Here is a 56,175-nt window from a genome sequence, read left to right as displayed (position 1 = left end):
CGACCGGTTCGAAACCGGGCGCTCGGTCGTGCTGTCGCGCAATCCCGACTATTGGGGCCGCGATCTGCCCTTCATGCGCGGGCAGGCCAATCTCGATGAAATCCGCATGGAGTTTTTCGGCGACGCCACCGCCATGTTCGAGGCGTTTACCGCCGGGCTTTTGACCACCATGCGCGAACCCAGCGCGAATGCGTGGAACACACGCTACGATTTCCCGGCACTGCGCGAAGGCGAGGTGGTGAAATCCGAAATCCCGCATCGCCGCCCCTCAGGCATTACCGGCTTCGTGATGAACCAGCGAAACCCGCTTTTCGCGGATTGGCGCGTGCGTGAGGCGATGATCCACGCCTTCAACTTCGAATATATCGCGCAGGTGATAAATGACGGGCAAGACCCGCGCATCAGCTCGTATTTCTCGAATTCCGAGCTTGCAATGCGCGCTGGCCCCGCCGAGGGGCGCGTGGCCGCGTTCCTCGCTCCTTTCGCCGACAGCTTGGCTCCCGGCACGCTCGACGGCTATACCCTGCCTGTCTCGGATGGCTCGGTTGCAAACCGGCGCAACATGCGCGCCGCCACCGCGCTTCTGGAAGAGGCCGGATGGCAGGTCGATGCGTCCGGTATTCTGCGCAATGCCGCCGGCGCGCCGTTTGAACTGACCATCCTCATCCGGCAGGGGGCAGCCGATATTCCTGCGATTGCAGATATTTACAGCGAATCCCTCAGCCGACTTGGCATGCAGGTCACCGTCGCGCAAATCGACAGCGCCCAATACACCGAACGCACCAACGCCTTCGATTTCGATGTCACGCATTATACACGCGGACTGTCGCTTAGCCCCGGCGCGGAACAGCGGCTTTACTGGGGGTCGCAGGCGGCAGACACACCAGGGTCGCGCAACTGGATGGGGGTGCAAAACCCGGCCATCGACGCGTTGATCGAACGGCTGCTGACCTCGACAGAGCGCGCCGATTTCGTCGCCGCCACCCGCGCGCTGGACCGGGTTCTGACCGCCGGGCGCCATGTCGTGCCATTCTGGTTCACCGACCGCGCGCGCATCGCGCATGATGCCGCGCTGAAATACCCCGACACCCTGCCCGCTTATGGCGACTGGATCGGGTTTCAGCCCGACCTGTGGTGGTATGACGGGTAATCGCGGGCTGCGTCAGATCGTCATGTTTGAATTCGTGCATGGGTCAGGCACACCAAAGCAGAACCGATTTTACCGGTTTGAACTTTGGAAAGGAATCGACCCATGTCCACATTTCGCGCAGTGATCGCCGCCGCAACCTTCGGCCTTGCCACCGCAGGCGCAGCCCATGCAGACCCTGCTGAAAAGCTTGTTACCATCGTTACCAGCGACAATGCACAGACCCAGCTCATGTCCATGGTGCTGACAGCCGCGGCTGTCGAACAAGGCGCCCAAGCCCGGATTCTGCTCTGTGGTCCCGGCGGCGATATTGCCCTGACCGACGCCCCAGAAACCGCCACGGCGCCCCAACCCCCGCGCGATGCGTCGCCTCAGGGGTTAATGCAAATGCTCATGTCGCGCGGCGTCACCGTTGAAGTTTGCGCGATCTATCTGCCCGGCCTTGGCGCGGATCAATCCGTTTTGGTCGAAGGTGTCGGCGTTGCCGCTCCCCCGGCCATGGGTGCCGCGATGCTCGACGCAGACGCACAAATCTGGTCCTTCTGACCCATTCATCCTTGCAAAAATATCCTCAGGGGGGTGAGCCAGCCCCCTTGGGCTGGCGAGGGGGGCGCGAGCGCCCCCCTTACCGTCCGGGACAATCGCGCCGCACCTCGCGGTCGCGCAAGCCGGTTTCCACCAAAAGGCAGCGATCGCGCGCCTCGTAATAATACCCGCGCGCATACCACATCACCGCAGCATCCAGATCGCCATCGGCGACCAGATACGCACCCTTTAAATAGCGCCCGGCATATTCCAGATTGACCTCTGCGCGCAGCAGGTCTTCGGGTGGCCCGTCATGGCCCATTTGCCGCGCGGTTTGCGGCAGGATCTGCATCAACCCCCAATATGGACCGTTGCGTGCGCTGGCACGGTAATCGCTTTCGCGTTGGATGACCTTGTGCAGAAGTGCTTCGGGAATCTGATGCCGCGCGGCATATTCGCGAACCAATACCCGCATTTGCGGGGTTTCACCGGGGTATAGCGACGCGGCGGGGGCGCGCGTTACCTCTGGGCCACCACAGGCCGCAAGACCGCCAATCAACAAAATCAGGCTAAGCCCCTTCACGGCCGCACCCCTGCGCCGGGGATAACGCCGATTGCGTTCAAGATCGCCTCCATCCCGTCAGGTCTGACGGTGTGCGCCGCTTTCAATGTATCGAACCGGGCGCGGAGTGCATCTTTTTCAGTGCCCTTGCAGTCGTTCCAAGGGCGGCCTTGCAGCGCCATTTCAAGAACGTAATAGGCAATGAAATGGGGCCGCTCGCCGCTGGCCAGCAGTTTGGCATAGGCGGCATCAGTGCCAAGCGTGCGCAACGCTTCGGCGCTATCAATGCCCGCGCGGGCGAAAGCCGCCTCCATCACGGGGCCAAGGTTGCGGATGCTGGAAATCGGTGTGCTCATCGCGCAAGGATACTCCAGGCGCGCGGGCGGCGCCACGTCAGATCAGCGCCCAATCGGTAATGCGCGCCGGGCTTTGCGCGGTATTTCGCGGATGGCCGGGGCGACTGTCGGCGCTAAGTGCCGGAACCGGGCCGGGGCGACGTGGGTCGCGCGGGCTGCGGATTTTGAATTGTTCCGGATCGGGACGCATGGGGAACACTCCTGTAACATGAACTGCTCCTCAATTGGCCACGCGATTGTGGCAGGTTTCAGGCGGTAAACGGGCTTTTTACGAAGTTTAATGCCGTGTTTACCCACAAGAACTGGGTCTCAGGCCAGCGCGCCCTCTGATGTGATGCGGGTTTTGCCGCCCAGATAGCGGTGCAGCGCTGCGGGCAACTCGACCCCGCCTTCGGCGGTTTGTCCATTTTCCAGAACCGCAATCAGGCAGCGCCCGACCGCCACGCCTGACCCGTTCAGCGTATGCACGAAATCGGGTTTTGCGCCCGGCTCTGGCCGGAACCGCGCGTTCATCCGCCGGGCCTGAAAATCGCCACAGGTCGACACGCTGGAGATTTCGCGATACGCGGTCTGCCCCGGCAACCACACCTCTATGTCGTGGGTTTTTTGCGCGCCAAAGCCCATATCGCCGGTGCAAAGCGCAATCGTGCGGTAAGGTAGCTCCAAGGCTTCCAGCACCTCTTCGGCGCAGCGCGTCATGCGGTCGTGTTCCGCCAAGCTGTCCTCTGGCCGGGTGATCGACACCATCTCGACCTTCTCGAACTGGTGCTGGCGCAACATGCCGGTGGTGTCACGCCCCGCGCTGCCCGCTTCCGAGCGGAAACACAGCGTATGCGCACAAAACCGCACCGGCAAAGCCGCGCCGTCCAGCACTTCACCCGCGGCGAAATTGGTCAATGTCACCTCGGATGTCGGGATAAGCCACCAACCATTCGTGGTCTGGTAGCTGTCCTCGGCGAATTTGGGCAACTGTCCTGTGCCGAACATGGCCTCATCGCGGACCAGCACGGGGCTGTTCACTTCGGTCAAACCGTGATGATCGACATGCAGGTCGGTCATGAATTGCGCCAGCGCCCGGTGCACCCGTGCCACCGCGCCCCGCAGCACCACAAAGCGCGACCCTGACAGCTTGGCCGCCAGCGCGAAATCCATGTCGCGGGCGATGCCGGCAATCTCGAAATGCTCTTTTGGCGCGAAATCGAAGTCGCGCGGGCTGCCCCAGCGGTGCAACTCGACATTGTCGGCCTCATCCGCACCATCGGGCACAGTGGCCAAGGGCAGGTTGGGAAGGGTTGCAAGCAACGCAGTCAACTCGGCATCCTTGGCGCGGGCCACCTCGTCCAGCCGGGCCAGTTCGGCTTTCTTTTCCGCCACCAGCGCGCGCAGGCGCTCGAACTCGGCCTCGTCGCCCTTGGCTTTGGCGGCGCCCACTTGCTTAGAGGCGGCGTTCTGTGCCGCTTTCTCTGTCTCTGCCTGCCCGATGGCTGCGCGGCGGGCCGCATCTATTTCCAGAACCGTGGCCGCAGTGGGTGCAACGCCGCGACGCGCCAGGGCAGCATCGAACGCTTCGGGAGTTTCGCGGATGGCGCGGATATCGTGCATGGGGTGCCTTCGTCTTTCGTCGAATCGAGTTGTGACCGTTATGCCGCAAGCGCGCCGCATGCGGTAGGGGGCGGATCGGTGATTGACCCGACCCGCCGCAAACCGCTACAAGGCGGTAACACGACTGTCAGACAGGACATGCCCCGCATGGATGGCAATACGCCCCCGCAGACAGAAGGCCAGCGCAACCAAACTGCGGGTCTGTTCGACGAACCCCTGTTTCAGGATTCCGGCGTGCGCGACCTGCAACAGGTCGGCGTAATAGATGTTGGGTCCAACTCTGTCCGCCTTGTGGTGTTCGACGGCGCAGCAAGAAGCCCGGCCTATTTCTTTAATGAAAAAGTTCTGTGCGGGTTGGGGCGCGGCTTTGTCGATAGCGGGCGGTTGAACCCCGATGGCCGCGACCGCGCCCGCGCCACGATCAAGCGTTTCGCATTGCTGGCGCAGGGCATGCGCCTGTCGAATCTGACCATGGTCGCCACCGCCGCCATGCGAGAGGCCGAGGACGGTGCCAAGTTCCGCGCGCAGATAGAGCATGACACCGGCTTGCGGATGCGTGTGATCGATGGCGCAGAGGAAGCGCGCCTGTCCGCGCAGGGTGTGCTGACCGGCTGGCCGGATGCCAGAGGTCTGGTCTGCGACATTGGCGGATCGTCGATGGAACTGGCCGTGATCGGCGATGGCAAGGTGCATTCCACCGTAACTTCATCCCTTGGCCCCTTCCGCCTGCAACAGGTTCCGGGCGGCAAGAAGGGCCTGCGCAAGCATGTAGACGATATCCTAAAAACCCTACGCGCGCAGGTCGGAAACCACCATGACGCGCTTTATCTGGTTGGCGGTTCGTGGCGCGCGATTGCCCGACTGGACATGGAACGCCGCGGCTACCCGCTGAAAGTGCTGCATGAATACGAAATGACGATCAAATCCATTCGCAAGACATTGGACTGGATCGATGAGCATTCGGTGGCAGAGTTGCGCGCGCGCACCGGCATTTCGAATGACCGGATGAGCCTTGTCCCGCTGGCAAGCAGAGTGCTGCGGCAGTTGGTGCATGTCTTTGGCCCAAAACGTATTTTCGTCTCCAGCTACGGGATTCGCGAGGGCATCTTGTATGAGCAGATGCCGACGGCCCTGCGCGCCCGCGACCCCCTTATAGAAGCGTGCAGCTTCATGGAAAAATCAAGCGCACGTATTCCCGGTTTCGGAGCACAGCTTTACGCGTTTCTGCGTCCTTTGTTCCGCTCGCGCTCTCCGGCGCGGCGGCGGTTGATCCGCGCGGCCTGCCTGCTGCATGACGTGAACTGGCGCGCCCATCCTGATTATCGCGCCGATGCCTGTTTCGACACCGCGACCCGCGCCAATCTGGGCAGTCTGGACCATGCCGGCCGCGTGTTTCTAGGGATCGCGCTGATGTATCGCTACAAGAGCGGTGGCTTGCGCCCACGAATCCGCGAGGTCGCCGGGCTATTGACGGAAGCGGAACTGGACGACGCCAAGACCATAGGTCGCGCGCTGCGTTTCGGGGCGATGTTCACGATGGACCATCTTAGCCGCGCGGGCGAGTTGCGCTATTTCCCGAAAAAGGCCGAGGTTGAGCTGATCCTGTCGCGCCCCATGGCCGGGCTTTATACCGAAGTGGCCGAACAGCGGTTCCGCGCCTTGGCGACCCAGATGCGCGCCACCCCTAAAGTTCGGGTTGCGCGCGCTGTTCACAATTCGAAAGGGTCTGCCGGAGCGTCTTGCGGTTCTGGCGGGACATCCTCTTCCGGGGCGCCCTCTTCGGGCTGACGCCGCCGGATCAGAATATCGCCATTCGGCAATATTTCGGGCGGATGATAGCGTGTCAAATCGCGCATCCGGTCCAGCAGTTCGTTCAGCTCTGGTTCAATCTCTGTCAGCCCGCGTTCGAATTCACGCAGTTGCGGCTCTGCCTCTGTGATGAAATCGCGCAGCAGCCGTTCCATAAGCGACAAAAGCCCCTCGCCTGCTGGTGGGGCGTCCTGCGCCTGCGCGGGCAGCGCAAGGGCAAAGATAAGCGCGACAATCCGGATCATCGGTAAATCCTATCACGCGCTGCCCCCGCCGCTCAAGCGGCACGGCTGGCTTGAATGTCCTCCCAAGCGCGATTGATGTCGCGCATCCGGGATTCCGCCAGTTGCACCGCCTCTGGTGGCACGCCGCGCGCCACCATCACATCGGGATGGCTGTCGCGCACGGCGGCACGATAGGCGGCCTTGATCTCTGCCATCGGGGCATCGGGGGCAACAGCCAGCACCGCGTAGGGATCGGGTGCCACATCGCCCACAATCCGGGCGCGCAGGCAGTTGAAACAGCGCGTATCCAGCCCGAAAATGCGCGTCACCTCGGTCAGGAATGCTTCCTCGGCGGGATGAAAGCTGCCATCGGCGCAGGCCACCTTGAACAGCCCTTCCAACAGGTCCACCAGAACCGGATCGTCGGGCTGGAACATGGCCGCGATCTTCTCGGCATATTGGTCAAACCCGGCCACGTCCTGCCGCGCCAAGTTAAAGACGCGCGCAGCGTTGCCTTCTTCCTCTGGCTGGATGGTAAACACCCGGCGAAAGGCCGCCACCTCTGTGCGCGTCACCTGCCCGTCAGCCTTGGCCAGCTTTGCCCCCAGCGCAATAACCGCAATGGTGAAACCGACGCTGCGTTCTGGCGGCGTGCGCAACCGCTCGAACACCGAAGAGAGCGATTCGCCCTTGCGCAGGGCGTTGATGATTTCAGCGATTTGCGACCAGATCGACATAAGGGTCAGATTACGCGAAACGTCCAGGAAGGTCACAGGGTTTTCTGCATCAGCACAAGGTCATGAAACGCGTCGAATTTCCAACCCACTTGCGGCATGGTGCCGACATGCAGGTAGCCAAGCGCTGCATGAAACCGGACAGAGGCATCATTCGACCCGGTGATCGCTGCAACCATCACATGATGACCGGCGGCGCGGGCGTGATCTTCCAGCGTTACCATCAATTTCGGCCCCAGACCCTGCCCGCGCGCGGCGGGAGCAAGGTTAATTGTGTGTTCCATGCAGCGCGCATAGCCTAAACCTGCACGAAACTGGGCGTAGCTGGCGAAACCCAACAGCGCGCCCCCGTCTTCTGCCACGAAGAACGCACCAGGCCCGGCTTGGCGCGTGGCAATCATATCGGCCACCTCTTGCGCGCTACGCTCGACCGGGTTGAAGGTGATGACCGTGTCGCGGATGATCGGGTTCCACAGCGCGCAGATCGCAGAGGCGTCTTGTGCGGTGGCGGGACGAATTTCGAGCATAGCAACCTCTGCAACGGCAAGCGCGCCGATGTGCGCCATGGCCCGCGCGGCGTCAAGCCCCCGCTGCTCTGGTGCACAGATGCACAGACCATGCGCAGGCTTGGGGAATGGCCTTGGCCCCTGCCCCAAGACTAGATCAGCGCCATGCAAACACCGCGAAAGGAAAACGATATGACGAATACTCAACTGCTTGTGGCCCGCGTTCTGCTGGGGCTTTTGTTTGTAATGGCCGGGATCGGCAAACTGGGCGACGTGGCGGGCTTTGCCGGCTACATGGCCTCGGGCGGCGTGCCGGCAATCTTTGCATGGCCGGTCGTGCTGTTTGAAATCATCGGCGGTCTGGCCCTGATCGCAGGGTTTCAGACCCGCATCGTGGCTTGGGCGCTGGGCGCGTTTTGCGTGGCATCGGGCCTGCTTTATCACTTCGACCCGGCAGACCAGATGCAGATGACGCAGGTGTTCAAAAACCTCGCGCTGGCGGGCGGCTACATGGCCTTGGCCGTTGCCGGGGCCGGTGCATGGTCGTTTGACGCGAAACTGGGCCAAGCCGAGTTCCGCACCGCGTGATCGGCGTAACCCACGAAAACGACGGCAGGCCAATGGCCTGCCGTTTTCGGTTTTACGCGTGCCCGCGCGCTTGGCGGACCAGATCAAGGATCTTTTTCGCCGCTTCAGGAATATTCGTGCCGGGGCCGAAAATAGCTTTCACCCCCGCATCGAACAGGAATTTGTAATCCTGCTGCGGGATGACCCCGCCGCAGATGACCAGAATATCCTCTGCCCCGGCGGCTTTCAGCTCCTTCACCAGTTCGGGCGCCAAGGTTTTATGGCCTGCCGCCTGCGACGAGATGCCAATGATATGCACATCATTGTCGACCGCATCCTGCGCCGCTTCCGCCGGGGTCTGGAACAGCGGGCCGACATCCACATCAAAGCCAATATCGGCAAAAGCCGTGGCGATCACCTTGGCGCCGCGGTCATGCCCGTCCTGCCCCATCTTGACCACCAGCATGCGCGGGCGGCGACCTTCCTGATCGGCGAACCGTTCCACATCGGCCTGAATGGCCGCGAAACCGTCATCGCCTTCATAGGCCGCGCCATAAACCCCGGCGAGCGTTTTGACCTCTGCGCGGTGACGTCCGAACACTTTTTCCATTGCCATGCTGATTTCCCCCACAGAGGCGCGCGCGCGGGCTGCGTTGACCGCCGCGTCCAACAGGTTGCCGCCCTCAGTCGCGCGGCGGGTCACTTCTTGCAGCGCCGCATCGCAGGCCGCTTGGTCACGGGTGGCGCGAATACGCTCCAACCGCGCGATCTGGCTGTCGCGCACGGCGGCGTTGTCGATGTCACGAATGTCGATCGGGTCTTCTTTATCCTTGCGGTATTTATTGACCCCGACGATCACCTCGTCGCCCCGGTCGATATCGGCCTGCCGCTTGGCGGCAGTTTCCTCGATCCGCAGCTTGGGCATGCCAGAAGCCACAGCCTTGGTCATGCCGCCCAATTCCTCGACCTCGTCCATCAGCTTCCACGCGGCCTCTGCCAGATCATGCGTCAGCTTTTCAACGTAATAGCTGCCCGCCAGCGGATCGACGACCTTTGTGACGCCGGTTTCCTCTTGCAGCACCAACTGCGTATTGCGCGCAATGCGGGCGCTGAAATCGGTGGGCAGGGCGATCGCTTCATCCAAAGCGTTGGTATGCAGGCTTTGCGTGCCACCCAGCACCGCAGACATCGCCTCGTAAGCGGTGCGGATAACGTTGTTATAAGGGTCTTGTTCCTGCAAGCTGACACCAGAAGTCTGGCAATGCGTGCGCAACATGCTGGATTTGGGGTCTTTGGGGTTGAATTCCTCCATCACCCGCGACCAGAGCAAGCGCGCGGCGCGCAGCTTGGCGATTTCCATGAAGAAATTCGTGCCGATGGCGAAGAAGAAGGACAAACGCCCCGCAAACGCATCCACGTCCATACCGCGTGCAATGGCGGTGCGCACATATTCGCGCCCATCGGCCAGCGTAAAGGCCAATTCCTGCACAAGGTTCGCGCCCGCTTCCTGCATATGATAGCCGGAAATAGAGATCGAATTGAAGCGCGGCATGTGCTCGGACGTGTATTCGATGATATCCGCGATCAGCCGCATCGACGGCTCTGGCGGGTAGATATAGGTGTTGCGGACCATGAATTCCTTCAGAATGTCATTCTGAATGGTGCCCGACAGGGCTGCGCGGTCCACGCCCTGTTCCTCGCCCGTCACGATGAAATTCGCCAGAATCGGGATGACCGCACCGTTCATGGTCATCGACACGCTGACCTTATCCAGCGGAATATCATCGAAGAGGATTTTCATATCCTCGACCGAATCGATGGCAACGCCAGCCTTGCCCACATCGCCCATCACACGGTCATGGTCACTGTCATAGCCCCTATGCGTGGCCAGATCGAAGGCCACCGACACGCCTTGCTGCCCGGCAGCAAGGTTGCGGCGGTAAAAGGCGTTCGATTCTTCGGCGGTGGAAAACCCGGCATATTGCCGGATGGTCCAAGGGCGGCCCGCATACATCGTGGCCTTCACCCCGCGCGTATAGGGTGCAAAACCCGGCACGTTGCCCAGATGCGGCAGATCGGCCACGTCCTCTGCGGTGTAAAGCGGTTGCACCGGGATGCCTTCGAGCGTGTTCCACGTCAGGCTGTCGAGGGGCCGACCGCGCAATTCCTTGGCGGCAAGTGCGGCCCAAGCGTCTTTGCTGTCGCTCATGGCTGGTCCTTTCTGAGTGATCTGTCTGACCCGGCGGCAAAAAGCTGGCACGCCATGGTGTTTTCGACGCAAAAGCGCCTATATGTCTGACAAGCAGGAGGCGTTATGAAACCTATCTTTACCCTTGTTTTCGCGGCTGTTTTCGCAGCGACAACGGGCACGGCCCAATCCGTTCCGGCAGATGCCGAAAACAGCCCCGTTACGGCCCCGGTGGCCGAGGAGGAATTGTTGTTCCTTGACGCACGCGAAATCGACGTGCGCGAATATGTCTGGAACCATCGGTTGATCGTGGTGATGGCTGACACGCCCGACAATCCGCAATTTGGACGCCAGCTAGAAGAAATCCGCGACCGGGCAGACGAATTCGTGATCCGCGACGTGGTGGTGATTTTCGACGCCCACCCGGATGATGTCAGCCCGTTGCGGCAGGTGCTGCGCCCGAATGGCTTTATGACCGCGATTATCGACAAGGATGGAGAGGTGAAAGCCCGCCGCCCTGCCGTGCGCTCGGGGCGTGAATTGATGGCGGTCATCGACAAATTCCCGCTACGCCGCCAGGAAATACTGGAGCGCAACCCCAGCGGGCGGTGATCGGGGCTGACCAAACGGAGGCTGCGCCACGCCTTTTCGTTCAGGGGGCTGCCGCCCCCATGCGGGCTTACGCCCGCATTCCACCGCGAGTATTTGCGGCAAGATGATATCATGAATAATAGCCGTTCTTTTCGGCATATTGCGAGATCAGCCACCAACCGGGGCCAAACACCCCCACCAGCCAGATGACAAGCGCCGCGCTTGGATCCAGAAGGCTCAGATAGCTGCCCGCCGCCACAAGCGCGCCAACCCCAAAGACCAACCCGCCGCCATAGGTCAGGAAATTGGTGCCAAGCCGAATGCGGCTGAGCAGCGGGAACAGCCCATGGAACACGGCCATCCCCCCCAAGGGCGGCAGGAGAAGCAGAACAAACTGCCCATCCCGCAGACCCTCGGCAATGCGCGTCAGGATGATATAGGCCAGCACCAGCGCCAACACAAAGCAGAGCATATAGGTCAGGAACAGGCGCAGAGGGCTGCGTTTCATCCCTCGAACTCCATGATGACCTCATCCACCGCAAGCGACGCGCCCGCGGCTACGTTGATCTTGGCGACCACGCCTTTTCGTTCGGCGCGCAGGATGTTTTCCATCTTCATGGCTTCGATGGTGGCAAGGGGCTGGCCTTCATAGACCTCTTGCCCTTCTTCCACCGCGATCGAGACGACCATGCCCGGCATCGGGCACAAAAGCAGTTTCGACGTATCGGGTGGCATTTTTTCCGGCATCAGCGCGGCCAGTTCGGCCATGCGCGGGGAATGCACGCGCACCTTCAAGTCGGCGCCGCGCAGGCGCAGGCGGTAGCCTCCGGGCTGGCGCGCGACTTTCATCACAAGGGGCGTGCCGTTGACCGTCAGACGCGCAAGCGGTTGGCCCGGCAGCCAGCTTGAGCTGATCCGGTAGTCCGACCCGTCAAGCGTGACGGTCGCGCCTTCGCGGTCGGCCTGAATGCTGGTGCTGTAATCCTGCCCACCCAGCGAGACGACCCAATCCGTTCCGACCACGCGTTCATGGTTGTCCATTCGACCGGACACGCGTGCGCGGCGAATTTCGGCAACACGGTTCATGGCGCAGGCGCAGGCCGCAACGCGTTTCAGAAGATCATCGCCCAAGGTCGCGCCTTCGAAACCTTCGGGGTATTCCTCTTCGATGAAAGCGGTTGTGATATTACCAGAGGCAAAACGCGGATGATCCATCACGGCAGACAGGAAAGGCAGATTATGGCCGATGCCCTCAACCTCGAATTCGTCGAGTGCAAGGCGCATTTCCTCTACCGCCGCGTCGCGTGTCGGCGCCCAAGTGCAGAGCTTGGCGATCATCGGGTCGTAATACATGCTGATCTCGCCGCCTTCATAGACGCCGGTATCGTTGCGCACCGCGCGACTGGCTTCGGCGATTTCGGCAGGCGGGCGGTAGCGGGTCAGACGCCCGATGGACGGCAGGAAGTTACGATATGGGTCTTCGGCATAGAGCCGCGATTCCATCGCCCAGCCGTTGATCTTCAGGTCCGTTTGAGCAAATGGCAGCTTTTCACCGGCGGCCACGCGGATCATCTGTTCGACCAGATCGACCCCGGTGATGAGTTCCGTCACAGGATGTTCGACCTGCAAGCGGGTGTTCATTTCCAGAAAGTAGAAATTCCGCGCACCATCGACGATGAATTCCACCGTGCCGGCGCTGGTATAGCCCACGGCGGCGGCCAGCGCGCAAGCCTGCTCGCCCATCGCTTTGCGGGTGGCCTCATCCAGGAAGGGTGATGGGGCTTCCTCGATCACCTTCTGGTTGCGGCGCTGGATGGAGCATTCGCGTTCATGCAGATAGACCGTGTTGCCGTGGCTGTCGGCCAGAACCTGAATTTCGATATGGCGCGGTTGCGTCACGAATTTCTCGATAAAGATGCGGTCATCGCCAAAGCTGGAGGCCGCTTCGTTTTTGGACGACTGAAAGCCCTCGCGGGCCTCTACATCGTTCCAGGCAATCCGCATCCCCTTGCCACCGCCCCCGGCGCTGGCCTTTATCATGACCGGATAGCCGATCTCATTCGAAATTTTCACAGCTTCATCGGCATCAGCGATCAGACCCATATAGCCCGGCACCGTGCTGACACCGGCTTCCTGTGCCAGCTTTTTGGACGTGATCTTGTCGCCCATCGCTTCAATCGCATTCGCGGGTGGGCCAATGAAGGCAACGCCTTCTTTTGCCAAGGCCTCGGCGAATTTCATGTTCTCGGACAGGAACCCGTAACCCGGATGGACCGCTTCGGCACCTGACTGGCGGATCGCATCCATGATCTTGTCGATCACGATATAGGACTGGTTCGCGGGGGCCGGGCCGATATGGATCGCTTCATCCGCCATCTGCACATGCAGCGCATGGCGGTCGGCATCGGAATAAACCGCGACCGTCGCGATCCCCATCTTGCGGGCGGTCTTGATGACACGGCAGGCGATTTCGCCCCGGTTTGCGATCAGGATCTTTTTGAACATGCGGTCCTCGTTGGTTGAATCTGCGGGCGGGTCACGGAAGTCATTCCTCCCATGTGTCAAAGGCGAATTCGCTCGACCCGTCGAATAACTGGGGAAATGCGGCCTGAGCGGCGTGCATGTCGACGCGCAAAAGCGCGTCATAGCTGGCGGGGTCGAACGGGTCTTCGGCTGGCACGACTTCGCGGCCAAACAGCCAAGACAGGCGGCCCGCATCCAGATTGCCGCGCTCGAACGGTTGGTCGCCGAAATGCGCGATCAACGCGCCAAGAAAGCCTTCATCGGCGCGTTTGTCGGGCGTGCGACGGTCCGCATAGCGCGCGCGCTTGGTCAAGGGTGTCACACCCTTTGGGTTCGCGCGGCGAATGGTGAATTGGAAATCGGTGCTTGGAAGACGACCGGGAAAACCACGATGCTTCAGCATGTTGCCCCCTTGATTGTTGCAGGGGACGGACTGGACACCGGCGCTAAAAGCGCCGGGCCCATGATCCGGGTTGGATCAGTATTTCTTGAGCGAGACGGGCTCGACCACAACAGGGGCCGGAACCGGCTCTGGTGCGGCATGGTGCTTTGAGCATGCGCCCAGAACGAGCGTGGCGCCGAAGGCCGCCAAGATTGCAATTTTCGACATAGGCTTCTCCTATCCTGAGTGATGACCGAAGCAGTTCCCTCCGGCCCAGCATTTTCAGGGGTGCGGCAGCGACCCCTCGCTGCGAGCCTAGTCGATAAGATAAGATTCGGCCACAGTAAACCTGCCGCGCAAGCAGCGCAGAGCACTGGCACAGCTATTACAAGAGTGACCGAAGAGGAGCCTGAAGCGGGACTATTCCCCCGCTTCAGGCCAAGATCCGCCCAATGGGGATCAGTATTTCTTGGTTGCCACAGGCTCGACGTAAACCGGGGCCGGGATTGGCTCGGCATAGACGGTTTCGGTGTGGCCCGAGTGCTTTGCGCAAGCGCCCAAAGAGACGACGGCGACAAGGCCGGCGGCAAGAACGAGTTTCGACATGAATTTCTCCTGCTCATGAATGTGTGGCGCGGTTTCTTGAGGCGCTGCCACGCGTGGTGTTTCGCGGGCCCGCAATCTGGACCCGACGCGCCAACCATATCCTGAAAGCGATTCGCTGACCACGAAAATTCAGTCGGTGCGGGCGCTTGTGGCGCAACTGCATCATTTTCACCAAGCTGGGTCATGTCAGTGCAGGAACTCTGTATCGTCCAGCGCGCAGGTGCCGCCGCGAATGATGAAGGATTCGAAATACTGAATGACCGAAGGATCGCTGAGACCGAACTGCACTTCCTTGTCCATCAGTGTCACGATGACATTTGTGCCGTCCGGCACAGTGCCAGAGGCCGCATGGCGGGTGCAGATATCCTGCATGTCATCGAACAAGCGCTCCGGGTCACGCTGGTAGCCTGCCACATCCTGCGCCAGCCCCTGCCCGATCATCCGCACCCGCTGGACCCCCTCCTCCACGATAAGGTCCAGCGGGATGGCGCTTGCCCCGGACGGCAGGCGCAACCATTGTTCGGGGGCATTTGTCCCCGAGATGAAAGCGAGACAGGCCAAGGGCAACAGCATCGCACGCGCTCCTTACAGCGGAATATTGTCGTGCTTTTTCCACGGCATCTTGTCGGCCTTGCCCCGCAAAGAGGCAAAAGCCCGCGCCACCCGCTTGCGGGTCGATTGCGGCATGATGACCTCGTCGATGAACCCTTTTTCTGCGGCCACAAAGGGGTTTGCGAAGCGTTCTTCATATTCCGCGATATGCGCGGCGGTCTTTTCCGCATCGCCCAGTTCAGACCGATACAGAATTTCAACCGCACCTTTCGCGCCCATCACGGCAATCTCTGCTGTGGGCCATGCATAGTTGAAATCCGAACGCAGATGCTTGGACGCCATCACAACGTAAGCCCCGCCATACGCCTTGCGGGTAATCACGGTCACTTTCGGCACCGTCGCTTCGCCGTAGGCATAGAGCAGCTTTGCGCCATGCTTGATGACACCGGCATATTCCTGCCCTGTCCCCGGCAAGAAGCCCGGCACATCCACCAGTGTCAGGATCGGGATTTCGAACGCATCGCAGAACCGCACGAAGCGCGCGCCCTTGCGGGAACTGTCAATGTCCAGACACCCGGCCAGCACCATTGGCTGGTTCGCCACCACGCCCACGGTGCGCCCTTCCAGACGGATGAAGCCGGTGATGATGTTCTTGGCGAATTCCGCCTGCAATTCGTAGAAATCCCCCTCATCCGCCAGTTTCAGGATCAACTCCTTCATGTCATAAGGCGTGTTGGGGTTATCGGGGATCAACGTGTCAAGGCTGGGTTCCAGCCGTGCCGGGTCATCGAAGAAGGGCCGCACGGGCGGCTTTTCGCGGTTGTTCAGCGGCAGAAGGTCCACCAACCGGCGCACCTCGATCAGCGCCTCGACATCGTTTTCAAACGCCGCATCCGCAACCGAGGATTTGCGCGTATGCGTAATCGCGCCGCCCAGTTCTTCGGCCGTAACCTGCTCATTCGTGACGGTTTTCACAACGTCAGGCCCGGTGACGAACATATAAGAGCTGTCTTTGACCATGAAAATGAAATCGGTCATGGCGGGGGAATAGACCGCGCCGCCCGCGCATGGCCCCATGATAACGCTGATCTGCGGCACCACGCCCGACGCGGTGATATTGCGTTGGAACACCTCGCCATAGGCCGCCAGTGACGCGACGCCTTCCTGAATGCGCGCGCCGCCTGAATCGTTCAACCCGATGACAGGCGCGCCGTTCTGCACGGCCATATCCATGACCTTGCAGATTTTGGCCGCGTGGGTTTCAGAGACAGACCCGCCCATGACGGTAAAATCCTGACTGAACACATAGACCACGCGGCCATTGACCGTGCCCCAGCCCGTCACAACGCCGTCGCCCATGGGGCGGCTGGCCTGCATCCCGAAATCGATGCAGCGATGCGCGACGAACATGTCGAATTCTTCGAAGCTGCCCTCGTCCAGCAGCAATTCTATCCGCTCACGCGCGGTCAGCTTGCCCTTGGAGTGCTGCGCCGCGATGCGCTTTTCGCCGCCACCCAACCGGGCCTCTTGGCGCTGCGCCTCTAGCTGTTGCAGAATGTCCTTCATGCGCTCCCCCTTTGGCGGCAGATAGGTTTAGCGCAACATACTTGCGCAAAGCGGGGTTGAAAAGGACAGTTTTGATAATTTGCAAACCCATCTGCAAATTAAGCCGCTAATTTGCAAATGGCAGCGCAATCATGCCGCGCTTGAACTTAGACCAAAACGCGCTTAGTGAACATGTGCAACACCAAGCAGGTGAGACATGCCAAGCGCGCAAGCCCGTTTTCTGGACAGCACGACCCCACCCCATGTGGCAACACTGGTCGCGCAATCGGCCATTGCCGCGCTGGCGATGAACGTGTTTCTGCCATCGCTTCCCAGCATGGCCACCTATTTCCAGACCGATTACGCGGTGGTTCAGCTTTCCGTTTCGCTTTACCTGGCGGTTAATGCGGTTTTGCAAGTGTTCATCGGCGCGCTGTCGGACCGCTACGGCCGCCGCCCGGTCATGCTGGTGGCGCTGTGGGTCTTCGTGATTGCCACGATTGGCACGCTTCTGGCCCCGAATGTGGTTGTGTTCCTGCTGTTTCGGATGCTGCAAGCCGCCGTGGTCACTGGGATCGTGCTGTCGCGCACGGCCATTCGTGATGTCCTGGGCGAAGGCGATGCCGCCTCGCGCATTGGCTATGTCACGATGGGCATGGCGGTGGTGCCCATGCTGGCCCCGGCCTTGGGCGGCCTGCTGGATGAAGCCTTCGGCTGGCGCGGAAGTTTCGGGCTGATGCTGTTTGCCGGCGTGGCGGTGCTGTTTCTAAGCTGGCGCGACATGGGCGAAACCCGACAAGGCGGCGCGGGATCGTTCCGTGCGCAATTCGCTGAAATGCCAGAGCTGATGCGCTCGCGCCGGTTCTGGGGCTATTGCGCGACCTCATCCTTCGCCTCTGGTGCGTTTTTCGCGTATTTGGGCGGCGCCCCTTTCGTCGGCGCGCAGGTTTTCGACATGGCCCCGGCCATGCTGGGCCTGTTCTTTGGTGCGCCCGCTTTGGGCTACGCCGCGGGCAATTTCGCCTCTGGCCGCTTCGCCGCGCGGGTTGGCATTGACCGGATGATCCTGATCGGTGCCGTTATCAATTTCGGCGGCATGGCGCTGCTGAGCCTGCTTTACTTCGGCGGGCTGCAAAACCGTTTCGTGTTTTTCGGGTGCTTCATTTTTGTGGGCTTGGGCAACGGGATGATCCTGCCCTCTGCCACATCGGGGATGATGTCGGTGCGTCCGCATCTGGCAGGGTCCGCAAGCGGCATTGGCGGCGCGATCATGATTGGCGCAGGCGCGGCGCTGTCCGCCTTGGCGGGCGTGCTGCTAACGCCGGGCAGCGGGGCGGAGCCGCTGATCGTGATGCTGTTCGTCACCACCGGGTTGGCCGTGGGCAGCATTCTCTACGTCATCTCTCGCGCCCGCGCGATTGGGGCTTGACGGACCGGGACTGCTTTGCAAACCTTTCTTGCAAGTTTGCAAAAGGTGCCCCATGGCTCAACAAAAGCTGTATGCCGGTGCGAAGCTGCGCGAAATTCGCAACCAGATCGGGCTGACGCAAAAAGATTTTGCGGCGCGGTTGGGCGTATCTCTGCCCTATCTGAACCAGATGGAGAACAACAACCGCCCGCTCTCCACATCCGTGGTGCTGGCGCTTGCGCGCGAATTCGGGCTGGACGTAACAGAGCTGTCGGCGGGTGACAGCGAACGGCTGGTGTCGGATCTGCGCGAAGCCTTGGCCGACCCGCTTTTCGCCAATGCCACGCCATCGCTGCCCGATCTGCGGTTGGTCGGTGCCAATGCCTCCAGCTTCGCGCGGGCGTTTCTGGACCTGCACCGCGCTTACAGGCAGGCACAAGAACAGCTTGGCGCGCTGGACGAAGCCTTGGGGCGCGAGGATAGCTCGCTGCGGCTAAGCCCTTGGGAAGAGGTGCGCGACTTCTTCCATTATTGCGACAACTACATAGACGCCGTTGACCGTGCCGCCGAGCATTTCGCGGCCCAGGCGGGCACGGGAATGGACATGACAGAGCATGCCATTGCCACGCTTGCCCGCCAGAAAGTCACCGTGCGCATGGTGCGCGGTGCGCCCTTGCGCAAATATGACCCGGCCAGCGGCATTCTGGAGATCTCTGCCAAGGCCAGCCACGCCACGCAGGCGTTTCAATTGCTGCATCAAGTCGCGCTGCTGACGCAATCGAACCTGCTGGATGCCACGCTCGATCTGGCGCGCTTCCAGTCGGACGAATCCCGCGCGATTGCGAAAATCGGGCTGGCAAATTACTTCGCGGGGGCGGCGTTGCTGCCTTATCGGCGCTTCCTGTCGGCGGCGCAAACCTGCCGCCATGATCTGGAAACGCTGGCCGACCAGTTCGGCGCATCGTTGGAACAGGTCGCGCACAGGCTATCCACGCTGCAACGCCCCGGCGCCAAAGGCGTGCCGTTCTTCTTCGTCCGGGTGGACCAAGCGGGCACCATCACCAAGCGCCACTCTGCCACGCGCCTGCAATTCGCGCGCTTCGGCGGGGCTTGCCCGTTATGGAACGTCCACCGCGCGTTTGAAACACCGGGCCGCTTTCTGCGCCAACTGGCGGAAACCCCGGATGGGGTGCAATATTTCTGCCTGTCGATCTCGATTGCCAAGGGGGGCGGGTCGTTTCACGCCCCCGTGCGGCGCTATGCTTTGGGGCTGGGATGCGAAATCGATCATGCCGATACGCTGGTCTATGCCGATGGAATGGACCGTGCGGGCGGGTTCGACCCGATCGGTATTTCCTGCCGCATCTGCGAGCGTGAGGATTGCCACCAACGCTCTGTCCCACCACTCGAACGGCGGCTGCGGGTCGATCATGACCACCGCCATGTCCTGCCCTACAGCATGGAATAAGGCCCGACGCCGAACGTCGGGCCAAAGGATTATTGCGGGATACGCAGAACCTGACCGGGATAGATTTTATCGGGATGGGTCAGCATCGGGCGGTTCGCCTCGAAAATCTCCGGGTAGCGGTTGGCACTGCCTAGCGTTGTCTTAGCGATGGCCGATAACGTGTCGCCTTTGACCACGGTGTGAAAAACGGGGGCGACCGCGTCATCTTCGGCCTCGACCTCTGCCACGCCTTCGACGTTGCCGACAGCAAGGATAATCTTTTCCTGCATCTCAGCGCTGACGGCGCGGCCCTCGACGACGACTTTATCGCCCTCGACCTTGATCTCGACACCCGTGGCATCCAGCCCCAGATCGGCGATTTCGGCTTTCAGTTTTTCAGGATCGGGGGTCGAAGCCTCGGCGGCACTTGCGCCAAAAAGTTTCTTGCCTGCGGATTTTGCAAAGGACCAAAGCCCCATATCTCATACTCCAACTTACAATATTACACGGATATAGAGCCAGCGTTCTGCCCGTATCCCGCCGGCGAGGCAAGACAAAAGCCCCGGCGCGGTGCCGGGGCTTTCGGGGGTCACTCTGCAGCCTGCGCGTAGCTTTCGACCGGCGGGCAGGTGCAGACAAGGTTGCGGTCTCCGAACACGTTGTCCACCCGGCCCACGGGCGGCCAATACTTGTCGCCCCGGAAACTTGCGGGCGGGAAGCAGCCCGCTTCGCGCGTGTAGCTACGGTCCCAATCGGCGATCAGGTCTTCGACCGTATGCGGAGCGTGGCGCAGCGGGCTGGCCTCTGGCGTAACCTCGCCGCGTTCCACTGCCCGGATCTCCTCGCGGATGGCCAGAAGGGCGGTGATGAAGCGGTCGATTTCGACCTTGGTTTCCGATTCCGTCGGTTCTACCATCAGCGTGCCCGACACCGGCCAGCTCATGGTTGGAGCGTGAAAACCGTTGTCGATCAACCGCTTTGCAATGTCATCCACCGTGACACCCACATCGGCAAAAGGCCGCGTGTCGAGGATACACTCATGCGCGATCCGGCCTTTGTTGCCCATGAACAGGATGTCATAAGCCCCGCGCAGGCGCGCCGCGATGTAATTGGCGTTCAGGATCGCAACGCGCGTGGCCTGTGTCAGCCCCGGCCCGCCCATCATCAGGCAATAAGCCCACGATATCAGCAGGATGGACGCGGACCCATAAGGCGCGCCCGACACCGGCCCCTCGGCACCACCGGTTTGCGGATGGCCGGGCAGGAACGGCGCCAGATGCGCTTTCACCCCGATCGGCCCCATGCCGGGACCGCCGCCGCCATGCGGGATGGCGAATGTCTTGTGCAGGTTCAGGTGGCTGACATCGCCGCCAATCTCACCCGGTTTCACAAGCCCCACCATCGCGTTCAGGTTCGCGCCGTCGATATAGACCTGCCCACCGTGGTCATGCGTGATCTTGCACACCTCGCGCACGGTTTCTTCAAACACGCCATGGGTGGACGGATAGGTAATCATGCAAGCCGCCAGCCGGTCGCCTGCCTGTTCGGCCTTGGCGCGGAAATCGTCCAGATCGACATCGCCATTCGGGGCCGATTTCACAACGACCACCTGCATGCCGCACATCTGCGCAGAGGCCGGGTTGGTGCCATGCGCCGACATCGGGATCAGGCAAATGTCACGGCCCGTATCGCCCCGCGCGCGGTGGTAGGCCTGAATGGTCAGCAATCCCGCATATTCGCCCTGCGCGCCGGAATTGGGTTGCATGGACATGTCATCATAGCCCGTGATCTCGCACAGCTTGGCTTTCAGGTCGAAAATCGCCTCTGCATAGCCTTGCGCCTGGTCGGGTGGGCAGAATGGGTGCAGGCTGGAAAATTCGGGCCATGACAGCGGAATCATTTCCGCCGCCGCGTTCAGCTTCATGGTGCAAGACCCAAGCGGAATCATCGCGCGGTCCAACGCCAGATCGCGGTCCGACAAGCGGCGCATGTAACGCATCATCTCGGTCTCGGCGCGGTTCATGTGGAAAATCGGGTGCGTCAGGTACTCTGACTGGCGCAGGAACGTATCCGTAAAGCCCAGTTCGCCCCGATGCGGCGGCACACCGTCAATTCCGAAAGCGCGCAGCACGCGCATGACCACGCGCTCATCGCTGGTTTCATCAAGCGAAATGCCGACATGGGTGGTGCCGATCTTGCGCAGGTTCAGCCCTTCAGCGCGCGCGGCGGCAAGGATGCCCGCTTGGCCCACGCCCACCTCTATCGTGATCGTGTCGAAGAAATCCTTGACCACGACCTGCGCACCGGCGGCGCGCAACGCGCGATACAGGCGTTCGGTCAGCCCATGCACCCGTTCTGCAATGGCGCGCAGACCTTGGGGGCCGTGAAACACACCATACATCGACGCCATCACCGCCAGCAGCGCCTGCGCGGTGCAGACGTTTGACGTGGCCTTCTCGCGCCGGATATGCTGTTCGCGCGTTTGCAGCGATAGCCGGTAGGCTTGGTTGCCGCGCGCATCGACACTGACACCCACAATCCGCCCCGGCATGGAGCGTTTGTAAGCATCGCGGCAGGAAATAAACGCCGCATGCGGGCCACCATAGCCCATGGGCACGCCGAAGCGCTGGGCGCTGCCCACAGCGATATCCGCGCCAAGCGCGCCGGGTTCCACGATCATGGTCAGCGCCAGCAGGTCGGTTGCCAGAATGGCCAGTGCCTTGTTGGCATGAAGCGCGTCGATCTGCGGGCGGAAATCTCGCAGGTCGCCATAAGTGCCGGGATACTGGAACAGAGCCGCGAAAACGCGGTCAGCGGGGCAATCTTCGGGCGCGCCGACGATGACCTCTATTCCCAGCGGCGCGGCGCGGGTCTGGACCACGGCAATATTCTGCGGGTGACAGTTTTCATCGACAAAAAACGCCGTTGCTTTTGATTTCGCCACGCGCTGCGCCATCACCATTGCTTCGGCGCATGCGGTGGATTCGTCCAGAAGCGAGGCATTGGCCACCGGCAGCCCGGTCAGATCCGAAACCATGGTCTGGAAGTTCAACAGCGCTTCCAGCCGCCCTTGGGCGATTTCGGGCTGGTAGGGCGTGTAGGCGGTATACCAAGCGGGGTTCTCAAAGATATTACGCAAGATCGCGGGCGGCGTGACCGTGCCATAATAGCCTTGCCCGATCAGGCTGGTCATAACGGCGTTCTTTGCCCCCACCGCACGCATACGGTCCAGCAATTCGCCTTCTGACAAAGCAGGCCATGTCAGCGGGTCGGGCTGGCGCAGGTCCGCCGGGATGGTCTGGTCGATGAGTTGGTCCAGACTGTCACACCCCACCGCCTGCAACATCTGCGCCATCTCGTCAGGGGTTGGCCCGATATGGCGGCGGTTGGCGAAATCATAAGGGTTGTAGTCGGTGGGGGTGTAGGTCATGCAGTTATGGCCTTTTAAAATAGGGGGTTATCCAAGGAAGTCCTTGTATTCATCCTCGGTCATCAGATCGTCGAGGACCGATAGGTCATCCAGCTTCATCTTGAAGAACCACGCGTCGCCCTGCGGGTCTTCATTCACCAAGCCGGGATTGTCGGTCAGCGCCTCGTTCACTTCGGTGATCTCGCCATCGACGGGGGCCAGAATGTCGGATGCGGCCTTGACCGATTCGATCACGCAGACCTCGTCACCTTTGGCGACCACGGCCTCGATCTCTGGCAATTCCACAAACACCACATCGCCAAGCTGTTCGGCGGCATGTTCGGTAATGCCCACGACAACGCTATCACCCTCGATGCGCAGCCATTCATGCTCTTCGGTATATTTCATTGGGAACGCTCCTCAGCGCTTATAGGTGGAAGGTCGAAACGGAAGGTCACAGACCGTGACCGGCAGACGCTTGCCCCGCACCTCGCCCCAAAGGCGGGTGCCGGGTTGGGCGCTGGTGGTGGGAATATATCCCATCGCGATGGGTGCGCCAATGCTGGGGCCGAAGCCGCCGGACGTGACACCGCCCAGATTGCGACCGCCCTCGGGTGCGTCCCACAGCACGGTGCCTTCGCGCATCGGCGCGCGCCCCTCGGGGCGCAGGCCGACACGGATCGCCAATGGGCCGTCGGCCAGTTCTTGCAGGATACGCTCGGCACCGGGAAAGCCGCCTTCGCGCGCGCCACCCGCGCGGCGGGCTTTCTGGATGGCCCATTGCAGCCCCGCCATAACCGGCGAGGTCATTTCGGTAATGTCATGGCCATACAGGCACAGCCCCGCTTCCAGCCGCAAACTGTCGCGCGCGCCAAGGCCAATTGGGGCGACATCAGGCTGGGCCAGCAGTGCGCGGGCAAAAGCCGTGGCCTGCGCATCGGGCACGGAAATTTCATACCCGTCCTCGCCCGTGTAGCCGGACCGAGAGACCCACAACGCATGGCCTTGCCAGTCAAACGTAGCCACATCCATAAAGCGCATGTCCGCCACGCCGGGCAGCAGCGCGTTTAAAGCCGCCTCTGCGCCCGGCCCTTGCAGCGCCAGCAGCGCGCGGTCGGTGATCTCGCGCACCTCCAACTCTGGCAAATGCGCGCGCATATGGGCAATATCGGCCGCCTTGCAGGCCGCATTGACCACCAAAAACAGGTGATCGCCGCGATTGGCGACCATCAGGTCGTCCAGAATGCCGCCCTTGTCATTGGTGAACATGGCGTAGCGCTGCCGCCCTTCCGCCAGCCCCGCCACATCGACCGGCACCAGACGTTCCAGCGCCAAAGCGGCATCCGGCCCGCGCAAAATGACCTGCCCCATATGGCTGACATCAAACAAGCCCGCATGGCTGCGCGTGTGGGTGTGCTCGCCCATAACGCCCATCGGGTATTGCACGGGCATCGCATAGCCCGCGAAAGGCACAATTTTGCCGCCAAGCTCTGTGTGCAGGTCATAAAGCGGTGTTCGGCGCAAGGTATCAGACATAAAGGCCCCTTTTGGTCTGCGCGTGATCGCGCCCTACCCCCTCTGTCCTTGCGCCTGAGATCGTTATCCCGTCGGCGGGTGCCTGGATGCACCACTCTCCAGAGTGTTTTTGCAGACCGGTCCTTTTGCCTGAGAGTTTACCGGGGCGGTTGCTCCTTCGGCCTTGGGATGGGTCCAATGTCTCCCGTGTCTGCAATTTGGTGTTACCGGATCGCGTGTCGCATTTGCAAGCCTTTTTGCAAACCCTTGTCATTGTGCGACACAGGCCACATTTACGCGACATGGATGATGCTTTTTTCTTTGGCTACGGGTCGTTGGTGAACCGCCATACCCATGATTACCCCGATGCGCTGCCGGTTACGATTCGCGGCTGGCGTCGCGAATGGCGCATGGCGCGCAGCTTGGGGCGGACGTTTCTGAGCGTCGTGCCCGATGCGGGGGCGCAAATAGACGGGCTGGTGGCGCGGGTGCCGGGCAATGACTGGGCGGCGCTTGATCTGCGTGAAACCGGCTACCAGCGCCATGCGCTGGGCGCGGGGGCATTCGCACGCGGCCCCATTCGCCCGGCGATGATCTACGCGATTGCAGCGCAAGATGCAGACAAGGCCAGCCACACAGCGCCCATCAAGCTCAGCTATCTGGACGTGGTGGTCGAGGGGTTCGACCGCGAGTTCGGCGCTGAGGGCGTGGCGCGATTTTTCGACACGACGCGCGGCTGGGGGCCAGTGCTTGATGACCGCGCGGCCCCGCTATATCCACGCGCGCGCCCGGTGGCCGCTCATCTCCAACGGCTGGTCGATGACCGGCTGCACAATCTGGGCGTGCTACGCTTGGGGCGCTAGGCCGCGACCGATTCCATCTCTGCGATAATGTCGCCCACGACCCGCACCATCAGCCCTTCATCCTCGCATTCGGCCATAACCCGAACCAAGGGTTCGGTGCCCGACTTGCGGATCAGCAAGCGCCCGCGCCCGGCCAGCGCGTCGCGGCCCGCGTCAATCGCGGCAATGACCTTGGTCTCTGCCAGCAGGTCCACGCCCGGCATGTAGCGCAAGTTGCGCAAAAGCTGCGGCACCGGGTCAAAACAGCGTGTCAGCATCGAAGCCGGTTTGCCCGACTCCGCCAGCACCGCCATGAATTGCAACGCCGCGATCAGCCCATCGCCTGTCGTGGCGTAATCGGTCATCACGATATGACCAGACTGCTCTCCACCAAGATTCCAGCCGCCTTGGCGCATGCGTTCAACAACGTAACGGTCGCCAACAGAGGTGCGCTCCAGCCGCAAACCGCGCCCGTCAAGGAACCGCTCCAGCCCCAGATTGCTCATAACGGTGGCCACCAGAACGCCGTCTTGCAGCCGTTGCTCGGCAGCCCAGCGTTCGGCAAAGAGCGCCATGATCTGGTCGCCATCAGCGATCTGCCCGCGCTCGTCAATCACGATCAGCCGGTCAGCATCGCCATCCAGCGTTATCCCCAAATCTGCGCCGGTTTCCAGAACCTTGGCGGCACAGACTCGTGGGTGGGTGGACCCACATTCAAGGTTAATATTCTTGCCATTCGGGGTGACGCCGATCTGGATGACCTCTGCGCCCAGTTCCCACAAGACCTGCGGCGCCACCTGATACGCGGCGCCATTTGCGCAATCGACCACCACTTTCATGCCGGAAAACAAATTACCCTTGGGCAAAGTCGTCTTGGCATATTCGACATATCGGCCGCGCGCGTCGTCGATCCGCTTCGCGCGCCCGATATTTGCAGGCTGGGCAAGTGCAATCTCTCCGGCGATGATGGCCTCGATCTCGGCTTCGGCCTCGTCCGACAGCTTGAACCCGTCAGGCCCGAAAAACTTGATACCGTTATCCTGATGGCCGTTATGGCTGGCGGAAATCATGATCCCCAAATCAGCGCGCATGGAGCGTGTCAGAAACCCGACCGCAGGTGTCGGCACCGGGCCAAGCAACAGCACATTCATGCCCGTGCTGGTCAACCCCGCCGTCAGCGCGTTCTCGATCATGTAACCCGACAGGCGCGTATCCTTGCCGATCACCACACGGTGGCCATTGCTGCCGTCACGCCGAAAATGCCGCCCCGCCGCCGCGCCAATGCGCAGCGCATTTTCCGCCGTCATGGGATAAGTGTTTGCGGTTCCGCGCACTCCGTCGGTTCCGAAAAGTTTTTGTGTCATATGCCGCCACATTCTTGTTTTTCATGCAGCGCCTGCCAAAGCGACAGGGCTTGCCGTGTTTCAGATACATCGTGAACGCGTAGAATATGCGCGCCTTGCGCGGCCCCCTGAAGTGCCACCGCAAGCGACCCGCCCAACCTTTCGCCAGCCTGGTCCACGCCACCAATCACACCGATAAAGCGCTTGCGCGATGCTCCAAGCAAGATAGCACAGCCAGAACCGTGCAGCAGCGCCAGATGAGCCAGCAAGGCAAGATTATGCGCAACCGTCTTGCCAAAGCCAATTCCGGGATCAAGGATAATGCGCGCGCGGTCGATACCCGCGGCTTCCGCACGGGCCATGGCTGCCATTAACCAATCGTGCACATCAAAGCGCACATCGTTGTATTTCGGGTCTTTTTGCATGGTCTGGGGTGTGCCCTGCGCGTGCATCAGGCAGACCGGAACACCCGCCTCGGCCACCAGCGGTGCCATGTCACGATCCCATGTCAGCGCTGACACATCGTTCACAATATCAGCGCCGGCGGCAAGTGCTGCGCGCGCCACCTCGGCCTTGCGCGTGTCAATCGAGATGGGCGCGCGCACCCCGGCGTCACGCAGCGCGGCGATCACCGGCGCGGTGCGCGCGATCTCATCGGCGACCGCGACCTCTACCGCGCCGGGCCGGGTGGATTCGCCGCCAATGTCCAGAATATCAGCACCCTCTGCCAGCAACCTCAGGGCATGGGCGACCGCGCTGGCTTGGCTGTCGAAACGGCCCCCATCGGAAAAACTGTCAGGGGTGACATTCACAATCCCCATAATGCGGGGGCGCGTCAGCTCCAGCCCGGCAACGGGCGCGGGCGGATCAAGAAATACGGCATCTTGCACAGGGTCCACCGCGCGCTCCAGGCGCGTGCCCGCCCTGCCAAGCTCTGCCACGCCCCGCAAACGCAAGGCCGCCTGCCCCTGAAATGCAGGACTGTCATCTGCGGCAAGCGCGGCAGAACACAAAAGCGGCAGAGCATATGTCATGCCGCCTCTGTTGCCGCAGCAGAGGCGCAGGTGCAAGCCCTGTCAGAAACGCTCCATCAGCATATGGCTGCCGGGCGGCACAGCAAGACCTTCAGGGGCCAGAAAGCAGGCAGCCGCCATGTGTTCGGCAAGCCACAGCGCCAGGGCGGTGCCATCGCGCGGGCTGCAATCCGGGCTGTCGGTCGAATCAAGGATCAGCTTCGACGGTGCCCAGACAATCATCTGGCCCTGCTTTATCGCCCAGTCGATCTCTGTCCGGCTGGCAACGACGACACAGCGCGCATCCCTCGCTGCAAGCCGCCACGCGTTCTGCTCAATCGCCAACAGGTCAATCCGGCGCTGCGCGGGCCGCAGATCAACCTCTGGTGCGCCCTCTGGGGGCATCCCCACACACAGGATCACCGGCGCGCCGCGCGCTTGCAAAGCGTCCAGCCGCGTCGCCAACCCGTCAGAGGCGATCATTGCGTTGTCCAGATACACAACCAACGGATGCACCGCTTGCTCGTGCCCGGTAGATGTGACTTCGCGCAATGGCACCGCCGCGCGCGTGCGCACAATTTCAACCCCAAGCGCGCCCGGTCCACGATCCAGCTTTTCAATACGGACAAAAACCCGCATCGCCTGCGGTTCCAACAAGATGCGCGCAGCCACGCGCTCTGACAGGGTTTCCAGCAGGTTCAGGCGTTCTTCCGCCAAAGCCGCCGAGATTGCCTCTGTAATCCGGTCATAAGACAAGATGCGGTCGACATCGTCTTGCAAGGGTTCGGGATGGGGCCGAATCTCTACCACGACGTTGAAGCGCAGCCGCTGTCGGACGCCGCGTTCGGCTTGAAAGGCGCCAATCTCAACCTCGACCAGATGATCGCGCAGCGATATGCGGTCGCGCGGGTCGGCGGGGGCCGAGGCTTCTGCGCGCGCTTCGGGATGGGCGAATGCCAGGCGGATATCAGTGCTCATGCGGTCGGGCTTTCCGGGTCTGTTATTGTCGCAGTCTTACCCGCCCTGCCCGGCACGGCAACGGGTGATTGCGCCGCATGGTGAGCCCAATGCGACACCCCGAACCACCCGGCAAATTAGCCGCGATAAAACAGGTGCGCGCCGATCTGCGTGGTCTGCGTGAAGCGCCGTGCCCAAGACGGGTTGACCGCCGTGGTGTGGAAGAACAGCGCGCCTCCGGTCAAGCCGCGATGTCCACCATCGACCATTACCTGCGCGATTCGGCGGGCCAAATCCGCGGCGGCGCCGTTACGCAATGCATCCGACTTGCGGTCGCAGGCAAAGCTGAACTGGCAACCGCCATAGCGGCCTTCACGGACGCCCTGAAACACGACCCCGCAGATGCTGCCGGGAAACTTGCCCGACCGGACACGGTTCAGGATCACCTCGGCCACCGCGAACTGGCCTTTCAAGGTTTCGCCGCGCGCTTCGTGGTAAATCGCCGTGGCAAGGCAGGCTTCTTGCTCGGAGGCAGGGCGCAGCGAAACATTGCGCAACCAGTCACGCGAATATTGCACCATGCGGCGTTCCAGCCCTTCTGGGCGGGCGCGTGGCACAAGGCTGGCACGCGGCGCGCTGACCGTTGGCGCCATTGCAGCAGGGGCCGCGATCACACCACTTGTCGACAGGCTGGGCGCAGGTTGCATGGGGCGGGATGCAGGGCGCAGGCTGGCCTTTGGTGCAAAAGCCGACAGCCATGCCACGTGCAGACGGCTGATATCCACCTCGGTAGGGTTGTGGTCCTGCGCATGGGACTCATCACTCTGATCTGCCGCGTGAAACAGCCCATCGTCCAGCCGCATGACGGTGCCCTGCGGCAGACCAGCACCATGGTCCAGATCGGAACTTTCCAGCCGCACCATCCGCACCAGCGGCGCTGCATCAGACGCGATTCGCGTCATCACACGCGGCGCGGCGCCAGCACCGTTCACAGAGGCCAATACCAAGGCACTCCGGGCGGCACTGGACAAGGTCGCATCAGCAACCGAAGACCCGATGCCCGGCATGGCCACCATAAGCGACAGGGTCCAGACAGAAATCAATGTGGGCGTGCGATACCAGCGACGAGTGACCGCATTGCGCACCGTCATGTCACGGCAAACAGCACCCTTGGGCGCCGCTCCGTAAACCGCTCCCGACAGGCCGGTTTGCAGATCTCTCAACAGTCGTTTGACCATAAAATTCACAAGCACACCGAATGTGTGCGTCCCGCCCAAGTAACGTGCACTCTCACTATCAGCGGCGTTTTTACTTAAAACGGGCTGAAAAGTCTAGCCCGTGCCCTTAGCCCCGCTCGGCGATGACCAGTTGCGCCGCAGCCAGACGTGCCACAGGCACCCGAAATGGCGAACAGGACACATAATCAAAGCCCAGATCCCGGCAAAATCGGATCGCTTCGGGGCTGCCGCCATGCTCGCCGCAGATTGACAAGGTCAGGTCGTCGCGTGCTGCGCGTCCGCGCGCCGCGCCAAGGCGCAACAGCTCGCCCACACCATCCTCATCCAGCGTATGGAACGGGTCTTCGGCAAAGACACCTTGTTGCACATAATCCGACATGAAGCGCCCGGCATCGTCGCGCGACAGGCCATATGTCATCTGTGTCAGGTCATTTGTGCCGAACGACAAAAACGCCGCGTGTTGCGCGATATCGCCTGCGCGCAGGGCCGCGCGCGGGGTTTCGACCATAACCCCCAACTTATAGTCAAAATCGACGCCTGCACGCCCACGCACCTGCGCGGCACAGGAATCTATACGCGACTTCACCAATTCGACCTCGCGCATGGCCGATACCAGCGGGATCATAATTTCCGGCACGATGGGCGCGCCCCTGCGCGTAACCTCGATAGTGGCTTCAAAAATGGCGCGGGCCTGCATTTCGTAAATCTCGGGCAGCGTGATCCCCAGCCGCACCCCCCGCATCCCCAGCATCGGGTTGAATTCTGCTAAGGCTTCGGCCCGGCGGGTGATTTCTGACAGGGGTTTATCCAGCGCATCGGCCAGAAAGCGCATGCCTTCGCGCGAATGCGGCAGGAATTCATGCAAGGGCGGATCGAACAGCCGGATGCAGACGGGCTGGCCTTGCATGATCTCGAACAGATCAATGAAATCAGCGCGCTGCATGGGCAGCAAACGGTCGAGCGCGTCGCGCCGGTCCTCAGACGTGTCCGCGAAGATCATCTCGCGCATCAGTGTCAGGCGATCTTCCTCAAAGAACATATGCTCGGTCCGGCACAGCCCGATCCCCTGCGCTTGAAATTCCCGCGCGATGCGCGCATCAGCAGGCGTGTCGGCATTGGCGCGAATGCCAATGTCGCGGCGCGCATCAGCCCAGTCCAGCAAGGTCGTGAAGCGGTCGTCCAGCGCGGGTTCCAACAGCGCGACTTCGCCCGCCAAGGCCAGCCCGTTGGTGCCGTCGATGGTGATTAGATCGCCCTCGTTCAGCGTGTGGCCATTGGCCTGCAGCGTCTTGCGGCGCGCATCGATGGTGATGTTCGACGCGCCAACCACGCAAGGCACGCCCAAGCCCCGCCCGATCACCGCCGCATGACTTGTCATTCCGCCACGTTCGGTCAGCACGGCATGCGCAGAATGCATCCCGCGAATATCTTCTGGCGTCGTTTCGCGCCGGGCCAATATGCAGGGTTCATCGCGCGCGGCGCTGGCCAGTGCCGCGGCGGAACTGAACACCAGCCGCCCCGCAGCGGCACCGGGGCTGGCGGCAATCCCGCGCCCCAGAACGGTTGCGCGCGCCTTCGGGTCGACCTGCCGATGCAGCAATTCGCCAAGCGCCTTGGGCGCTATGCGGCTGATCGCTTCATCGCGCAGGATAACGCCATCATTGGCCAGATCGACCACCACGCGCACCGCCGCCCGCGACGAGCGCGGCACCGTCACGGCATCCAGAATCCACAGCTTGCCATCTTCCAGCGTGAACTCGATCTCCATCTCCTCGCGCAGACGTTTGCGGGCATTGGCACCGTAAGCCAGCAGTTGCGTGAATGCCTCTGGGCTGCGGTCTTCCAGTGACGGGCCGCGTGCATCATGGGTCAGGAACAGCGTTTCCTCGCTTCTGTCGGGACGGAAACGGCCCATCACCTGCGGCGCGCCGGTTGTCGCGTCTATGAAGCGGATCATCCCCACGCCACAAGCATCGGTGGTGCCATAGCCCACACCCATGCCGCCGGCCATGGCCTGCACAACAAGCCCAAGCCCGGCATCGACCGGCGCGCCTTTGGCCTGACGCAACAGGCGCGCCGAAGTGCCTTCCCATGCGCGCGCCATAGAGCGCAGCACATCGGCCAGTTGTTGCGCGACCGATTGCGGAAACGGGTCTTCCATCTCGTCCTCATAGGCGCGCAGGGCGGCGTCGAGGGCGGCACGGGTGGGCTTGTCGGCATCGAACATGTCCGGGTCCAGCCGCGCGACATGCTGGGCAAACGCCTGCACAAAATTCAGATACAGCGCTGTCGCCACCTCTTCGCCATGCGACGCCGTCAGCTTTTCATGCATCGCGTCATTCATGCCGATATTCAGGATCGCCGCTGGCCCGCCCCATTGCGGATGCTCGGCGCTCGGGCGCACGGACAAAAGCTGGCCCTCGGGGAAATGCCCCAACAGATGGCGCAGCGTCATCTGCGCCCCGGTCGCGATTTCCCGCACCACGCCAAAGGACAGCGCGATCGTCATCGGCACCGGCATATCCAACCGCACCAGCCGTTGCAGGCATTTCGCGCGCCAGCCATGGGTCTGACGCTTGATCGGGGCGGAATTGGTAATCAAGGCATAATCGGTGAGGGTCAGATATTTCGGCATGAACGCCCCTGTGTTTCTGCGGCGCAGGATAGGCGCTTAGCCTTGAAACTCAAGCGAATCTTGGCGCGCAGTCTCGCAGCGGCCCTCGGCGCCCAAACGGGTCGCGTCCAGCCGAGAGTGCCGTGTCGAAATTGGTCCCACGGCGCTCCCACGGCGGCCCAGCAGGACCGGGCCGCCGGGCGGGCCGTGCGCTGCCCGTCAGATCGTGATGACGCGCGTGCCGTTGGACACGCGTTCATAGAGATCAGCCACATCCTGATTAATCATGCGGATGCAGCCGGACGACACGTATTTCCCGATCAGCCACCATTCCGGCGTGCCATGAATGCGGTAGCCGCGATCCGCGCCCCCTGTCAGCAAATAGAGCGCCCGCGCGCCCAATGGGTTGCTTGGCCCGCCCGGATACCCGCCTGCATATTCCCGCAAAGCCGGGTCACGACGGATCATGTTTGCCGTGGGCGTCCATGTCGGCCAATGCGCGCGGCGATAAATCGTGCCGGTGCCACGCCAGGTAAAGCCCTCACGCCCGACGGAAATCCCGTAACGCAGCGCGTGCCCGTCCTCGAGGATCAGAAACAACTGCCGCTTGCCATTGTCGATCACGATGGTGCCGGGCTTGTGGGGGCCGGAATAGGGCACAACCTGCCGGTGATGCTCCGGGGCCAGCATGCTGACACCTGCCGCCTGCATTTCATGGGGACCATCGCGCCGCGCGGCGTAGTTGACCGGTTCAATCCCGTAGCGCGCGGCGACCGCATTCAGCGGCTCTGCCCGCGTGGTCGCAATGGGGCGGCCATCGGCATTGGTGCGCGTGGTGGTCCCCGATTGCGTGGTGCTTTGACAACCGGCCAAAGCAAAAGCGGAGGTGGCAGACGCGATAAACCCGCGCCGAGAGATGACGTTCATAATGCAACCTATTGTGATTGCCTGTTTTTGCCTGCCTCTTGGTCGTGATAGCGCAAATGCAGCGCGGTGATCCAGATAGGAATTCCAACTTTTGCCGCGTCGCCCGAACCCTGTGGCGCAAGTGTCACCCGGCAGCCCTACCCCCCAAACGCCGCGTTCAGTGCGATTTCGATCATCTGGCCGAAGCTTTGTTCGCGTTGATCGCTGGGCAGCGCGTCGCCGGTCAGCAGGTGGTCGGAAATCGTCAGCACCGCCAGCGCCTGCACGCCGTGGCGCGCCGCGAGCGTGTAGAGTTCCGCCGCCTCCATTTCCACGCATAGAACGCCGTGGCGCCGCATGATCTGGTTCAGGTCGGGGCGTTCGTCATAGAACACATCCGAGGAATAAATATTGCCGACATGCACCCGTGCGCCGCGATCTTCGGCGGCCTTATGGGCGGCCATGAGCAGGCTAAAATCCGCCAAGGGGGCCAGGTTCACCTCGCGCAATATCCCGCGCGACGGTGTGGAGAGCGCCGTGCAGCCCTGCGCCAGCACAATGTCGCGCAGGGCGACATCGGGCTGCATGGCACCCGCCGAGCCGACCCGGATCAGCCGCTTGGCGCCATAATCGCGGATCAGTTCATTGGCATAGATCGACAAGGACGGCATTCCCATGCCAGAGCCGTGGATCGTGACACGGTGGCCCTGCCATGTTCCCGTGTAGCCCAGCATACCGCGGACCTTGTTCACACATTCCGGCGCATCAAGAAATGTCTCTGCGGCCCATTTGGCGCGCAGCGGGTCCCCCGGCATCAAAACGGTTTCAGCGATCTGGCCCGGCTGGGCCCCAATATGGATGGTCATGCGGCGCTCCTTGTTTCAGGGCATGATTGCCCCCTTCCCCCGCAGCAATCAAGCGCCTATACCCGGCCCTGAGCGACAAACAGGTGACACGATGCGCAAGGCAGAGATTTCCCGCAAAACCTCTGAGACCGAGATTTCGGTGGCCGTCACGCTGGACGGAACCGGAGCCTATGACTGCCAGACCGGCGTTGGGTTCTTTGACCATATGCTGGACCAGTTGGCGAAGCATTCGATGATTGATCTGACGGTTCGCGCCACGGGCGATCTGCATATCGACGATCACCACACGGTCGAGGATGTGGGCATCGCGCTTGGGCAGGCGCTGGCGCAGGCTTTGGGCGACAAACGCGGTATCCGGCGCTATGGCGAATGCCGCCTGGCGATGGATGACGCGCAACTGGTCTGCGCGCTGGACCTGTCGGGGCGGCCCTTCCTTGTGTGGAATGTGGACTTCCCGACCCAAAAGATCGGCACGTTCGACACCGAATTGGTGCGCGAGTTCTTTCAGGCGATCAGCACGCATGGCGGCATAACGCTGCATATGGACCGGGTGCATGGGTTCAACAGCCATCACATTGCCGAGGCCGCGTTCAAGGCGCTGGCGCGGGCGCTGCGGATGGCGGTAGAGCCCGACCCACGGCAGGCAGATGCGATCCCGTCCACCAAGGGCGCATTGTGAGGCAGATATGCTGACGGTTCTGGTCGATTATGACAGCGGCAATCTGCATTCGGCGCAAAAAGCGTTCGAGCGCATGGCGGCAGACGTCGGGGGCGGTGAGGTGATCGTCAGCGCGCGCCCCGAAGATGTCGCCCGTGCCGACCGCGTGGTGCTGCCCGGTGACGGGGCCTTTCCGGCCTGCCGCCGGGCCTTGGGCGCGGTGGACGGCATGGTCGAGGCCTTGACCGAAGCTGTGCACACCCGCGCGGTGCCCTTCATGGGAATTTGCGTGGGCATGCAGATGCTGGCCACACAGGGCCGCGAATATGAGGATGTGGCCGGGCTGAATTGGATCGGCGGCGATGTCGTGCGGATCGCACCTGAAGATACGACGCTGAAAGTGCCGCATATGGGCTGGAACGATCTTGTGATCGACCGCGCTCACCCGGTGCTGGACGGCGTAGCCACGGGCGATCACGCCTATTTCGTGCATAGCTACCAGTTTCAGGTTGCCGACCCCGCCGACCGATTGGCGCATGTGGCCTATGGCGGCGACGTGACAGCCATCGTGGCGACAGGCAATGTGATCGGCACGCAGTTTCACCCGGAGAAATCTCAGGCGACCGGCCTGAGGATAATTGCAAATTTCCTGCGCTGGCGGCCCTGAGGGCGGTTTCAAGGGATTTGGTTCGGTTGATTGTTGTCAGGGGCTTTGCCCCTCTGGTCCCTGTGGGACCATTCACCCCAGGATATTTGGGCAAGGATGAAGGATAGGCCATGGCAGATGATGTGAAGCCCGGCGAACGGATTGCCAAGGTTCTGGCGCGGGCGGGCGTGGCGTCTCGGCGCGGCGCGGAGATTTTGATCGTCGAGGGGCGCGTTAAGGTTAATGGCAAGATCATTGACAGCCCCGCCTTGAATGTGGGGCCGCGCGACCGGGTTGTTGTTGATGGCAAGCCGCTGCCAGAGGCCGAGCCAACGAAGCTGTGGCTGTATCACAAGCCTTTGGGTCTGGTGACAACCGAGCGCGACGAACAGGGCCGGCCGACCGTGTTCGAGGCATTGCCGCCGGAATTGGGGCGCGTTTTGTCGGTGGGCCGGTTGGATTTGAATTCGGAAGGGTTGCTGCTGCTGACCAATGACGGAGACTTGAAGCGTCGGTTGGAATTGCCCAGCACAGGTTGGCTGCGGCGCTACCGCGCGCGGGTGAACGGCACGCCGACCCCGGCCATGCTGGAGCCTTTGCGCCAAGGGATCACGCTGGATGGCGAGCGGTTTCAACCGATGGAGGTCAGCATTGACCGGCAGCAAGGCGCGAATGCCTGGCTGACGCTGGGGATCCGCGAGGGGCGCAACCGGGAAATTCGCCGTGCATTGGACCATGTGGGGTTAAGCGTGAACCGCCTTATTCGGATCAGCTACGGACCCTTTCAGCTTGGCACGTTGAAACGCGGCGCGGTCGAGCAGGTGAAATCCAAGGTTCTGCGCGAGCAATTGGGAGAGGTGGAGGCCAGTGCGGAGCACACCGGTGCAACACCCGCCAAGGCTGACCGCACAGATCGCGGTGCCGAACGTGGCAAGGCTGGTCCGGCGCAGGGCAAGCCGCGCGGGAAACCCGCGCGCTCGGACATGGCCAAGCCACGGCCCCGCCGCCCAAGCTGATGGCAGCTTCGTCCTTGCAGGCGCCGATTTTCGCCAACCGCGCGGGGCTTTGTCTTTCAATATCCCGGATCATCCCATATATCGATGTGTGTATAGTGATTGCGGAGCGTAACCGGCATGACGGGAACAGGGTTGCAGAAAGCCTCTTACGCGCTTCTTGTGGCGCTGATGTTCTATGTCGCATTGGTCGGAGGGTGACGCATGGCACAACGATATAGCGGCCGATTCAGCCCAAATGCTGGCCCTGCCCCGGCCGACGCGCCTGTCGCCACTCCGGGCATGGCGCGGCGGCATCCGGTGGGCGCACGGGTTAACCTGTTATTCGTGCTGCCTTTTGCATTCGCGGTAAAGGCATTCTTCAGCGACCCGGTAGGGCTTGCGGTAAACCTTGGCGCGTTTGGCGTGCTGATGCTGGCGGCTTGGCTGACACGCGAGGGCGCGCTGGCGCAAGCCGCTTTTGACGCGCGCAAGGTTGCACGCCGGCCTGCCATTCCGCGCAAGATGTTTGGGTCTGTTCTGACCGGGCTGGGGCTTGGCGCCGCCGGGCTGTCCGGTGGTGTGGTGCCTGCGGTCATATTTGGCGTGCTGGGAGCTGGCTTGCATTTCGCGTCTTTCGGCGCGGACCCGCTGAGCGACAAGGGCATGGAGGGGATCGACGCGCATCAAACCGACCGCGCTGCCCGCGCCGTCGAGGGGGCCGAGGAAACCTTGACAGAGATGGCCGATGCCATTCGCCGCGCAGGAGACCGGCACCTTGCGGACCGGGTTGCACGCTTCGCCGCCAATATCCGCCCTCTGTTTCGCGCTGTGCAGGATGACCCACGCCAGTTGAACGCCGCCCGGCGGTATCTGGGCGTTTATTTAACCGGCGCACGCGATGCGACGGTAAAATTCGCCGATTTTTACGCGCGTGGGCGCGATCCGCAGGCCCGCACCGAATATGAAGCCTTGCTGGACGATCTGGAAAGCCAGTTCGCCTTGCGCCGCGAGGCGCTTTTGGAAGACAACCGCACTGATCTGGAAATTGAAATTGAAGTTTTGCGCGAGAGGTTGGACCGCGAAGGATTGCGCCATAAGACCTGAGCGCTTTGGCACGTAAAGATTAACATCGGGGAAAGGGAACCCATGTCAGAGACTGTTCGCTCCAAAGCCGAAGGGCTGACCAAGGAAATAGACGAGATCGTGGCGCGCCCGCTGGCAGAGCCCGAGAACGCGCTTGTGACCATTGATGACGCCCCGGAACCCGAGGCCGCCGCAATCCGCACCCGCATGGGTGAAATCGACATGGGCGAGACATCCAGCATTATTGGCTTCGGGTCGCGCGCGCAGATGGAATTGCAGCAGATCAGCCAATCCATGCTGGCGGATGTGAAAAACAAAGACCTTGGCCCGGCAGGTGACGGGTTGCGCAGCATGGTGACGACCCTGCGCGGCTTTTCGGTGTCAGAATTGGACACGCGCCGCAAACGCAGTTGGTGGGAAAAGCTGTTGGGCCGTGCCGCGCCCATCGTGAAATTCCAGGAACGCTACAACAGCGTGCAGGACCAGATCGAGCGGATCAGCGACAATTTGCTGGAGCATGAGACGACGCTTTTGAAAGACATCAAATCGCTTGATAAGCTCTATGAGAAGACGCTCGATTTTTACCACGAACTGGCGCTGTATATCGCGGCAGGCGAAGCCAAGCTGCGCGATCTGGACGCCAATGACATTCCCGCCAAGGAAGCCGAGGTCGAAGCCGCGCCCGAAGCCGACAAGATCCTGAAAGCGCAGGAATTGCGCGATCTGCGCGCCGCGCGTGACGATCTGGAACGCCGGGTGCATGATCTGAAGCTGACGCGGCAGGTCACGATGCAATCCCTGCCCTCTATCCGGCTGGTGCAGGAAAACGACAAATCGCTTGTCACCAAGATCAACTCCACGCTGGTCAACACCGTTCCGCTTTGGGAAACCCAGCTTGCGCAGGCGCTGACCATCCAGCGCTCGCGCGAGGCGGCGGCATCGGTGCGGGCCGCCAATGACCTGACCAACGAATTGCTCAACGCCAATGCCGAGAACCTGCGCGATGCCAATCGCGAAGTGCGCGAAGAGATCGAACGCGGTGTGTTCGACATAGAGGCCGTCAAGAAGGCCAACGAGACGCTGATTGCCACCATTGAAGACAGTTTGCAGATTGCCGATGCGGGCCGCGCCAAACGGGCCGCCGCAGAGGAAGAACTGGGCAAGATGGAGGATGAGTTGCGCAAGTCGCTGTCTTCAGCGACGGCGCGGGTCAACTCCGAGGAAACTGCGGCAAAAGGGTAAGGCGAATGCGGGGGGCGGCCATCCATACTGCGGCGCTGGCCTTGGCGGGGCTGGTCGGCTGCACCATGGTGCCGCCGCCTGCGTCCGATCCGGAACCGGTGGACCCGTTTGTGCAGGACGAAGCCGAACCCGAAGCCGAACAATCCGCCGTTGCGGCCTATTTCGCGCAGCTTCAGGCGCGGCGGATCGCACAAGGATTGTTGCGCACCGACCGCGCCCCGCGTGATCTGCCGGTGACGCCCATCAGTCTGGAGCGCGCCTTTGCCGCTGTGGCCCTGCGCGACGAATACCAATTCGCCGGTGGGCAAATCGTGCAACAAAGCGCGCCAGCCCCTTTGCGGCGTTGGGATGTTCCGGTGCGGATTTCGCTGGAATACGGCGCCAGCGTGCCAGAGGATCGGCGTGCGCGTGACACCGGGATTGTCACGCGCTTTGCCCGCCAATTGTCAGAGTTCGCCAAGCACCCGGTTTCGGTGACGCGCGGACAAGGCAATTTCCATGTGTTGGTGCTGGATGAGGGCGAGCGCCGCGCCATCGCACCGCGTCTGCGCGCGCTGGTGCCCGGCATTGACACGGCCAGCCAGTCGCTGGTCGAAAACCTGCCGCTGAGCATATCCTGCCTTGTGCTCGCCTTTGCGCGCGACGGCAGCAACAGTTACACGGATGCCGTTGCCATCATCCGCGCAGAGCTGCCCGACCTGTCGCGTGACGCCTGCTACTATCAGGAAATCGCACAAGGCATGGGGCTGGCCAATGACAGCCCCCAAGCGCGCCCGTCGCTATTCAACGATGCTGCCGAGTTCGCGGTGTTGACAGTTCTGGACGAGCAGTTGCTGCGCATCTTGTATGATCCCCGTCTGGAACCGGGCCTGCGAGAGGCAGAAGCCCGCCCCATCGTGCGCCGCATCGCGGCAGAGGTGTTGGGCGGACCGAGTTAGACAATGGCCGAGTTGCTGCGCCCGGAGACTTTTGAGTTTTTTGCACGCTATCTGCTTGCGGGTTTTATTGTTATTTCTGTGCGCTCGCGATTAACGGCGTCGCGCTCACCCAAACCAGGGGAGATCTTGCTTGATGCAGTCGTCCTGAGCCTTGTCAATCAGGTGGTTTTTCTTGGCGGGCGCGCCTTACTGGAAAGTGCAGGAATTTTGAGCCCAGCGTCCGAAAACGCAGGCATCAATTCTCTGCACTTCTACGTTGAAATCCTTGTCTGCCCAGTATTGCTAGGCATTCTCATCGGCAGGCTGGCAGGCTCGGGAACCGTGGGGTTCGTTTTGCGTCGCTTATCGATGCCCGGCACCCACCCAATTGCCGAAGCCTATGATTTTGCCTTCGCTGGAGGACAACAAAAAGGGTTCGTGATCCTGACTTTTGACGATGGAACCGTCATTTATGGCTATTTCGGAGACTTGTCTCTCGCAGCATCGGACGAGAACCGTAGCGACATATATCTAGAGTCCCTATATACTGTTGTGCAAGATCAATGGACCTTAGCAGACCCACCGCGTGCAGCGTGGATTTCCCTTGCAGGGATCCGATCCATCGAGTTCCTAAAGCCCAAGGAGGCAGATGATGCAAAGAAAAGTGCTGGTTGAAGGGTATACCACCGCAGGGCGCAAAGTGGTTGAGGGTGGGATGAACCAAAACGGTTATCAGCCCGCCAAAGCCACCAAGCCTGCCCCGCGACCGATACCACCCAAGGGTGGCTCGGCTGTTTCGAAACCGACGAAAAACTAAGCCGAATGCAGGGGTAAAAAGATGGTTTTCAGTTTCCTCAAGGGTCAGTTCATCGATGTTATCGAATGGACCGACGATTCCCGCGACACGATGGTGTATCGGTTCGAGCGCTACGGCAACGAGATCAAGTATGGTGCGAAGCTGACCGTGCGCGAAGGTCAGGTTGCGGTATTCGTGCATGAGGGGCAATTGGCCGATGTGTTCGGGCCGGGCTTGTATATGTTGGAAACCAACAACATGCCCCTTCTGACCAGCTTGCAGCATTGGGACCATGGCTTCGCGTCGCCCTTCAAGTCGGAAATCTACTTCGTCAACACACGGCGCTTTCCGGGCCTGAAATGGGGCACGCAAAACCCGGTCATGCTGCGCGACCCGGAATTCGGGCCGCTGCGGTTGCGCGCGTTTGGGTCTTACACCATGCGGGTGACGGATGCGCCGCGCTTCATGACCGAGATTGTCGGCACCGATGGCGAGTTTACCCAAGACGAGATCGCGGGCCAGATTCGCAATATCGTGGTGCAGAAGGTTAGCCGTGTGCTGGCGGCAAGCGGTATCCCTGCGCTGGATATGGCGGCCAACACCATGGACCTGTCGCGCGTCGTGGCAGAGGCAATCGCCCCCACGATCAGCGCCTATGGGCTGGAGATGCCGGAGCTGTATATCGAGAATATCTCGCTACCGTCTGAGGTGGAGAAGGTTCTGGACCAGCGCACCGGCATGGGGATCGTGGGCGATCTGAACAAATTCAGCCAGTTTTCCGCCGCACAAGCCATGTCCAAGGCTGCCGAGGCGGGTGATAGCGGCATGGGTCAGGGCTTGGGTGCTGGTATGGGCATGGCGATGGGCATGGGAATGGCGCAAGGCTTTGGCCAACCCACTCAGGCCGCCGCGCCACCGCCACCGCCGCCGCCCCCGTCGGAAACCATGTGGCATATCGCCGAGAACGGTCAGACGCGCGGTCCCATCCCGCAAAGCCAGTTGGCAGCCCAAGTCACCCGCGACACGTTGGTCTGGACCGAAGGGCAAAGCGGCTGGACCAAAGCCGGGGATGTGCCTGCGCTACGCGGTCTGTTTGCTGCCATGCCACCACCACCCCCGCCGGCGTGATCTTGGCCAGCGACGGGATTTTGAGTATTTTTGGCAAGATGAAATCAGGCCGCGTTTTGCACCTACTTCCTGTGTTACGAACGGCAAGGATCGATTTGGGCGGATGACGGACAGAGCAACAGAGCATCGTTTCCCCTGTGGGCAATGCGGCGCCTCGCTTCGGTTCACGCCGGGGCAAGGCCGCCTGACCTGCGACTATTGCGGGTTTGCCCAAGCTGTGCCGGAAGTGTCGGAGGATGCGCGCGCAGATGCTTTGGCAACGCTCGATCTGCATGCGGCACTGGCAGAACGGCTGGCCCCCGAGGCGATGGAGGAGACCCGCGTCTCGCATTGCGACACCTGCGGCGCAGAGGTGCAATTCGACCCCAATATCCATTCTGCCGAATGCCCGTTCTGCGCCAGTCCGGTCGTGGCTGATACCGGCGCGCATCGGCATATCAAGCCGCAGGCGCTATTGCCCTTCAAGCTGGATCAGGGCGCCGCACAGACCAAGATGCGTGAGTGGCTGAAGCGGCTGTGGTTTGCCCCCAATGGGCTGGCGCAATATGCGCGCGACACGGGCAAGCTGAACGGGCTTTATCTGCCCTACTGGGCTTTCGATGCAGACACGAAAACCCGCTATACCGGTCAGCGCGGGGTACATTATTATGTCACCGTCGGCAGCGGCAAAGATAAGCGCACCGAGCGGCGCACGCGCTGGAGCCGGGCCTCTGGGCGCGTGGCGCGGCAGTTCAGCGATGTATTGGTGGTGGCCAGCGAGTCTTTGCCACGCAAGAACCTGCGCGCGCTGGAGCCATGGACGCTGGGCGAGTTGACGCCCTATGCCACGGATTTCCTGTCAGGGTTTCGCGCCGAGGGTTATACGGTGGATCTTGGTCCCGGCTATGAGATCGGGAAAGACCGGATGGCCGACATCATCCGCTCCGATATTCGCCGCGACATTGGCGGCGATGAACAGCGCATCGACAGCCTCTCCACCGATTACGCGGATGAACGGTTCAAGCACCTGCTGCTGCCGATCTGGATGGCGGCATATCGCTACAAGGGCAAAAGCTACCGCTTTATCGTCAATGGCCAGTCGGGCCGGGTTCAGGGAGAGCGGCCCTATTCCGCCTGGAAGATTGCGTTTGCGGTAACATTGGGGCTGGTTTTCGCGGGACTTGCATTCTATGTCGCGGAAATGGGCGGATTTTAAAGGGAATGGCCATGATCCTGTGTTGCGGTGAAGCGCTGATCGACATGTTGCCGCGCGAAACCAACGCGGGGGAAGCCGTCTTTGCCCCCTATCCCGGCGGCGCGGTGTTCAACACGGCGATCGCATTGGGGCGGCTGGGCGCCCAGACAGGGTTCTTCTGCCCCTTGTCGGATGACCTGTTCGGAGAGCGCCTGCGCGACGCGCTGGAAGCGTCCGATGTCGACCATGCGCGCTGCCCCGCCGTGGACCGCCCTTGCACCTTGGCCTTTGTCACGCTGACGGATGGACAGGCGCGCTATGCGTTCTATGACACCGGCACCGCGCTGCGCGACATGGCCCCGTCGGAATTGCCGACCCTGGACAGCGACGTGACCGCGCTGTTCTTTGGCGGGATCTCTTTGGTGGGCGATCCGTGTGGCGAGGGCTTTGCCACGCTTTGCGCGGATGCCGGCGACCGGGTGGTCATGCTCGACCCCAATATCCGCCCCGGTTTTATCCGCAATGAGGCGACATATCGCGCCCGTCTGGACGCGATGCTGTCACGCGCCGATATCGTCAAAGTCTCTGACGAAGACCTGCATTGGCTGATGGGCGCAGGTGACGTAACCGAACTGGCGCAAGCATTGCGGGAACGCGGTCCAACCGTGGTCATCGTGACCGAAGGGGCGCAAGGCGCGCGCGCCTTCTATGCAGGTGGTGTGGCCCATGCCGCAGCAAACCGGGTCGAGGTGGTCGATACCGTGGGCGCGGGCGATACATTCAACGCCGGGTTTCTGGCGGCGCTGGATGAGGCGGGGCTGCTAAGCCGTAGCGCGCTGCCCGACCTGACCGAGGATGCGCTGCGTGCAGCCCTAGCCCTTGGGGCGCAGGTTGCTGCCGTGACCGTATCGCGCGCAGGGGCGAACCCACCCCGCCGAAACGAGCTGTAAATGCGCGCGCTGATTCAGCGTGTGGCCCATGCGCGGGTCGAGGTGGATGGCGCGACTATCGGCCAGACCGGGCCGGGCCTGTTGATCTTGGTCTGCGCCATGCAGGGTGACACAGCGGATGACGCCGAGAAACTGGCTGCGAAAATCCACAAGCTGCGCATTTTCCGGGATGATGCGGGCAAAATGAACCTTGCGCTGAAAGACACCGGCGGCGGGGCCTTGGTTGTCAGCCAATTCACGCTGGCCGCAGACACGCGCAGCGGCAATCGCCCCGGCTTTTCCACCGCCGCCCCACCGGATGTGGGCGAGCGGCTTTATCTGCATTTCGCACACAGCCTGCGCGGCCTGGGCGTGCCGGTGGAGACTGGTCAGTTCGGGGCCGAAATGGCCGTGCATCTGCTGAATGACGGGCCGGTCACGATCTGGATGGACACTGCCACACCCTGATACTGCGAATAAATGCCACGATCGCGGCCTAATGCTGTCAGATTCGGTTGCCACCTTTAACACTCATTTTTCAAAGGTTCAGGTCGATGCGCAGTTCAGTGGTAAAATTCAAGAGCGACGAATCCGGCGCAGTGACTGTTGACTGGGTCATTCTCGGCGCGGCGATTGTCGGCATTGGAATTGCCAGTGTCGCATCCGTGCGGACCGGAACAAACGATCTTGGCACTGAAACCCAAATCGCCCTAAGCGGTGTAGAGGTCGCCTCATTGGGCGAGTTGGGCGGCATTACCGATATGTGGGAGTTCACTGGCCTTTTCGTGACACGTGAGTGGATGCACGGGCCGGGCGGGTTCATCGACCAGATCAACAACTGGGGGCGCACACCAGAACAGTTGCAAGTAACCTATGACGGTTTCGCGCATGCTGTTCAGCGCTACCTTGACGCGGGCGATACCAGAATTGCAGGCTTGATGGTGGACCATATGTATGCGATCGAACAGATCCTCAATACCGAAGGTGTGGGCGTAAATTCTTCGTCTGTTTCCGTGCAAGCCGCGCATAATTCGGTCACGGGCTGGTCGGGCTAAGTCGCCAGGTGCGGACCCCAACCGCATCGCCCCTGACCGCTGTATCAACTATTTCCTTCAGGACCAATCCGGTGCCTTCACCGTTAATTGGGTTATGCTTGTTGCAGTAAGCTCGATGTCGGTCGACACCATCTGGTCAACCGTGGCGGCGCGTAATCGCGACATCTCCCATGATCTCGCCTTCCACCGCGCCGACAATCCCGGCGGCGTTGGCCTCGTCCGTGTCTATATGCATTTCGGTCGTCGCCTTGTCGGAGACGCGCACCAGCACATGCGTAAAGGTCAAGCCGCGCGCGGTCTGGTCAAGGCAGACATCAACCATATCGCCATTCGACACCCCCCAGTTGCGGGCATCCTCGCTGGACATGTGGATATGGCGGGCGGCCACGATCAGGCCAGTGGTATCATAGGCCCCCACGGTGCCGTGCAGGCGAATACGCGGCGTGCCGGAAATGTCGCCCGACTGGCGCACAGGCGCATCCAGCCCCAGTGCGAAACTGTCAGTGCGGGACACTTCGACCTGCGTGTGCGGGCGCAAAGGACCAAGGATCGCGACATGTTCCAGCCGTCCTTTTGGCCCCTCCAGCGTCACACGTTCCGCCGCTGCCCAATGGCCCTTCTGGCGCAGAGGGCGCGCGGGCGTCAGCTCGTAACCCGGCCCGAACAGCGCATCGACCGCCGCGCGGTCCAGATGGACATGCCGCGCCGACACCGCCACAGGCAAACGTCGTATAGGCATGGGACGCGCAGCGCGCATCGCCTCGGCCACCTCTTGCGCGATCATCAACTGTTCGGCGGTTTGCGTCACCAGCACATTGACCCGCGCGCCATAAGCCTGAATTTGCGGAGCGGCACGCCCGCGCAGATCAACCGTCGTGTTGCGGTCGTCATCCAGCTTCAAGCCCAGAAATTCCAGACCATCACAAATGCGTCGGCGCATGGACGCGGAATTCTCGCCAATTCCGCCGGTAAAGACCAGCGCATCCAAGCCGCCCATGGCGGCGGCATAGGCACCCACATATTTGCGCGCGCGGTAGGCGTATAGGTTGATGGCAAGCTGTGCAGCATGGTCGCCCGTGGCTGCGCGGGCCTCGACCTCGCGCATGTCAGAAACACCAGCCAAGGCCAGAAGCCCGCTGTCACGGTAAAGCGCGTCTTCGACTTCGGGCGCGCTTAGCCCCATCTGGCGGTGCAGAAAGCCGAATAGGCCGGGGTCCACATCGCCCGACCGGGTGCCCATGACCAACCCTTCCAGCGGCGTCAGCCCCATCGAGCTGTCGACCGACTGCCCGCCCGCAATGGCGCAGGCACTGGCCCCGTTGCCCAAATGCAGGCTGACCAGCCGCAGATCGCGTAAAGGGGTTTGCAACGCGTCTGCCGCACGCTGCGCGACATATTTATGCGAGGTGCCATGAAACCCGTAGCGCCGCAGCCCCGCCTTGCGCCACGCCTCTGGCACAGCATAGGTGGTCGCGCGCGCCGGGTTGGTCAGATGAAACGCCGTATCGAACACGCCCCATTGCGGCAGGTCGGGCCAAAGCTGTTGCGCCATCTTGACCGCCGCCAGATTGGCGGGGTTGTGCAAGGGGGCAAGCGGGGTCAAGGCGCGGATTTGCTTCAGGGTCAGGTCGTCCAGAACTGTCGCCCGCTCGAAGCGATCTCCGCCATGCGCAATGCGGTGCGCAACCGCATCAAACCCGTCCAACCCCGCTTTTGCCAGCAGCGCAGGCACAAGCGCCGTCGCCTCTGCCAGGTCGCGCGGTTCCGCCCGACGGCGTGCCTGCCCCAACAGTTTCAGGTCGCACCCCTCGGGGCCAAAACGATCCAGCGTCCCGCGCACCCGTTCCTGCGCGTCACCCAAAGCCGTGCTTGGCAGATCGAAGACCCCAAATTTTAACGAAGAACTTCCCGCATTGAACACCAAGACGCGCATAAAATTGCCCTTCTGCATCGTTCCAACATCCGAATACACCGCAAAGACATCAACAATTTGACACAAAGCCTCAATACGGGATGATGTGGAAAAAGCAAAACGCCGAGGGCAGAATGATCCAGACTATCCCCACCACCCCGATTGATGGTCAAAAACCCGGCACATCTGGCTTGCGCAAGAAAACCGCAACCTTTCGCCAGCCCCATTATCTGGAAAATTTCATCGAAAGCATCTGGACCGGAATCGGCGGCGTCGCGGGCAAAGTTCTGGTGCTTGGCGGCGACGGACGCGCCTTTAACGTGGACGCGGTGCAGATTATTCTGAAAATGGCCGCGGCCAGCGGTGCCGCCAAGGTGATCGTTGGGCAAAACGGGCTTTTGTCCACCCCGGCGGCGTCACACCTGATCCGCATTCGCAGCGCCGATGGCGGGATCATCCTGTCGGCCAGCCATAATCCGGGCGGCGATGACGGTGATTTCGGGGTGAAATACAACACCGCCAATGGTGGCCCCGCGCCGGAAAGCGTGACGAATGCGATTTTCAAGGCCAGCGAAACGGTGACGGAATACCGTATTCTTGACAGCAACGATCTGGACCTTGGCACATTGGGCACGCAGACCCTTGGCGGTATGCAGGTCGAGGTTGTAGACTCGGTCAGCGATTTCGCTGCCCTGATGGAAAGCCTGTTCGATTTTGACGCAATCCGCGCACTGTTTGCCGACGGCTTTACCCTGCGCTTCGACGCGATGCACGCAATCACCGGGCCATATGCGCGTGAGATCCTTGTCAATCGGCTGGGCGCACCGGAAAGCGCGGTCATGAACGCGACCCCCCGTCCCGATTTCGGCGGTGGCCACCCCGATCCAAACCCGGTCTGGGCGCATGAGTTGATGGCGCTGATGATGGGCCCGGATGCGCCCGATTTCGGCGCCGCATCGGACGGTGATGGCGACCGCAACATGATCGTCGGACGGGCGACCTATGTAAGCCCGTCCGATTCGCTGGCGGTGATCGCGGCGAATGCGCATCTGGCACCGGGATATGCCAAGGGGTTGGCGGGGGTCGCGCGCTCCATGCCCACAAGCGAAGCTGTCGACCGCGTGGCTGAAGCACGCGGCCTGCCCTGCTACGCCACGCCCACGGGCTGGAAGTTCTTCGGCAACCTGCTGGATGCGGGCCGCGCCACGCTCTGCGGGGAGGAATCGGCAGGCACCGGCTCTGACCATGTGCGCGAAAAAGACGGGCTTTGGGCGGTGCTGATGTGGCTGAACATCCTCGCGTCCAAACGGATGTCGGTGGCGGAAGCGATGCACGCCCATTGGGACGAATTCGGGCGCAACTTTTATTCGCGACATGATTATGAAGCCGTCGACAAAGCTGCAGCCGAAGAGCTGATCGCCGTGCTGCGCGCGCGACTGGACAAACTGGCAGGCCTGCCCGCCGGGCCGCTTGTGGTGACCGAAGCCGAGGATTTTTCCTATACCGACCCGGTGGACGGATCGGTCACGGCGGGTCAGGGCCTTCAGCTCAGGTTTGAGGGCGGCGCACGACTGGTGCTCCGGCTGTCGGGAACCGGCACCGAAGGCGCGACGCTGCGGGTCTATATGGAAAGTTTTGCCGCCGATGCGTTTAACCAAGACCCGCAAATCGCGCTGGCCGATGTGATCGCGGCAGCCGAAGCTTTGGCAGGTATCAAGACCCGTCTGGGCCGCGCGCAGCCCGATGTGGTGACATAAGGGGCTTTGCCCCTCTGGTCCCTGCGGGACCATTCACCCCAGGATATTTGGGCAAGGATGAAATCAGGACGTGGTTTCGTGGGCCAGCGATCGGCTGGCCTCGAGCGCGGCATCAAGCGCCAGAAGGATGGAGGCATGTCGGTTGCGATACTCTCGTGCGGGCAAAAGCACTTCAAAACCGTCGAAGGGCGCTGCGGGGATCGGGCCATCCGCCGTCAGCATGGCATGAAGCTGCGCGCGCGCTTGCGCCAACTCATCGGTGCTGCGCCCAAGAATGACCTGACCAAGGATCGCCGCCGCCGCCTGCCCCAAAGCGCAGGCTTTCACGTCTTGTCCAAAGCGGCTGACGCGCCCCTGATCCATGTCCAGATCCACCGTCACGGTGGACCCACAAAGCGGCGAGCGCCGTTTGACGCTGGCTTGTGGCCCCTGCAGCCGCCCCTGATGCGGAATATCCGCCGCCAGCGCGAGGATACGGGTGGAATAGAGTTTCATCATCTGGGCATTGTCGCTCATGGCTTTTCCTTGGCGATGTGGCGCGGTATGTCTGCGTTGAAAGAGGACATAGCCCATGAATTTCGATCCGCAAACCCTACGATTTGACGACAAGGGGCTGATCCCTGCCATCGCACAGGATGCCGATAACGGCGATGTGCTGATGATGGCGTGGATGAATGCTGACGCTGTGGCGCGCACTTTGCAGAGCGGTCGCGTGACCTATTGGTCGCGCTCGCGCCAAGCGTTCTGGGTGAAAGGCGAAAGTTCGGGCCATGTTCAGGAATTGGTCGAGGTGCGGGTCGATTGCGACCGCGACTGCCTGCTGGTTCTGGTGCGCCAGACCGGGCCGGCCTGCCATACCAACCGGCGGTCATGCTTTTACACCGCGCTGCGCGATGGGGCCGAGGTCGAGATTATGCGCCCGATGGCAGGCCCAGGCTAAGCCGGATATCAGAGGGTGTCGCCCCATCGGCGCGCAGGGTGGCCAGCGCGCGGGCATCGTCGCGCTTGGCCAGCCTTTTGCCATCTTCATCACGAATAAGATCATGATGCCAATATGTTACAGGCGGAAGTTCTAGCAAAGACTGAAGCAAAACATGGATCATGGTGGCATCGAACAGGTCGACACCGCGCGTCACCTCGGTAATAGCTTGTGCGGCGTCATCCAGCACGACCGACAGGTGATAGCTGGTGCCCATGTCGCGGCGTGACAGCACCACATCCCCCACATGCGCGATCATCCAGTCCGGGTCGAGCCGATGCTGGTCGGGATGCAACGGCCCGTTTTCCTGAAAGGCAAGGGGACCGATCCGGGACAGCGCCTTGCGCATATCAAGCCGCAGCGCGTCCTGCGATCCCGCGTCGAGCATGCTGCGGCCCCGGCAGGCACCCGGATAGACAAACCCGTCAGGGCCGATCACAGGCGCGCCCTCTTGTGGGGCGGAAAGGGCCGCGCGAATATCGCCCCGCGAACATTTACAGGGATAGATAAGCCCTTGCGCTGCAAGTTTTTTAAGCGCCTTGCGGTGGCTGCCCAGATGGTCGGACTGCCGCCAGATCGGCCCATGCCATTCCAGGCCCAGCCATGTCAGGTCATCAAGGATTGCCCGAACGTAACTTTCACGGCATCTTTCGCGGTCAATATCTTCAATTCGCAGCAAAAACCGCCCCTGCGGCCCGGCACGCTCGGCTGCGACAAACGCCGCATAGGCATGGCCCAGATGCAGCGGCCCGGTGGGCGACGGCGCAAAGCGCGTAACCGCGCCCTCAGGCGGCATCAGGGCGCGCCTGCGCGGCCAGCCACTCTTGGAAACTGGATTTTGCGCGGTCTGTATAGGCCTTGTAGCGCTCACGCCGTCCGCGCCGTCCGCCACGCGCGTCAATGGGTGGGAACAGGCCAAAATTCACATTCATGGGCTGAAAGGTTTTGGCTTCGGCACCGCCAGTAATGTGATGGACCAGCGCCCCCATGGCCGTGTCACCCGACGGTGCGGGCACATGCGCGCCCAACAGTTCCGCCGCTGCCATCCGGCCTGCCAGCAAGCCCATGGCCGCGGATTCGACATAGCCTTCGACCCCGGTGATCTGGCCCGCAAAGCGCAAATTGGGACGTTTGCGCAAGCGCAACTGGTCGTCCAGCAAGGTGGGCGAATTCAGGAACGTGTTGCGGTGAATGCCGCCAAGGCGCGCAAAGGAGGCATTTTCAAGCCCCGGTATTGTTTTAAAAACAGTGCTTTGTGCGCCATACTTCATCTTGGTTTGAAAGCCGACGATGTTATACAGCGTGCCCAAGGCATTGTCGCGGCGCAACTGCACCACGGCATAAGGTTTGACATCGGGCGCATGCGGATTGGTCAGTCCGACAGGCTTCATGGGGCCATGTCGCAGGGTTTCGCGCCCGCGCTCTGACATCACCTCTATCGGTAGGCAGCCGTCGAAATAGCCCGCTGTTTCACCCTCGTGGAATTCGGTTTTTTCGGCAGCCAAAAGCGCGTCGATGAAAGCCTCATACTGCTCGCGGTCCATCGGGCAGTTCAGATAGGCCGTGCGCTGTTCTTCGGTCTCTCCCTTGTCGTAGCGCGACTGGAACCAGGCTTTCGACATGTCGATACTGTCGAAATACACAATCGGCGCGATGGCGTCGAAAAAGGCCAGGGCCTCTGCGCCGGTTTCGGCTGCAATGGCCTGCCCCAAAGCGCTTGATGTCAGCGGCCCCGTCGCGAAGATCCACTGACCCTGATCCGGCAGCGCGCTCACTTCGCCGCGCTGCACACGAATACGTGGATGCGCCAGCAGTCGTGCGGTCACGGCCTCTGCAAAGGCGTCGCGATCCACCGCCAGCGCACCGCCCGCAGGCAGCGCATGGGCATCGGCCATTTCCATAATCAGCCCGCCTGCCGCGCGCATTTCCCAATGCAGCAGGCCGACGGCGTTGTTCTCATCATCATCCGAGCGGAAGGAATTGGAACAGACCATTTCCGCCAGATGCTGGGTTTGGTGCGCGAATGTGCCGACATCCGGGCGCATTTCATGGATAATCACGTCCACGCCCATATTGGCGGCCTGCCACGCAGCCTCTGCGCCTGCCATGCCGCCGCCCACGATGTTCAGAACCTTGTCCATAGCCAGCCCTTTCCTGTTTCGCCCCAGATAAACGCGCGACACGGGTTTGGCAAATGGCGACGTAAAAAAACGCCGCGCATGCATGGGGGTGCATGGCGGCGACAGTCAGGTCAGGCGCGGGCGGACATGCCCGCAAGCAGTGTCAAAAGCTCAGGCAAAGAGCGGCAGATGAAAGGCAGAAACCACCAGCACGACAAGCGACAGACCGCCGCACAAATCTTGTATGAACATTGCGCGACCAGCTTTCGTTTGCAGCGATGACATGGCAACCTCCTTTGCTCTGTTAACCTAATGTTCACATTTGTTCCTCTTATAGTCAAGAACAAAATTAGAACATTAACCGATTGAGAGGTATTGGATCGCTTTATCCTGCTCCATTAACCACAGCGCGACGCGGGCCGCTTGGCCGCGCGGGGTGGTCAGGTCGGGGTCGTCATGCAGCAGTTTGCGCGCATCCGATTGCGCCAGTGCCATCAACGCCGCCTGTCGTTCCAGATCGGCCACGCGAAAACGCGGCAGGCCCGATTGCGCCGTGCCGATCAGGTCGCCCGCACCGCGAATGGCCATGTCTTCCTCGGCTATGCGAAAGCCGTCTTCGCTGTCACGCAACAGCTTCAACCGGCGGGCGGCCGTGTCGCCCAAGGGCGGCTCGTAGATCAGCAAACAGGTCGAGGCGTCGGCGCCGCGCCCCACACGGCCCCGCAACTGGTGCAACTGTGCCAGCCCGAAACTTTCGGCGCGTTCGATTACCATGATCGTCGCGTTGGGCACGTTCACGCCCACCTCTATGACCGTGGTGGCGACCAGAAGCTGCGTGTCATTCGCCGCGAAACGCGTCATTGCGGCGTCCTTGTCGGCGGGTGGAAGCTGGCCATGCACCAGCCCCACCACGCTTTCGCCAAAGGCCGCGCGCAAATGTTCGAAGCGGGTTTGAGCTGCGGTCAGGGTGCTGACCTCGCTGTCTTCGACCAGCGGGCAGACCCAATAGGCCTGCCGCCCTTCGGCAATGGCGTGGCGCAGCTTGGTCACGACCTCGTCCAGCCGGGCAGAGGACACCAGCGCCGTTGTGATCGGTTTGCGACCGGGTGGCTTTTCATCCAGCACCGCCACATCCATGTCGCCATATTGCGCCAAGGCCAGCGAGCGCGGAATGGGCGTTGCGGTCATGACCAGCACATCGGCCCCCTCGCCCTTGGCCGCAAGCGCCGCGCGTTGCGCGACGCCAAAGCGGTGCTGCTCATCGACCACAGCCAGCCGCAGATCAGCGAAATCGACCCCTTTCTGGAACACGGCATGGGTGCCCACAAGAATGTCAATCCGCCCCTCGGCCAGATCGGCAATTTTGGCCGCACGCTCCGCCCCCTTGTCACGGCCTGTCAGCAACTCCAGCCGCACGCCCGCCGCCTGCGCCAGGGGCGTCAGGCTGTCCAGATGTTGCCGCGCCAGAATTTCCGTGGGCGCCATCATCACGCCCTGCCCGCCAGATTCCACCGCGATCAACAGCGCCAGCATGGCAACCAGCGTTTTGCCCGCGCCGACATCGCCCTGCAACAGCCGGTTCATGCGGCGCGGGCTGGCCATATCGGCGGCGATTTCACTTAGCGCGCGGGTCTGCGCCCCCGTCGGCGCATAAGGCAGGCTTTCCAGAACCCGCTTTTGCAACGCCCCGGTTCCGCGCGTTTCGCGCCCCGGTTTCCGCCGAGCGCGCGACCGCGCTAATGCCAGCGTCAGTTGATGCGCGAAGATTTCATCATAGGCCAGCCGCGCCCGCGCCGGAGCTTCTAACGCCAGATCGGCCAAGCCTTGCGGAGCCTGCGCGGCGCGCACCGCCTCTGCCCAATCCGGCCAGCCCTTCTGGGCCTTCAGCGCGGGATCAATCCATTCTGCCAGCGTCGGAACACGCTCCAGCGCGCCCGCAATCGCGCGCCCCATCAGCTTTTGGCTGACACCGGCACACAACGCATGGGTCGGCTCGAATTGCGGCAAACCCTCGGCCTCATCGGCGCGCAACACATGGTCAGGATGCACCATCTGCGCCAGCCCGTCGAACAGTTCGACCTTGCCCGACACAACCCGCCGCTGTCCGGTGGGCAGCAGTTTTTGCAGGTAATCGCCCCGCGCATGGAAGAACACCAGTTGGAATTCCATCTCGGCGTCTTGCACGAACACCCGGTAAGGTCTGCCGCGCACCCGCGGGGCATTATGCGTCCCCACCACAACCTCGACCGTGGCGATGGCCGGAAAGTCCATTCCTTTCAGAGTGCTACGCCTGCGTCGGTCGATCACACCATGCGGCAGGTGGAACAACAAGTCGCGCGGGGTGGTAATATCCAGCCCCTCGAAGGCGCGCGCGGTCTTGGGGCCAACGCCCTCCAGCCCCTCCAATGCGCCGAACAGGGTGAACAGAACTTCGGGCCGCGCGGCCATGTCAGTCCGCCCCGATCATGGCCAGCCACGCGTCTTCGTCCATGACCTCAACCCCCAGCGCCGCGGCCTTGGTCGCCTTGGACCCAGCCCCCGGACCCGCGATCAAGATATCGGTCTTGGCCGACACCGACCCTGCGACCTTTGCCCCCAAGGCTTCGGCGCGGGCCTTGGCCTCGGCGCGGGTCATCCGCTCTAGCGTGCCGGTGAAGACCAGCGTTTTACCAGCCACAGGGCTGTCGCTTGTGGGGCGCGCGGCGTCCTCAATGCTCAGGCAGTCGGCAAGCGCGTCAATCTCTTCGCCCTCGGCTTGAAACGCCGCCAGAAGCGCGCGCGCCATGACCGGGCCGACCCCGTCAATCGATAGAAGGTCGGCATGGGCCGGGCTTTCCGTGTCTTGCGCTTGCATCATGGCAGCGCGCAGGTCGGACCAGTTGCCATAATGGCTGGCCAGAAGCGCCGCAGACGTCTCCCCGATATGGCGAATACCCAGCGCGAACAAAAATCGTGCAAGCGGGATTTTTCGTTTATCCTCAATAGCCTCAAACAGTTTTTTGGCGCTGGTCTCGCCCCAGCCTTCGCGGTTTTTCAACTGGCGGGGCTGGCCGGGGCCGAAGCGGTCCTCCAACGTGAAGATATCGCGCGGCGTGGCAATCCAGCCATCGCGCCAGAACGCCTCGGCCTGTTTGGCACCAAGGCCGTCAATGTCAAAGGCCGCGCGGCTGACGAAATGTTTCAGCCGTTCCACCGCTTGCGCCGGGCAGATCAGCCCGCCGGTGCAGCGGCGCACGGAATCGCCGGGCTCGCGGATGGCCGGGCTGCCGCACTCGGGGCAGGTTTCAGGAAATGTGTAGGGCTGGCTGTCCTCTGGGCGTTGCGAAAGGTCCACATCGCGGATCTTCGGGATCACATCACCGGCGCGATAGACCTGCACCCAATCGCCCTCGCGGATATCGCGGCCCTCGCGGATTGGCGCGCCTTTCGAATCGCGCCCGGCGATATAATCCTCGTTGTGCAGCGTCGCGTTCGACACCACAACGCCGCCCACCGTGACCGGGGCAAGCCGCGCAACCGGGCTAAGTGCGCCCGTGCGCCCGACCTGAATTTCGATGGCATCCAGCCGGGTCCATGCCAGTTCAGCCGGGAATTTATGCGCAATCGCCCAGCGGGGCGTGGTCGACCGCAAGCCCAGCCGCTCTTGCAGCGCCAGATCGTCCAGCTTGTAAACCACGCCGTCAATGTCGTAGCCAAGCGTGGCGCGCTGCGCTTCAATCCGGGCATAGGTCGCAAGCATGTCGTCAAGGCCCGCGCATCGGCGCATTTCAGGATTAATGGAAAACCCAAGCTCGGCAAGGCGTGCGACTGCGTCGGACTGTGTTGCGGCAAGTGCTTCGGACAACTCGCCCCACGCATAGGCAAAGAATCGCAGAGGGCGTGCGCGTGTGACGGAAGGGTCAAGTTGGCGCAGCGACCCGGCGGCCGCATTGCGCGGATTGGCGAAAGGTTTGCCACCATGCGCAGCCTGACGTTCGTTCAGGGCGGCGAAATCATCATGTGCCATGTAAACTTCGCCGCGCACCTCCAGCAGTGCTGGCGCATTGGCAAGCGTTTGCGGAATATCCGCGATTTCGCGGGCATTCGCGGTCACATCCTCGCCGGTTTCACCATCGCCACGGGTCGCGGCATGGCGCAGCAGGCCGTTCTCGTAACGCAAGGACAGTGACAGCCCGTCAATCTTTGGCTCGGCGGTAAAGGCGAGCGCTGCGTCCTCTGCCAGACCCAGAAACCGGCGAATTCCGGTGACGAAATCCGCGACATCCTCGGGGGTAAAGCCATTGGCCAGCGACATCATGCGCCGCGCGTGACGGATCTTGCCGAATGCGTCTGCCGGGGCGGTGCCGATGCGACCTGAAGGACTGTCAGGGCGAATCAGCGTCGGAAAACGGGCCTCTATGGCCGCATTGCGCTGGCGCAACGCGTCATATGTGGCATCATCAAGGATCGGGGCGTCCTTGCCGTGATAGGCCGTATCGGCGCGTGCTATCAGGTCGACAAGGCGCGAGAGTTCCGCGCGCGCCTGCGCCTCTGACAGGTCCGCAACCGCAATTCCCGCCCCATCTTCCGACATGCCTGCCCCCTGCACGCGTATTTCGCCTGCGCAAGGTGATAGGGTGCAGCACGCAGCCCGTCCAGCCCCGGCGGTCAGGCTGTAAGTGCGCGCGTCGGTTTATCCACCTGCTCGGACGACACAACCGGGTCGCGCAGCACATAGCCGCGCCCCCAGACGGTTTCGATATAGCTGTCGCCGCCCGTCGCCTCTGCCAGTTTTTTCCGCAACTTGCAGATGAACACGTCTATGATC

The 56,175-nt window shown here is 61.9% G+C and carries 55 protein-coding genes and 2 riboswitches (2 of these 57 cut by a window edge); of the genes, 22 read left to right on the top strand and 33 right to left on the bottom strand.

Features of this window, described 5'->3' with window-relative positions:
• Both M3N55_RS01795 and M3N55_RS01790 read left to right on the top strand, forming a co-directional pair.
• On the top strand, window positions 1–1,150 hold the 3' portion of the coding sequence (locus tag M3N55_RS01795; RefSeq protein WP_249055782.1) for an extracellular solute-binding protein. It extends 668 nt beyond the left edge of the window; 1,150 of the gene's 1,818 nt are visible here — the last part of the coding sequence; the start codon falls outside the window, past its left edge; it ends in the stop codon at window positions 1,148–1,150.
• 102 nt (window positions 1,151–1,252) lie between these two features.
• Window positions 1,253–1,693 (top strand): DsrE family protein, encoded by a 441-nt coding sequence (locus M3N55_RS01790; RefSeq protein WP_249055781.1) that lies wholly within the window; start codon window positions 1,253–1,255, stop codon window positions 1,691–1,693.
• A 79-nt stretch (window positions 1,694–1,772) separates the two neighbouring features.
• On the opposite strand, the gene M3N55_RS01785 is transcribed toward M3N55_RS01790, so the two are convergent.
• The 4 genes from M3N55_RS01785 to serS all read right to left on the bottom strand — a co-directional run bounded on the left by M3N55_RS01785 (window position 1,773) and on the right by serS (window position 4,192).
• The gene (locus M3N55_RS01785; protein ID WP_249055779.1) at window positions 1,773–2,255 is read right to left on the bottom strand and encodes a transglycosylase SLT domain-containing protein; all 483 of its coding nucleotides are present in this window, start codon (window positions 2,253–2,255) and stop codon (window positions 1,773–1,775) included.
• Complete coding sequence (locus M3N55_RS01780; RefSeq protein ID WP_249055777.1) at window positions 2,252–2,590, bottom strand: TfoX/Sxy family protein; 339 nt, start codon at window positions 2,588–2,590, stop codon at window positions 2,252–2,254. Before M3N55_RS01780 ends, M3N55_RS01785 begins: the two co-directional genes overlap by 4 nt.
• A gap of 37 nt (window positions 2,591–2,627) precedes the next feature.
• Window positions 2,628–2,780: a hypothetical protein gene (locus tag M3N55_RS01775; protein WP_249055775.1), complete on the bottom strand. Its 153-nt coding sequence runs from the start codon at window positions 2,778–2,780 to the stop codon at window positions 2,628–2,630.
• 119 nt (window positions 2,781–2,899) lie between these two features.
• Window positions 2,900–4,192: a serine--tRNA ligase gene (gene serS, locus M3N55_RS01770; protein ID WP_249055773.1), complete on the bottom strand. Its 1,293-nt coding sequence runs from the start codon at window positions 4,190–4,192 to the stop codon at window positions 2,900–2,902.
• A 147-nt stretch (window positions 4,193–4,339) separates the two neighbouring features.
• Here serS and M3N55_RS01765 point away from each other — a divergent pair, with 147 nt between their 5' ends.
• Window positions 4,340–5,980 (top strand): Ppx/GppA family phosphatase, encoded by a 1,641-nt coding sequence (locus M3N55_RS01765; protein WP_249055912.1) that lies wholly within the window; start codon window positions 4,340–4,342, stop codon window positions 5,978–5,980.
• On the opposite strand, the gene M3N55_RS01760 is transcribed toward M3N55_RS01765, so the two are convergent.
• Genes M3N55_RS01760 through M3N55_RS01750 form a run of 3 tightly spaced genes read right to left on the bottom strand, consistent with a single transcriptional unit; the run spans window position 5,902 to window position 7,525 of the window.
• Complete coding sequence (locus M3N55_RS01760) at window positions 5,902–6,246, bottom strand: hypothetical protein (RefSeq protein WP_249055771.1); 345 nt, start codon at window positions 6,244–6,246, stop codon at window positions 5,902–5,904. The genes M3N55_RS01765 and M3N55_RS01760 overlap by 79 nt on opposite strands.
• A 32-nt stretch (window positions 6,247–6,278) precedes the next feature.
• Window positions 6,279–6,962 (bottom strand): molecular chaperone DjiA, encoded by a 684-nt coding sequence (locus M3N55_RS01755; protein WP_249055910.1) that lies wholly within the window; start codon window positions 6,960–6,962, stop codon window positions 6,279–6,281.
• Between the two features lie 32 nt (window positions 6,963–6,994).
• Window positions 6,995–7,525, bottom strand: a complete 531-nt coding sequence (locus M3N55_RS01750) for a GNAT family N-acetyltransferase (protein WP_249055769.1) — start codon at window positions 7,523–7,525, stop codon at window positions 6,995–6,997.
• A gap of 132 nt (window positions 7,526–7,657) precedes the next feature.
• Between M3N55_RS01750 and M3N55_RS01745 the strand changes: the two genes are divergently transcribed.
• Window positions 7,658–8,053, top strand: coding sequence for a DoxX family protein (locus M3N55_RS01745; protein ID WP_249055767.1), 396 nt, complete (start codon window positions 7,658–7,660; stop codon window positions 8,051–8,053).
• Window positions 8,054–8,105: 52 nt separating this feature from the next.
• On the opposite strand, the gene scpA is transcribed toward M3N55_RS01745, so the two are convergent.
• The gene (gene scpA / locus M3N55_RS01740; protein ID WP_249055766.1) at window positions 8,106–10,241 is read right to left on the bottom strand and encodes a methylmalonyl-CoA mutase; all 2,136 of its coding nucleotides are present in this window, start codon (window positions 10,239–10,241) and stop codon (window positions 8,106–8,108) included.
• Between the two features lie 105 nt (window positions 10,242–10,346).
• Here scpA and M3N55_RS01735 point away from each other — a divergent pair, with 105 nt between their 5' ends.
• Window positions 10,347–10,832 (top strand): DUF4174 domain-containing protein, encoded by a 486-nt coding sequence (locus tag M3N55_RS01735; protein WP_249055764.1) that lies wholly within the window; start codon window positions 10,347–10,349, stop codon window positions 10,830–10,832.
• Between the two features lie 109 nt (window positions 10,833–10,941).
• Here M3N55_RS01735 and M3N55_RS01730 read toward each other — a convergent pair whose 3' ends face one another.
• The 7 genes from M3N55_RS01730 to M3N55_RS01705 all read right to left on the bottom strand — a co-directional run bounded on the left by M3N55_RS01730 (window position 10,942) and on the right by M3N55_RS01705 (window position 16,440).
• Window positions 10,942–11,319 carry a hypothetical protein gene (locus tag M3N55_RS01730; RefSeq protein WP_249055762.1) on the bottom strand — a complete coding sequence of 126 codons (378 nt, stop codon included), beginning with the start codon at window positions 11,317–11,319 and terminating at the stop codon, window positions 10,942–10,944.
• Entirely contained in the window at window positions 11,316–13,316 is a 2,001-nt protein-coding gene (locus M3N55_RS01725) for an acetyl-CoA carboxylase biotin carboxylase subunit (RefSeq protein ID WP_249055760.1), read from the bottom strand. Before M3N55_RS01725 ends, M3N55_RS01730 begins: the two co-directional genes overlap by 4 nt.
• Window positions 13,317–13,356: 40 nt before the next feature.
• A complete protein-coding gene (locus tag M3N55_RS01720; RefSeq protein WP_249055758.1) occupies window positions 13,357–13,737 on the bottom strand; it encodes a hypothetical protein in 381 nt (126 codons plus the stop codon).
• A gap of 75 nt (window positions 13,738–13,812) precedes the next feature.
• Window positions 13,813–13,944, bottom strand: coding sequence for a hypothetical protein (locus M3N55_RS16690; RefSeq protein ID WP_283163829.1), 132 nt, complete (start codon window positions 13,942–13,944; stop codon window positions 13,813–13,815).
• 231 nt (window positions 13,945–14,175) lie between these two features.
• Window positions 14,176–14,322, bottom strand: coding sequence for a hypothetical protein (locus M3N55_RS01715; protein ID WP_249055757.1), 147 nt, complete (start codon window positions 14,320–14,322; stop codon window positions 14,176–14,178).
• A 186-nt stretch (window positions 14,323–14,508) separates the two neighbouring features.
• Entirely contained in the window at window positions 14,509–14,895 is a 387-nt protein-coding gene (locus tag M3N55_RS01710; RefSeq protein ID WP_249055755.1) for a DUF6497 family protein, read from the bottom strand.
• A gap of 12 nt (window positions 14,896–14,907) precedes the next feature.
• Window positions 14,908–16,440, bottom strand: a complete 1,533-nt coding sequence (locus tag M3N55_RS01705; RefSeq protein ID WP_249055753.1) for an acyl-CoA carboxylase subunit beta — start codon at window positions 16,438–16,440, stop codon at window positions 14,908–14,910.
• A 196-nt stretch (window positions 16,441–16,636) separates the two neighbouring features.
• Between M3N55_RS01705 and M3N55_RS01700 the strand changes: the two genes are divergently transcribed.
• Both M3N55_RS01700 and M3N55_RS01695 read left to right on the top strand, forming a co-directional pair.
• Entirely contained in the window at window positions 16,637–17,848 is a 1,212-nt protein-coding gene (locus tag M3N55_RS01700; RefSeq protein ID WP_249055752.1) for a multidrug effflux MFS transporter, read from the top strand.
• A gap of 52 nt (window positions 17,849–17,900) precedes the next feature.
• Window positions 17,901–19,295, top strand: a complete 1,395-nt coding sequence (locus M3N55_RS01695; protein WP_249055750.1) for a helix-turn-helix transcriptional regulator — start codon at window positions 17,901–17,903, stop codon at window positions 19,293–19,295.
• Between the two features lie 29 nt (window positions 19,296–19,324).
• Here M3N55_RS01695 and lysM read toward each other — a convergent pair whose 3' ends face one another.
• The 4 genes from lysM to gcvT all read right to left on the bottom strand — a co-directional run bounded on the left by lysM (window position 19,325) and on the right by gcvT (window position 24,219).
• On the bottom strand, window positions 19,325–19,753 hold the full coding sequence (gene lysM / locus M3N55_RS01690; protein ID WP_249055748.1) for a peptidoglycan-binding protein LysM: 429 nt from the start codon (window positions 19,751–19,753) through the stop codon (window positions 19,325–19,327).
• Between the two features lie 110 nt (window positions 19,754–19,863).
• Entirely contained in the window at window positions 19,864–22,704 is a 2,841-nt protein-coding gene (gene gcvP, locus M3N55_RS01685) for an aminomethyl-transferring glycine dehydrogenase (protein WP_249055747.1), read from the bottom strand.
• Between the two features lie 27 nt (window positions 22,705–22,731).
• Entirely contained in the window at window positions 22,732–23,091 is a 360-nt protein-coding gene (gcvH, locus tag M3N55_RS01680; RefSeq protein ID WP_249055745.1) for a glycine cleavage system protein GcvH, read from the bottom strand.
• A gap of 12 nt (window positions 23,092–23,103) precedes the next feature.
• On the bottom strand, window positions 23,104–24,219 hold the full coding sequence (gene gcvT, locus M3N55_RS01675; RefSeq protein WP_249055744.1) for a glycine cleavage system aminomethyltransferase GcvT: 1,116 nt from the start codon (window positions 24,217–24,219) through the stop codon (window positions 23,104–23,106).
• A gap of 32 nt (window positions 24,220–24,251) precedes the next feature.
• A riboswitch (glycine riboswitch) is annotated at window positions 24,252–24,326 on the bottom strand.
• 1 nt (window position 24,327) lies between these two features.
• A riboswitch (glycine riboswitch) is annotated at window positions 24,328–24,416 on the bottom strand.
• An 84-nt stretch (window positions 24,417–24,500) separates the two neighbouring features.
• Here gcvT and M3N55_RS01670 point away from each other — a divergent pair.
• The gene (locus M3N55_RS01670) at window positions 24,501–25,061 is read left to right on the top strand and encodes a gamma-glutamylcyclotransferase family protein (protein WP_249055743.1); all 561 of its coding nucleotides are present in this window, start codon (window positions 24,501–24,503) and stop codon (window positions 25,059–25,061) included.
• On the opposite strand, the gene glmM is transcribed toward M3N55_RS01670, so the two are convergent.
• The 7 genes from glmM to deoD all read right to left on the bottom strand — a co-directional run bounded on the left by glmM (window position 25,058) and on the right by deoD (window position 33,977).
• Window positions 25,058–26,404 (bottom strand): phosphoglucosamine mutase, encoded by a 1,347-nt coding sequence (glmM, locus tag M3N55_RS01665; protein WP_249055741.1) that lies wholly within the window; start codon window positions 26,402–26,404, stop codon window positions 25,058–25,060. The two genes, M3N55_RS01670 and glmM, sit on opposite strands and share 4 nt — an antisense overlap.
• Window positions 26,401–27,417, bottom strand: coding sequence for a dihydropteroate synthase (folP, locus tag M3N55_RS01660; RefSeq protein WP_249055739.1), 1,017 nt, complete (start codon window positions 27,415–27,417; stop codon window positions 26,401–26,403). The genes glmM and folP overlap by 4 nt, the downstream gene beginning before the upstream one ends.
• Window positions 27,418–27,459: 42 nt before the next feature.
• Entirely contained in the window at window positions 27,460–28,374 is a 915-nt protein-coding gene (locus M3N55_RS01655) for a dihydroneopterin aldolase (RefSeq protein WP_249055738.1), read from the bottom strand.
• A gap of 116 nt (window positions 28,375–28,490) precedes the next feature.
• Window positions 28,491–29,576 (bottom strand): cell wall hydrolase, encoded by a 1,086-nt coding sequence (locus M3N55_RS01650; RefSeq protein ID WP_249055736.1) that lies wholly within the window; start codon window positions 29,574–29,576, stop codon window positions 28,491–28,493.
• 121 nt (window positions 29,577–29,697) lie between these two features.
• A complete protein-coding gene (locus tag M3N55_RS01645; protein WP_249055735.1) occupies window positions 29,698–32,226 on the bottom strand; it encodes a putative PEP-binding protein in 2,529 nt (842 codons plus the stop codon).
• 198 nt (window positions 32,227–32,424) lie between these two features.
• A complete protein-coding gene (locus M3N55_RS01640) occupies window positions 32,425–33,132 on the bottom strand; it encodes a L,D-transpeptidase (RefSeq protein ID WP_249055734.1) in 708 nt (235 codons plus the stop codon).
• Window positions 33,133–33,269: 137 nt separating this feature from the next.
• Window positions 33,270–33,977, bottom strand: coding sequence for a purine-nucleoside phosphorylase (gene deoD / locus M3N55_RS01635; protein ID WP_249055733.1), 708 nt, complete (start codon window positions 33,975–33,977; stop codon window positions 33,270–33,272).
• Window positions 33,978–34,068: 91 nt separating this feature from the next.
• Here deoD and hisB point away from each other — a divergent pair, with 91 nt between their 5' ends.
• The 12 genes from hisB (at window position 34,069) to M3N55_RS01575 (ending at window position 44,600) form a co-directional block, all read left to right on the top strand.
• Window positions 34,069–34,656 (top strand): imidazoleglycerol-phosphate dehydratase HisB, encoded by a 588-nt coding sequence (gene hisB, locus M3N55_RS01630; RefSeq protein ID WP_249055732.1) that lies wholly within the window; start codon window positions 34,069–34,071, stop codon window positions 34,654–34,656.
• A 7-nt stretch (window positions 34,657–34,663) separates the two neighbouring features.
• Window positions 34,664–35,302, top strand: coding sequence for an imidazole glycerol phosphate synthase subunit HisH (hisH, locus tag M3N55_RS01625; RefSeq protein ID WP_249055731.1), 639 nt, complete (start codon window positions 34,664–34,666; stop codon window positions 35,300–35,302).
• Between the two features lie 110 nt (window positions 35,303–35,412).
• A complete protein-coding gene (locus M3N55_RS01620; RefSeq protein ID WP_249055730.1) occupies window positions 35,413–36,297 on the top strand; it encodes a pseudouridine synthase in 885 nt (294 codons plus the stop codon).
• 201 nt (window positions 36,298–36,498) lie between these two features.
• Window positions 36,499–37,380 carry a 5-bromo-4-chloroindolyl phosphate hydrolysis family protein gene (locus M3N55_RS01615; protein WP_249055729.1) on the top strand — a complete coding sequence of 294 codons (882 nt, stop codon included), beginning with the start codon at window positions 36,499–36,501 and terminating at the stop codon, window positions 37,378–37,380.
• A 42-nt stretch (window positions 37,381–37,422) separates the two neighbouring features.
• Window positions 37,423–38,601: a toxic anion resistance protein gene (locus M3N55_RS01610; protein WP_249055728.1), complete on the top strand. Its 1,179-nt coding sequence runs from the start codon at window positions 37,423–37,425 to the stop codon at window positions 38,599–38,601.
• Between the two features lie 5 nt (window positions 38,602–38,606).
• On the top strand, window positions 38,607–39,539 hold the full coding sequence (locus tag M3N55_RS01605) for a DUF2927 domain-containing protein (RefSeq protein ID WP_249055727.1): 933 nt from the start codon (window positions 38,607–38,609) through the stop codon (window positions 39,537–39,539).
• Window positions 39,540–39,542: 3 nt separating this feature from the next.
• Window positions 39,543–40,193 (top strand): DUF6338 family protein, encoded by a 651-nt coding sequence (locus tag M3N55_RS01600; protein WP_249055725.1) that lies wholly within the window; start codon window positions 39,543–39,545, stop codon window positions 40,191–40,193.
• A 163-nt stretch (window positions 40,194–40,356) separates the two neighbouring features.
• Entirely contained in the window at window positions 40,357–41,442 is a 1,086-nt protein-coding gene (locus M3N55_RS01595; protein WP_249055723.1) for an SPFH domain-containing protein, read from the top strand.
• A 103-nt stretch (window positions 41,443–41,545) separates the two neighbouring features.
• Window positions 41,546–42,637 (top strand): TFIIB-type zinc ribbon-containing protein, encoded by a 1,092-nt coding sequence (locus M3N55_RS01590; RefSeq protein ID WP_249055722.1) that lies wholly within the window; start codon window positions 41,546–41,548, stop codon window positions 42,635–42,637.
• 11 nt (window positions 42,638–42,648) lie between these two features.
• On the top strand, window positions 42,649–43,566 hold the full coding sequence (locus M3N55_RS01585; protein WP_249055720.1) for a carbohydrate kinase family protein: 918 nt from the start codon (window positions 42,649–42,651) through the stop codon (window positions 43,564–43,566).
• Window positions 43,567–44,013, top strand: a complete 447-nt coding sequence (gene dtd / locus M3N55_RS01580) for a D-aminoacyl-tRNA deacylase (RefSeq protein ID WP_249055719.1) — start codon at window positions 43,567–43,569, stop codon at window positions 44,011–44,013.
• A gap of 86 nt (window positions 44,014–44,099) precedes the next feature.
• Window positions 44,100–44,600, top strand: a complete 501-nt coding sequence (locus M3N55_RS01575; protein WP_249055717.1) for a hypothetical protein — start codon at window positions 44,100–44,102, stop codon at window positions 44,598–44,600.
• Between the two features lie 136 nt (window positions 44,601–44,736).
• On the opposite strand, the gene M3N55_RS01570 is transcribed toward M3N55_RS01575, so the two are convergent.
• Window positions 44,737–46,533: an acetate/propionate family kinase gene (locus M3N55_RS01570; protein WP_249055714.1), complete on the bottom strand. Its 1,797-nt coding sequence runs from the start codon at window positions 46,531–46,533 to the stop codon at window positions 44,737–44,739.
• 113 nt (window positions 46,534–46,646) lie between these two features.
• Here M3N55_RS01570 and M3N55_RS01565 point away from each other — a divergent pair, with 113 nt between their 5' ends.
• Entirely contained in the window at window positions 46,647–48,269 is a 1,623-nt protein-coding gene (locus M3N55_RS01565) for an alpha-D-glucose phosphate-specific phosphoglucomutase (RefSeq protein WP_249055711.1), read from the top strand.
• Window positions 48,270–48,332: 63 nt separating this feature from the next.
• On the opposite strand, the gene M3N55_RS01560 is transcribed toward M3N55_RS01565, so the two are convergent.
• Window positions 48,333–48,785, bottom strand: a complete 453-nt coding sequence (locus tag M3N55_RS01560; protein ID WP_249055709.1) for an iron-sulfur cluster assembly scaffold protein — start codon at window positions 48,783–48,785, stop codon at window positions 48,333–48,335.
• Window positions 48,786–48,840: 55 nt separating this feature from the next.
• Between M3N55_RS01560 and hisI the strand changes: the two genes are divergently transcribed.
• The gene (gene hisI, locus M3N55_RS01555; protein ID WP_249055707.1) at window positions 48,841–49,209 is read left to right on the top strand and encodes a phosphoribosyl-AMP cyclohydrolase; all 369 of its coding nucleotides are present in this window, start codon (window positions 48,841–48,843) and stop codon (window positions 49,207–49,209) included.
• Here hisI and gluQRS read toward each other — a convergent pair.
• From gluQRS to ctrA, 5 genes are all read right to left on the bottom strand, one after another.
• Entirely contained in the window at window positions 49,181–50,044 is an 864-nt protein-coding gene (gene gluQRS / locus M3N55_RS01550; RefSeq protein ID WP_249055705.1) for a tRNA glutamyl-Q(34) synthetase GluQRS, read from the bottom strand. The genes hisI and gluQRS overlap by 29 nt on opposite strands.
• Entirely contained in the window at window positions 50,034–51,389 is a 1,356-nt protein-coding gene (trmFO, locus tag M3N55_RS01545; RefSeq protein ID WP_249055703.1) for a methylenetetrahydrofolate--tRNA-(uracil(54)-C(5))-methyltransferase (FADH(2)-oxidizing) TrmFO, read from the bottom strand. Before trmFO ends, gluQRS begins: the two co-directional genes overlap by 11 nt.
• A gap of 336 nt (window positions 51,390–51,725) precedes the next feature.
• A complete protein-coding gene (gene recG, locus M3N55_RS01540) occupies window positions 51,726–53,816 on the bottom strand; it encodes an ATP-dependent DNA helicase RecG (RefSeq protein WP_249055702.1) in 2,091 nt (696 codons plus the stop codon).
• A gap of 1 nt (window position 53,817) precedes the next feature.
• A complete protein-coding gene (gene ligA, locus M3N55_RS01535; protein WP_249055700.1) occupies window positions 53,818–55,941 on the bottom strand; it encodes an NAD-dependent DNA ligase LigA in 2,124 nt (707 codons plus the stop codon).
• A 74-nt stretch (window positions 55,942–56,015) separates the two neighbouring features.
• Window positions 56,016–56,175: the 3' portion of a response regulator transcription factor CtrA gene (ctrA, locus tag M3N55_RS01530; protein ID WP_249055698.1), read on the bottom strand. Its footprint extends 563 nt past the window's final position; the window shows 160 of its 723 coding nt (coding positions 564–723); the start codon falls outside the window, past its right edge — the gene reads right to left on this strand; the stop codon is at window positions 56,016–56,018.

The organism is Roseinatronobacter domitianus (assembly GCF_023336755.1).
Lineage (GTDB): Bacteria > Pseudomonadota > Alphaproteobacteria > Rhodobacterales > Rhodobacteraceae > Roseinatronobacter > Roseinatronobacter domitianus.
The sequence above is the reverse complement of the archived record's forward strand: the minus strand, read 5'-3'. Positions and strand labels throughout refer to the sequence as shown.

Coding starts and splice junctions, on each gene's coding strand:
- M3N55_RS01575 (WP_249055717.1), top strand. CDS start 44,100: ATGCGCAGTTCAGTGGTAAAATTCAAGAGCGACGAATCCGGCGCAGTG.
- M3N55_RS01725 (WP_249055760.1), bottom strand. CDS start 13,316: ATGTTCAAAAAGATCCTGATCGCAAACCGGGGCGAAATCGCCTGCCGT.
- M3N55_RS01760 (WP_249055771.1), bottom strand. CDS start 6,246: ATGATCCGGATTGTCGCGCTTATCTTTGCCCTTGCGCTGCCCGCGCAG.
- folP (WP_249055739.1), bottom strand. CDS start 27,417: ATGACATATGCTCTGCCGCTTTTGTGTTCTGCCGCGCTTGCCGCAGAT.
- glmM (WP_249055741.1), bottom strand. CDS start 26,404: ATGACACAAAAACTTTTCGGAACCGACGGAGTGCGCGGAACCGCAAAC.
- M3N55_RS01590 (WP_249055722.1), top strand. CDS start 41,546: ATGACGGACAGAGCAACAGAGCATCGTTTCCCCTGTGGGCAATGCGGC.
- M3N55_RS01745 (WP_249055767.1), top strand. CDS start 7,658: ATGACGAATACTCAACTGCTTGTGGCCCGCGTTCTGCTGGGGCTTTTG.
- M3N55_RS01570 (WP_249055714.1), bottom strand. CDS start 46,533: ATGCGCGTCTTGGTGTTCAATGCGGGAAGTTCTTCGTTAAAATTTGGG.
- M3N55_RS01715 (WP_249055757.1), bottom strand. CDS start 14,322: ATGTCGAAACTCGTTCTTGCCGCCGGCCTTGTCGCCGTCGTCTCTTTG.
- M3N55_RS01655 (WP_249055738.1), bottom strand. CDS start 28,374: ATGAGCACTGATATCCGCCTGGCATTCGCCCATCCCGAAGCGCGCGCA.
- M3N55_RS01775 (WP_249055775.1), bottom strand. CDS start 2,780: ATGCGTCCCGATCCGGAACAATTCAAAATCCGCAGCCCGCGCGACCCA.
- M3N55_RS01730 (WP_249055762.1), bottom strand. CDS start 11,319: ATGAAACGCAGCCCTCTGCGCCTGTTCCTGACCTATATGCTCTGCTTT.
- M3N55_RS01600 (WP_249055725.1), top strand. CDS start 39,543: ATGGCCGAGTTGCTGCGCCCGGAGACTTTTGAGTTTTTTGCACGCTAT.
- hisH (WP_249055731.1), top strand. CDS start 34,664: ATGCTGACGGTTCTGGTCGATTATGACAGCGGCAATCTGCATTCGGCG.
- M3N55_RS01645 (WP_249055735.1), bottom strand. CDS start 32,226: ATGCCGAAATATCTGACCCTCACCGATTATGCCTTGATTACCAATTCC.
- M3N55_RS01560 (WP_249055709.1), bottom strand. CDS start 48,785: ATGAGCGACAATGCCCAGATGATGAAACTCTATTCCACCCGTATCCTC.
- M3N55_RS01695 (WP_249055750.1), top strand. CDS start 17,901: ATGGCTCAACAAAAGCTGTATGCCGGTGCGAAGCTGCGCGAAATTCGC.
- gcvT (WP_249055744.1), bottom strand. CDS start 24,219: ATGTCTGATACCTTGCGCCGAACACCGCTTTATGACCTGCACACAGAG.
- M3N55_RS01720 (WP_249055758.1), bottom strand. CDS start 13,737: ATGCTGAAGCATCGTGGTTTTCCCGGTCGTCTTCCAAGCACCGATTTC.
- M3N55_RS01585 (WP_249055720.1), top strand. CDS start 42,649: ATGATCCTGTGTTGCGGTGAAGCGCTGATCGACATGTTGCCGCGCGAA.
- M3N55_RS01565 (WP_249055711.1), top strand. CDS start 46,647: ATGATCCAGACTATCCCCACCACCCCGATTGATGGTCAAAAACCCGGC.
- M3N55_RS01610 (WP_249055728.1), top strand. CDS start 37,423: ATGTCAGAGACTGTTCGCTCCAAAGCCGAAGGGCTGACCAAGGAAATA.
- M3N55_RS01750 (WP_249055769.1), bottom strand. CDS start 7,525: ATGGCGCACATCGGCGCGCTTGCCGTTGCAGAGGTTGCTATGCTCGAA.
- M3N55_RS01620 (WP_249055730.1), top strand. CDS start 35,413: ATGGCAGATGATGTGAAGCCCGGCGAACGGATTGCCAAGGTTCTGGCG.
- M3N55_RS16690 (WP_283163829.1), bottom strand. CDS start 13,944: ATGTCGAAAATTGCAATCTTGGCGGCCTTCGGCGCCACGCTCGTTCTG.
- M3N55_RS01700 (WP_249055752.1), top strand. CDS start 16,637: ATGCCAAGCGCGCAAGCCCGTTTTCTGGACAGCACGACCCCACCCCAT.
- gcvH (WP_249055745.1), bottom strand. CDS start 23,091: ATGAAATATACCGAAGAGCATGAATGGCTGCGCATCGAGGGTGATAGC.
- M3N55_RS01605 (WP_249055727.1), top strand. CDS start 38,607: ATGCGGGGGGCGGCCATCCATACTGCGGCGCTGGCCTTGGCGGGGCTG.
- M3N55_RS01735 (WP_249055764.1), top strand. CDS start 10,347: ATGAAACCTATCTTTACCCTTGTTTTCGCGGCTGTTTTCGCAGCGACA.
- M3N55_RS01790 (WP_249055781.1), top strand. CDS start 1,253: ATGTCCACATTTCGCGCAGTGATCGCCGCCGCAACCTTCGGCCTTGCC.
- hisI (WP_249055707.1), top strand. CDS start 48,841: ATGAATTTCGATCCGCAAACCCTACGATTTGACGACAAGGGGCTGATC.
- M3N55_RS01670 (WP_249055743.1), top strand. CDS start 24,501: ATGGATGATGCTTTTTTCTTTGGCTACGGGTCGTTGGTGAACCGCCAT.
- M3N55_RS01765 (WP_249055912.1), top strand. CDS start 4,340: ATGGATGGCAATACGCCCCCGCAGACAGAAGGCCAGCGCAACCAAACT.
- dtd (WP_249055719.1), top strand. CDS start 43,567: ATGCGCGCGCTGATTCAGCGTGTGGCCCATGCGCGGGTCGAGGTGGAT.
- M3N55_RS01710 (WP_249055755.1), bottom strand. CDS start 14,895: ATGCTGTTGCCCTTGGCCTGTCTCGCTTTCATCTCGGGGACAAATGCC.
- scpA (WP_249055766.1), bottom strand. CDS start 10,241: ATGAGCGACAGCAAAGACGCTTGGGCCGCACTTGCCGCCAAGGAATTG.
- M3N55_RS01780 (WP_249055777.1), bottom strand. CDS start 2,590: ATGAGCACACCGATTTCCAGCATCCGCAACCTTGGCCCCGTGATGGAG.
- M3N55_RS01615 (WP_249055729.1), top strand. CDS start 36,499: ATGGCACAACGATATAGCGGCCGATTCAGCCCAAATGCTGGCCCTGCC.
- gcvP (WP_249055747.1), bottom strand. CDS start 22,704: ATGACCTACACCCCCACCGACTACAACCCTTATGATTTCGCCAACCGC.
- lysM (WP_249055748.1), bottom strand. CDS start 19,753: ATGGGGCTTTGGTCCTTTGCAAAATCCGCAGGCAAGAAACTTTTTGGC.
- recG (WP_249055702.1), bottom strand. CDS start 53,816: ATGGCCGCGCGGCCCGAAGTTCTGTTCACCCTGTTCGGCGCATTGGAG.
- ligA (WP_249055700.1), bottom strand. CDS start 55,941: ATGTCGGAAGATGGGGCGGGAATTGCGGTTGCGGACCTGTCAGAGGCG.
- gluQRS (WP_249055705.1), bottom strand. CDS start 50,044: ATGCCGCCTGAGGGCGCGGTTACGCGCTTTGCGCCGTCGCCCACCGGG.
- trmFO (WP_249055703.1), bottom strand. CDS start 51,389: ATGGACAAGGTTCTGAACATCGTGGGCGGCGGCATGGCAGGCGCAGAG.
- M3N55_RS01640 (WP_249055734.1), bottom strand. CDS start 33,132: ATGAACGTCATCTCTCGGCGCGGGTTTATCGCGTCTGCCACCTCCGCT.
- M3N55_RS01595 (WP_249055723.1), top strand. CDS start 40,357: ATGGTTTTCAGTTTCCTCAAGGGTCAGTTCATCGATGTTATCGAATGG.
- M3N55_RS01755 (WP_249055910.1), bottom strand. CDS start 6,962: ATGTCGATCTGGTCGCAAATCGCTGAAATCATCAACGCCCTGCGCAAG.
- serS (WP_249055773.1), bottom strand. CDS start 4,192: ATGCACGATATCCGCGCCATCCGCGAAACTCCCGAAGCGTTCGATGCT.
- deoD (WP_249055733.1), bottom strand. CDS start 33,977: ATGACCATCCATATTGGGGCCCAGCCGGGCCAGATCGCTGAAACCGTT.
- hisB (WP_249055732.1), top strand. CDS start 34,069: ATGCGCAAGGCAGAGATTTCCCGCAAAACCTCTGAGACCGAGATTTCG.
- M3N55_RS01705 (WP_249055753.1), bottom strand. CDS start 16,440: ATGAAGGACATTCTGCAACAGCTAGAGGCGCAGCGCCAAGAGGCCCGG.